The 57,164-nt window shown below is 72.1% G+C and carries 50 protein-coding genes (2 of these 50 cut by a window edge); 33 read left to right on the top strand and 17 right to left on the bottom strand.

Features of this window, described 5'->3' with window-relative positions:
• Positions 1-1,303 carry the 5' end (the start) of an ATP-dependent RNA helicase HrpA gene (gene hrpA, locus QRN56_RS00505; RefSeq protein WP_502928733.1) on the bottom strand. The gene continues 3,341 nt to the left of window position 1, outside the view, so 1,303 of the gene's 4,644 nt are visible here — the first part of the coding sequence; it begins with the start codon at positions 1,301-1,303; the stop codon falls past the left edge of the window.
• 112 nt (positions 1,304-1,415) lie between these two features.
• The gene (locus tag QRN56_RS00500; protein ID WP_285100506.1) at positions 1,416-3,017 is read right to left on the bottom strand and encodes a glycoside hydrolase family 76 protein; all 1,602 of its coding nucleotides are present in this window, start codon (positions 3,015-3,017) and stop codon (positions 1,416-1,418) included.
• Between the two features lie 301 nt (positions 3,018-3,318).
• On the opposite strand from QRN56_RS00500, the gene QRN56_RS00495 reads away from it, so the two are divergent.
• Both QRN56_RS00495 and QRN56_RS00490 read left to right on the top strand, forming a co-directional pair.
• Entirely contained in the window at positions 3,319-3,777 is a 459-nt protein-coding gene (locus QRN56_RS00495; protein WP_285100505.1) for a hypothetical protein, read from the top strand.
• Complete coding sequence (locus QRN56_RS00490; RefSeq protein WP_285100504.1) at positions 3,774-4,361, top strand: hypothetical protein; 588 nt, start codon at positions 3,774-3,776, stop codon at positions 4,359-4,361. Before QRN56_RS00495 ends, QRN56_RS00490 begins: the two co-directional genes overlap by 4 nt.
• A gap of 48 nt (positions 4,362-4,409) precedes the next feature.
• Here the strand turns inward: QRN56_RS00490 and QRN56_RS00485 are convergent, their stop codons facing one another.
• The 3 genes from QRN56_RS00485 to QRN56_RS00475 all read right to left on the bottom strand — a co-directional run bounded on the left by QRN56_RS00485 (position 4,410) and on the right by QRN56_RS00475 (position 6,319).
• A complete protein-coding gene (locus QRN56_RS00485; protein WP_285100503.1) occupies positions 4,410-5,087 on the bottom strand; it encodes an HNH endonuclease family protein in 678 nt (225 codons plus the stop codon).
• A gap of 239 nt (positions 5,088-5,326) precedes the next feature.
• Complete coding sequence (locus QRN56_RS00480; protein ID WP_285100502.1) at positions 5,327-5,845, bottom strand: hypothetical protein; 519 nt, start codon at positions 5,843-5,845, stop codon at positions 5,327-5,329.
• A gap of 195 nt (positions 5,846-6,040) precedes the next feature.
• Positions 6,041-6,319: a hypothetical protein gene (locus QRN56_RS00475; protein WP_285100501.1), complete on the bottom strand. Its 279-nt coding sequence runs from the start codon at positions 6,317-6,319 to the stop codon at positions 6,041-6,043.
• Between the two features lie 317 nt (positions 6,320-6,636).
• On the opposite strand from QRN56_RS00475, the gene QRN56_RS00470 reads away from it, so the two are divergent.
• The 14 genes from QRN56_RS00470 to QRN56_RS00405 all read left to right on the top strand — a co-directional run bounded on the left by QRN56_RS00470 (position 6,637) and on the right by QRN56_RS00405 (position 20,890).
• Positions 6,637-8,469 (top strand): M15 family metallopeptidase, encoded by a 1,833-nt coding sequence (locus QRN56_RS00470; RefSeq protein WP_285100500.1) that lies wholly within the window; start codon positions 6,637-6,639, stop codon positions 8,467-8,469.
• A gap of 3 nt (positions 8,470-8,472) precedes the next feature.
• Positions 8,473-8,793: a DUF2087 domain-containing protein gene (locus tag QRN56_RS00465; protein ID WP_285100499.1), complete on the top strand. Its 321-nt coding sequence runs from the start codon at positions 8,473-8,475 to the stop codon at positions 8,791-8,793.
• 74 nt (positions 8,794-8,867) lie between these two features.
• On the top strand, positions 8,868-9,335 hold the full coding sequence (locus QRN56_RS00460) for an aminoacyl-tRNA deacylase (protein WP_285100498.1): 468 nt from the start codon (positions 8,868-8,870) through the stop codon (positions 9,333-9,335).
• Between the two features lie 296 nt (positions 9,336-9,631).
• Positions 9,632-9,979, top strand: coding sequence for an STAS domain-containing protein (locus QRN56_RS00455; RefSeq protein WP_285100497.1), 348 nt, complete (start codon positions 9,632-9,634; stop codon positions 9,977-9,979).
• Positions 9,980-10,056: 77 nt separating this feature from the next.
• Positions 10,057-11,325, top strand: coding sequence for an FAD-binding protein (locus QRN56_RS00450; RefSeq protein ID WP_285100496.1), 1,269 nt, complete (start codon positions 10,057-10,059; stop codon positions 11,323-11,325).
• Between the two features lie 110 nt (positions 11,326-11,435).
• Entirely contained in the window at positions 11,436-12,998 is a 1,563-nt protein-coding gene (locus QRN56_RS00445; RefSeq protein WP_285100495.1) for a sodium-dependent transporter, read from the top strand.
• The gene (locus QRN56_RS00440; RefSeq protein ID WP_285100494.1) at positions 12,995-13,171 is read left to right on the top strand and encodes a methionine/alanine import family NSS transporter small subunit; all 177 of its coding nucleotides are present in this window, start codon (positions 12,995-12,997) and stop codon (positions 13,169-13,171) included. Before QRN56_RS00445 ends, QRN56_RS00440 begins: the two co-directional genes overlap by 4 nt.
• 292 nt (positions 13,172-13,463) lie before the next feature.
• Positions 13,464-14,393: an ABC transporter substrate-binding protein gene (locus tag QRN56_RS00435; protein WP_285100493.1), complete on the top strand. Its 930-nt coding sequence runs from the start codon at positions 13,464-13,466 to the stop codon at positions 14,391-14,393.
• 90 nt (positions 14,394-14,483) lie between these two features.
• Complete coding sequence (locus QRN56_RS00430; RefSeq protein WP_285100492.1) at positions 14,484-15,458, top strand: amino acid ABC transporter permease; 975 nt, start codon at positions 14,484-14,486, stop codon at positions 15,456-15,458.
• The gene (locus QRN56_RS00425) at positions 15,455-16,270 is read left to right on the top strand and encodes an amino acid ABC transporter ATP-binding protein (protein WP_502928732.1); all 816 of its coding nucleotides are present in this window, start codon (positions 15,455-15,457) and stop codon (positions 16,268-16,270) included. The genes QRN56_RS00430 and QRN56_RS00425 overlap by 4 nt, the downstream gene beginning before the upstream one ends.
• Positions 16,271-16,451: 181 nt before the next feature.
• On the top strand, positions 16,452-17,027 hold the full coding sequence (locus tag QRN56_RS00420; protein ID WP_285100491.1) for a SigE family RNA polymerase sigma factor: 576 nt from the start codon (positions 16,452-16,454) through the stop codon (positions 17,025-17,027).
• Positions 17,024-18,427 (top strand): hypothetical protein, encoded by a 1,404-nt coding sequence (locus tag QRN56_RS00415; protein ID WP_285100490.1) that lies wholly within the window; start codon positions 17,024-17,026, stop codon positions 18,425-18,427. Before QRN56_RS00420 ends, QRN56_RS00415 begins: the two co-directional genes overlap by 4 nt.
• A 508-nt stretch (positions 18,428-18,935) precedes the next feature.
• Positions 18,936-19,553: a SigE family RNA polymerase sigma factor gene (locus QRN56_RS00410; protein ID WP_502928735.1), complete on the top strand. Its 618-nt coding sequence runs from the start codon at positions 18,936-18,938 to the stop codon at positions 19,551-19,553.
• Between the two features lie 2 nt (positions 19,554-19,555).
• Positions 19,556-20,890 (top strand): hypothetical protein, encoded by a 1,335-nt coding sequence (locus QRN56_RS00405; RefSeq protein ID WP_285100488.1) that lies wholly within the window; start codon positions 19,556-19,558, stop codon positions 20,888-20,890.
• 127 nt (positions 20,891-21,017) lie between these two features.
• Here QRN56_RS00405 and QRN56_RS00400 read toward each other — a convergent pair whose 3' ends face one another.
• On the bottom strand, positions 21,018-21,935 hold the full coding sequence (locus QRN56_RS00400; RefSeq protein WP_285100487.1) for an excalibur calcium-binding domain-containing protein: 918 nt from the start codon (positions 21,933-21,935) through the stop codon (positions 21,018-21,020).
• 408 nt (positions 21,936-22,343) lie between these two features.
• Between QRN56_RS00400 and QRN56_RS00395 the strand changes: the two genes are divergently transcribed.
• Positions 22,344-26,330: a TM0106 family RecB-like putative nuclease gene (locus QRN56_RS00395; RefSeq protein WP_285100486.1), complete on the top strand. Its 3,987-nt coding sequence runs from the start codon at positions 22,344-22,346 to the stop codon at positions 26,328-26,330.
• Positions 26,331-26,354: 24 nt separating this feature from the next.
• Here QRN56_RS00395 and QRN56_RS00390 read toward each other — a convergent pair whose 3' ends face one another.
• Entirely contained in the window at positions 26,355-27,110 is a 756-nt protein-coding gene (locus QRN56_RS00390) for a hypothetical protein (protein WP_285100485.1), read from the bottom strand.
• A gap of 163 nt (positions 27,111-27,273) precedes the next feature.
• Entirely contained in the window at positions 27,274-28,551 is a 1,278-nt protein-coding gene (locus QRN56_RS00385) for an ABC transporter substrate-binding protein (protein WP_285100484.1), read from the bottom strand.
• 337 nt (positions 28,552-28,888) lie between these two features.
• Between QRN56_RS00385 and QRN56_RS00380 the strand changes: the two genes are divergently transcribed.
• The 3 genes from QRN56_RS00380 (at position 28,889) to QRN56_RS00370 (ending at position 31,724) form a co-directional block, all read left to right on the top strand.
• A complete protein-coding gene (locus QRN56_RS00380; RefSeq protein ID WP_036971009.1) occupies positions 28,889-29,092 on the top strand; it encodes a cold-shock protein in 204 nt (67 codons plus the stop codon).
• 154 nt (positions 29,093-29,246) lie between these two features.
• The gene (locus tag QRN56_RS00375) at positions 29,247-30,392 is read left to right on the top strand and encodes a threonine aldolase family protein (RefSeq protein WP_285100483.1); all 1,146 of its coding nucleotides are present in this window, start codon (positions 29,247-29,249) and stop codon (positions 30,390-30,392) included.
• 48 nt (positions 30,393-30,440) lie between these two features.
• A complete protein-coding gene (locus QRN56_RS00370) occupies positions 30,441-31,724 on the top strand; it encodes a glycoside hydrolase family 3 N-terminal domain-containing protein (RefSeq protein ID WP_285100482.1) in 1,284 nt (427 codons plus the stop codon).
• Between the two features lie 4 nt (positions 31,725-31,728).
• Here QRN56_RS00370 and QRN56_RS00365 read toward each other — a convergent pair whose 3' ends face one another.
• A complete protein-coding gene (locus tag QRN56_RS00365; RefSeq protein ID WP_285100647.1) occupies positions 31,729-33,984 on the bottom strand; it encodes a S9 family peptidase in 2,256 nt (751 codons plus the stop codon).
• A 269-nt stretch (positions 33,985-34,253) separates the two neighbouring features.
• On the opposite strand from QRN56_RS00365, the gene QRN56_RS00360 reads away from it, so the two are divergent.
• From QRN56_RS00360 to QRN56_RS00345, 4 genes are read left to right on the top strand one after another with little or no spacing between them, the layout of a single operon-like run.
• Positions 34,254-35,690: a branched-chain amino acid ABC transporter permease gene (locus tag QRN56_RS00360; protein WP_285100481.1), complete on the top strand. Its 1,437-nt coding sequence runs from the start codon at positions 34,254-34,256 to the stop codon at positions 35,688-35,690.
• A gap of 13 nt (positions 35,691-35,703) precedes the next feature.
• Positions 35,704-36,693, top strand: a complete 990-nt coding sequence (locus QRN56_RS00355; RefSeq protein ID WP_285100480.1) for a branched-chain amino acid ABC transporter permease — start codon at positions 35,704-35,706, stop codon at positions 36,691-36,693.
• Positions 36,683-37,705: an ABC transporter ATP-binding protein gene (locus QRN56_RS00350; RefSeq protein ID WP_285100479.1), complete on the top strand. Its 1,023-nt coding sequence runs from the start codon at positions 36,683-36,685 to the stop codon at positions 37,703-37,705. The genes QRN56_RS00355 and QRN56_RS00350 overlap by 11 nt, the downstream gene beginning before the upstream one ends.
• Positions 37,702-38,466, top strand: a complete 765-nt coding sequence (locus tag QRN56_RS00345) for an ABC transporter ATP-binding protein (RefSeq protein ID WP_285100478.1) — start codon at positions 37,702-37,704, stop codon at positions 38,464-38,466. Before QRN56_RS00350 ends, QRN56_RS00345 begins: the two co-directional genes overlap by 4 nt.
• Positions 38,467-38,670: 204 nt before the next feature.
• Here the strand turns inward: QRN56_RS00345 and QRN56_RS00340 are convergent, their stop codons facing one another.
• Positions 38,671-39,993: an endonuclease/exonuclease/phosphatase family protein gene (locus QRN56_RS00340; RefSeq protein WP_285100477.1), complete on the bottom strand. Its 1,323-nt coding sequence runs from the start codon at positions 39,991-39,993 to the stop codon at positions 38,671-38,673.
• A gap of 264 nt (positions 39,994-40,257) precedes the next feature.
• Between QRN56_RS00340 and QRN56_RS00335 the strand changes: the two genes are divergently transcribed.
• Entirely contained in the window at positions 40,258-40,815 is a 558-nt protein-coding gene (locus tag QRN56_RS00335) for a septum formation family protein (RefSeq protein ID WP_285100476.1), read from the top strand.
• Here QRN56_RS00335 and QRN56_RS00330 read toward each other — a convergent pair.
• On the bottom strand, positions 40,796-42,043 hold the full coding sequence (locus tag QRN56_RS00330; protein ID WP_285100475.1) for an MFS transporter: 1,248 nt from the start codon (positions 42,041-42,043) through the stop codon (positions 40,796-40,798). The genes QRN56_RS00335 and QRN56_RS00330 overlap by 20 nt on opposite strands.
• Positions 42,044-42,300: 257 nt before the next feature.
• Here QRN56_RS00330 and QRN56_RS00325 point away from each other — a divergent pair, with 257 nt between their 5' ends.
• From QRN56_RS00325 to QRN56_RS00300, 6 genes are all read left to right on the top strand, one after another.
• Entirely contained in the window at positions 42,301-44,607 is a 2,307-nt protein-coding gene (locus tag QRN56_RS00325; protein ID WP_285100474.1) for an immune inhibitor A domain-containing protein, read from the top strand.
• A gap of 88 nt (positions 44,608-44,695) precedes the next feature.
• The gene (locus tag QRN56_RS00320; RefSeq protein ID WP_285100473.1) at positions 44,696-45,676 is read left to right on the top strand and encodes a Gfo/Idh/MocA family protein; all 981 of its coding nucleotides are present in this window, start codon (positions 44,696-44,698) and stop codon (positions 45,674-45,676) included.
• Positions 45,677-46,023: 347 nt separating this feature from the next.
• Positions 46,024-46,317, top strand: a complete 294-nt coding sequence (locus tag QRN56_RS00315; protein WP_285100472.1) for a thiamine-binding protein — start codon at positions 46,024-46,026, stop codon at positions 46,315-46,317.
• On the top strand, positions 46,314-47,123 hold the full coding sequence (locus tag QRN56_RS00310) for an ABC transporter permease (protein WP_285100471.1): 810 nt from the start codon (positions 46,314-46,316) through the stop codon (positions 47,121-47,123). The genes QRN56_RS00315 and QRN56_RS00310 overlap by 4 nt, the downstream gene beginning before the upstream one ends.
• Positions 47,120-48,217, top strand: a complete 1,098-nt coding sequence (locus QRN56_RS00305; protein WP_285100470.1) for an ABC transporter substrate-binding protein — start codon at positions 47,120-47,122, stop codon at positions 48,215-48,217. Before QRN56_RS00310 ends, QRN56_RS00305 begins: the two co-directional genes overlap by 4 nt.
• On the top strand, positions 48,214-48,981 hold the full coding sequence (locus QRN56_RS00300; protein ID WP_285100469.1) for an ABC transporter ATP-binding protein: 768 nt from the start codon (positions 48,214-48,216) through the stop codon (positions 48,979-48,981). The genes QRN56_RS00305 and QRN56_RS00300 overlap by 4 nt, the downstream gene beginning before the upstream one ends.
• A 19-nt stretch (positions 48,982-49,000) precedes the next feature.
• On the opposite strand, the gene QRN56_RS00295 is transcribed toward QRN56_RS00300, so the two are convergent.
• A complete protein-coding gene (locus QRN56_RS00295) occupies positions 49,001-49,306 on the bottom strand; it encodes an ArsR/SmtB family transcription factor (protein WP_285100468.1) in 306 nt (101 codons plus the stop codon).
• Positions 49,307-49,377: 71 nt separating this feature from the next.
• Here QRN56_RS00295 and QRN56_RS00290 point away from each other — a divergent pair, with 71 nt between their 5' ends.
• The gene (locus tag QRN56_RS00290) at positions 49,378-50,565 is read left to right on the top strand and encodes an MFS transporter (RefSeq protein ID WP_285100467.1); all 1,188 of its coding nucleotides are present in this window, start codon (positions 49,378-49,380) and stop codon (positions 50,563-50,565) included.
• 104 nt (positions 50,566-50,669) lie between these two features.
• Here the strand turns inward: QRN56_RS00290 and QRN56_RS00285 are convergent, their stop codons facing one another.
• From QRN56_RS00285 to QRN56_RS00270, 4 genes are all read right to left on the bottom strand, one after another.
• The gene (locus QRN56_RS00285) at positions 50,670-51,623 is read right to left on the bottom strand and encodes an amino acid ABC transporter ATP-binding protein (RefSeq protein ID WP_285100466.1); all 954 of its coding nucleotides are present in this window, start codon (positions 51,621-51,623) and stop codon (positions 50,670-50,672) included.
• Positions 51,610-52,269 (bottom strand): amino acid ABC transporter permease, encoded by a 660-nt coding sequence (locus QRN56_RS00280; RefSeq protein ID WP_285100465.1) that lies wholly within the window; start codon positions 52,267-52,269, stop codon positions 51,610-51,612. Before QRN56_RS00280 ends, QRN56_RS00285 begins: the two co-directional genes overlap by 14 nt.
• Before the next feature lie 53 nt (positions 52,270-52,322).
• Positions 52,323-53,117, bottom strand: coding sequence for an amino acid ABC transporter substrate-binding protein (locus QRN56_RS00275; RefSeq protein ID WP_285100464.1), 795 nt, complete (start codon positions 53,115-53,117; stop codon positions 52,323-52,325).
• Positions 53,118-53,240: 123 nt separating this feature from the next.
• Positions 53,241-54,188 carry an AraC family transcriptional regulator gene (locus QRN56_RS00270; protein WP_285100463.1) on the bottom strand — a complete coding sequence of 316 codons (948 nt, stop codon included), beginning with the start codon at positions 54,186-54,188 and terminating at the stop codon, positions 53,241-53,243.
• A gap of 222 nt (positions 54,189-54,410) precedes the next feature.
• Between QRN56_RS00270 and QRN56_RS00265 the strand changes: the two genes are divergently transcribed.
• Positions 54,411-55,178 carry a class I SAM-dependent methyltransferase gene (locus tag QRN56_RS00265; protein ID WP_285100462.1) on the top strand — a complete coding sequence of 256 codons (768 nt, stop codon included), beginning with the start codon at positions 54,411-54,413 and terminating at the stop codon, positions 55,176-55,178.
• Between the two features lie 29 nt (positions 55,179-55,207).
• Here the strand turns inward: QRN56_RS00265 and QRN56_RS00260 are convergent, their stop codons facing one another.
• Positions 55,208-57,164, bottom strand: partial view of a S41 family peptidase gene (locus QRN56_RS00260; protein ID WP_285100461.1) — the 3' portion only. Its footprint extends 1,487 nt past the window's final position; 1,957 of the gene's 3,444 nt are visible here — the last part of the coding sequence; its start codon lies off the right edge, out of view; it ends in the stop codon at positions 55,208-55,210.

Genomic DNA, 57,164 nt, shown 5'->3' with positions numbered 1-57,164 from the left:
GCAGCCGCTGCACCTTGGTCTGCTTGGAGTAGCGGCTGATGCGCGCGGTGCCGGGGTCCACGACGTAGTGGATGCCCGGGACGGTCAGCGACGTCTCCGCGACGTTGGTGGCCAGCACGATGCGCCGCGAGGCGTGCTGCTGGAAGACCCGGTGCTGCTCCGCGCTCGACAGCCGCGCGTACAGCGGCAGGATCTCGACGTGCTGCGGGTGCTTCGGGTCGCGCGCGCGTTCCTTGAGGTGGCCGGCGAGGCCGTCGGCGGCGTCGTGGATCTCGCGTTCGCCGGAGAGGAACACGAGGATGTCGCCGCTGCCCTCCCGCATCAGCTCGTCGCAGGCCTCGATGATGCCGGTGACGAGGTCCTTCTCGTCCTCACCGCGCGCCTTGCCCTTCTTCCTGGGGCCGCCCGAGTCGCGGGCCGACGACGGCCGGTCGCCGTCCGTACCCGGCTCACCCTCGTCCGGCGAGAGCGGCCGGTACCGGATCTCGACCGGGAACGTGCGGCCGGACACCTCGACGATCGGGGCGAGGTCCGGCAGCACGTCGGTGACGTACTCGGGCGCGCCGCCCCGCGCGGCCAGGGCCGCGGGGGAGAAGTGGCCGGCGAACCGCTCGGAGTCGATGGTGGCCGACGTGATGATCAGCTTGAGGTCGGGCCGCTGGGGCAGGAGCCGCGAGAGGTAGCCGAGCAGGAAGTCGATGTTGAGGGACCGCTCGTGCGCCTCGTCGATGATGATCGTGTCGTAGGCGAGCAGCTGCGGGTCGCGCTGGATCTGGGCGAGCAGGATGCCGTCGGTCATGACCTTGACCAGCGTCTCGTCGCTGGACTGGTCGGTGAACCGCACCTGGTAGCCCACGACGCCGCCGAGCTGCGTGCCGAGCTCCTCGGCGATGCGCTCCGCGACGGTGCGCGCGGCCAGGCGGCGGGGCTGGGTGTGGCCGATCTGGCCCGTCCGGCCGCGCCCCAGCTCCAGCGCGATCTTGGGGATCTGCGTGGTCTTGCCCGAGCCGGTCTCGCCCGCGACGATCACGACCTGGTTGTCCCGGATCGCCGCGGCGATGTCCTCGCGCCGGGCCGAGACGGGCAGCTGTGCCGGGTAGGTGATGGGCGGCATCTCGACGGCGGCGCGCTTGGCGGCCGCTGCCTCGAGCTGCGCGGCGGTGACGCGCTGCGGCCCGGCGCGGCGCGGTCGGCGGTTCTGGTTGTCCGTCCGCCTGCCCGGGCCGCGCCGACGGTTCCGGCCTCCGCCCGGGCGACCGTGATCGCCGTCGGACACGGGGGTGGAGGAGGGCTCGGTACTCACAACGCCCCATTCTCCCAGGAACGGCAAGATGATTTGCCGCGCGCTCCCGCCGGAGTCCCTGCCACGTCAGACGTACAGGTCACAGGGGTGACCTGTACGTCTGACACGAGGTCTAGCCGGCCTCCGCCGCGTTCAGCAGGTCCAGCGCCCCGTGCTGGCAGCCGTGCCCCGACGCGGGCCGGACGAGCGGCCCGGCCCAGTGCGGGCCGTACATGCCGAGCGCGTCGCGGTCGTTGCCGTACGCGGCGTCGGCCTGCCGGTCGAGGTACGCGCCGTACGGACGGTCGGCCAGGTAGGCGTTGAGCTTGCCCAGGCCGCGCACGTAGGCGCCCTTGAAGGAGGCGCCGTCGCTGTGACAGTCGTCGCCCTCGTTCACCTCCCGGAGGATCCCGCCGGGGTTGAGGTACGAGGACGTGGTCGAGGCGTCGGCCAGGTCGCGGGCGGTCTCCAGCAGCGCCGCGTCGCCGGTGGCCCGGTGCAGCTCGGCCAGGGCCCCGAGGATCACGCCCTGGTTGTAGGTCCACGTGGGTTCGCCGTTGTTCACGCAGGAGTCGTTCAGCCCGTCGTTGACCAGGTTGCCGGAGTTGATCATGCCGCTGGCCTCGAACCAGTCCCAGCCCTCCTGCGCCCGCTGCAGGTAGGCGGTGTCGCCGGGGATGCGGTTGTGCAGCGCCGCGTTGAGCTGCACGTACAGCTCGTTGGTGATGGCGTTCTTGTACGCGATGCCCGTGTTCCACTGGACGCCGCCCCCGCACGTGCTCGTCCAGTACGCCCGCATGTGGTCGGCGTCGGCGCGAGCGGTGCTCAGGTACCGGCTGTCGCCCGTGAGGTCGTAGGCGGCGACCCAGGCGAGGCCCCACCAGCCGGTGTCGTCCAGGTACTCGTTGCGGAACTGGCCGTCGCGCGCGTTCACGTTCTTGTCGTAGGTCTGCGCGATCGCGTACCGGTAGCTGTTCATCCCGCTGATCCGGGCGTTGTCGATGACGGCGGTCAGCGCGGTGGCACCCGTCCACCAGCCGTTGGTCTCGAACAGGCCCGTGTTCCGGTCCCAGAGCATCATCAGCGCGGTGGCGGCCTGCGTGGACCGGCTCCACGCGTTGCGGTCGTTGCGGGCCCAGGCCGTGCAGGCGATCTCGGCGCGGTCGCCCGCCTTGCCGCAGGCACGCAGCGCGCCGACGCCGGTGTTGTTCCAGTCGTCGACGTTGTACATCTGCGTGCGCCAGCCCGTCGAGCCGCCCGGGACAGTCGTGGCGCCGAGCCGGCTGCCGGACGCCCAGGTCTTTCCGCCGTCGAACGACCGGTCCAGCCACACCTCGTCGCCGGGCTGGCCGCCCTCGATCGAGCCCCAGCCCATGACGTCCGGGTCCGAGACGTGCAGCCGGAGAGTCCGGCCGTGGATCGTGGCGGTCACGGGCACGCGGTCGCCGGTCGCGGACGCGGGGTCCCTGGCGTCGCAGTAGATGTCGCAGATCTCGGCGAGCTGCGCGGCCCGGGTGGTCGCCGGCCGGGTGGTCGCGGCCTGTGCGGTCACGGGTGCGGACGTCGTCGCGGCGTCGGCCTCGGCGGGGGGAGCGGGGGCGAGCGGCACTGCCAGCAGGCAGGCCGCGGCGAGGGCCGCGGCGAGGCTGTTGGCCCGCCGCCCGGGCGGTACGCCGGGGTTTCTCCTGATGCGTCGGTGCGTGCGGTTCGAGGGCGTCTCTGACAGCGTTGTCATCGGTTCTCCCTGTGCTCGTACTTCGTCCGTCGATGGAGAGTGGAGCAGTGCGAACGCGGCCCGCGGGCCGCGGCCCGACCAGACTCACGGCAAGGGGATGATCCGTCAACAGCCCCCGGGCCGCCGATGGCACCGGTCCGGTGCCGCGGGCATCCGGCGTCCGATGGGGATCGCTCCCCATGTCGCCCCGGTCGCCCGCCGCCTAGGCTGCCGAAAATCCCTGTGACGTGCGGGGACGCCGGAGAGGAAGCTGGATGGCAGAGCAGCGCGGGGTCGACGACGGCACGGCGGAGGGCACCCGGTGAGCCCGGAGGCCATCGCCCGCTCGGTCCAGCGGCTGAACGCCGCCGGCGTCGGCTGGCCCACGACGCGGCGCGTCGCCATCACCGTGCGGCTGGCCGGGCTCGCCGACGTCATAGCGCTCGGCGAGGCGGTGGTGAAGGGCCCGACGGCGGCCCGTGCCGCGGTCGGGCACGTGCTGCGTACGGCGGGCCAGGAGGCCGACCCGGCCGCCGCGCTCCGCGAGATCGCCAAGATCCAGCGGGTCCTGTCGGTGATGGGGCCGCTCGTGCCGGCCGGAACCGGGGAGCGGGCGCCAGGCCCCGCGCCGGTGCGGTCCGAGGCGGGAGCCGGCACCGAGGAACCGGTCGAGCCCTCCGGCCCCGACCGGCCGACGGGGCCACGCCCCCTGCCGGTCCGCCCGGTGCGCACGTCCGACGCGACCGGCCAGGCCCGGTCCGCGGCCGAAGGCCCGGCGTGAGCCTCGGCGAGCTCGTCGACCTGTGCGAGCACCGGATCGACGAGCTGAGTCGCCGGCGCCAGGGCTTCGAGCACCTGGACGTCCCGGAGTACGTCGAGATCCTGGTCGGCGACCTGCGCGTCGCGGCGTCCGACTGGGAGCCGGCCGTCGGCCACCTGCCCGGCGGGAGCCCCGCGGAGGTCCGCGGCCGCGCGCGGGCCGTCCGCGACGCCGCGACGAGCCTGCGGACCATGGGCACCGCCCTGCGCGGTCGCGCCGGCACGGTCTCCGGGACGCGCGGCCTCGACGCCGTGGCCGACACCTTCGACGGGTACGCGGCGGCCCTGGAGTCCGGCCGGACGCTCCACACCACCGGTGTCGCCCGCCTGCGGGTCGCCCGGCACCTGGCCGCCGGGCTCTCCTCGGTCGGCGGGAGCGCCGAACCCGACGAGGTCGACGCGCTGTCCCGGTCGGCCATCGCCGTCGTCGACGCCGCCTGCGCCGGGTACGCCGCGTGCCGGGACGCCTACCAGGCCGTGCTCGACGCCGAGGAGGTGCTGCGCCGCGCCCTCGCCCACCTGCCGGGCGCCCAGGTCACACGGTGACCTGGGCGCCCGACGGCGCGGGAAGGCGGGTCGGTACGAGCAGGAGACTCAGTACGAGCAGGAGTTCAGGAGCGGCTGGAGCGCGGCCTTCTCGGCCGCGTCCACGCTCAGGCCCCACCGCGACTTCGTGTGGATCCACATCTTCGAGTACGCGCAGCGCTTGTTCGCGAGCGGCGGGACCCACTCGGCAGGGTCCTTGTCGCTCTTCGAGCTGTTCACCTCGGCCGTGACCGCGATGAGCTGCGGGCCGGTGAGGTCGTTCGCGAAGTCCTGCCGCTGGGCCGTCGTCCATGTGCTCGCGCCCGAGTACCAGGCCTCGGCCAGCGCCACGACGTGGTCGATCGAGATGTCGGCCGGTGCGGTCCGGGTCTGGCCGTCGTACTCGCTGTACCAGCTGCCCGACGTCGGGTAGCAGTCGCTGCCCACCACCACGCCGTCGCCGTCCCGCTTCAGCACCGTCTCGCGGGTGGTGCACCCGTTCACCGTGATCCAGTGCGGGAAGAGATCCCGGTCGTACGGTGCGGACGCGCTCTCGGCGCGCACCGTCAGCGCATCGAGCTCCGACTGCGCCACCGCCTTGGACGGGAGGCCGGGCGGGTAGGCGCTCGCGGCCTGGGGCTGCACCGTCACGAGGAGCGCGACGAGCGCCAGGGTCGTGACCCATGCGATCAGATGACGGACGCGAGACCCGCGGCGGGGGTCCGGGTGGACGACGAGCTGCGACATGGGACAGACCTTCCTCGAGACCGACCTGGGCCCGTTCATGGTCGAGGCGTCCGATGACAGCCAAATGACCACCATGTGTAGGTTAGCGAAATTTCACCCGGTCTGGTGGGTTACGGGGCAGTCAGGTCCGGCGTACGGCACGAGGTCCGCTCCTGCCGAGGCGGCCCGGCGCGGCGTCTGGGGAGAAGCCGCGCGGGGGAGGCTCGGTGGGAGCGGACCTCGGAGGGGCCGCGAGCTGCTCAGACGGCGCCGGCGGTGAGCAGGCCGAAGTAGTAGCCGATGCCGACCAGGATCAGGGCGCCGACGGTCTCGACGATGGCGAGCGCGAGGCCCCAGCGGGCGAGCCACAGGTCGAAGCCCTCCTTGCCGGCACGGGCGACCGCGATGGCGTTCAGGATGACGCCGATGATCGGCAGGGCCGCGAGGAAGAAGGTGACCAGGCTGAAGACGGTGGTCTGCGGGTCCTCTTCCTCCTCGACGGCGGGCGCGGCGACGGCGCCGGCGGCGGCCGGGGCGGCGACCTCGGTCGCGGTGGCCACGGGAGCCTCGGCGGCGAGGGCTGCGGGAGCGGTCTCGGCGACGGCGGCCTCGGCGGCGGGCGCCTCGGTGGCCGGCTCGCCGGCGGGGGCCGTGGTCTCTGCCTTCGCCTCGGACGTCGCCGCCGGCTCGGCAGGCTCGGTCTCCACGACCTCCGTGGCAGCCGCGGCCGCGCTCTCTTCGGTCGTGGCCTCGGGGGTCGTGGTGTCGGGCGTGGTCATGGTGGAAGTGCTCCCCTGGTTGCAGGTTTTCGGAAATGTCAGGCCATATTGTGGAGTATCCCAATGGTCTTGGATAGACCGATATCAGGCCTCAGGAGCGACAGAGGCCGCCGCCCCGCGGGGGAGCGACAGCCTCTGTGCTGTGGACGGTGCTGCCGGGCGCGCACGCGGGCGCCGGAGGCGTGCGACCTCAGGTCACATGGACGCGCCGGCCGGGAGCGACAGGGCCGCGACGACGCCGAGCGTGACGAAGACCAGGTAGAGCACGGTGAAGATGATCGAGAGGGCCAGACCCCACTTCGCGAGCTTGCTGTCGATACCCGTCTTGCCGGCCTTCGACACGGCGATCGCCGAGAGGATGATCCCGATCGGGGGCGCGACGAACGCGAGCACGAAGCCGACGATCGCGAGGACGTTCGACTGCGGGTCCTCGACGGTGCCCTGGACTGCGGGTGCGTTGGGAGTCTCGGTCATGGGGACTTCCTTTCACGGCCACACTTCCGGCCGCTCGGTTGCGGGCGCGACTGCGCCCGTACGGACCCGGGTCAGTGTGAAGCATCCGGAGATGTACCAGGAAGACTTCATTGCGTTGTACGCCCGAATCGTTACTCTTGTCGATCGTGGGGTCGTCACCGGCTGCCGCGTAGAGCGTCTTCCCTCCGAGAGGGTGGTTCACCTGCGCGCCGATAATTACTCCACCTGAGTTCACCAGATCGTGATACTGCTGTGTAAGGATCCGAACGGCATGCACTGTGCACGATGAGGCAGCGCACCGACCGAGGGGGAGACGCGTGAACCCAGCGAAGACGCTCGTTCCGCACATTCCCCGTGCGGCACTGCGCAAGTACCTCCGCACCGCGTGGACCGGCGCAGTCGCGACCGTGATCGCCGCGGGCGTGCTGGTCACGGCAGCGGCGAGCGTCCCCGGTTCGCAGGGTTCCCGCGACGGCGGCGACCTGCCGATCCGGCTCTACGGGCTGCTCCAGAGCGTGACCGTCGGCGAGACCGAGACCGCCCCGGAGGGCGTGACGCTGAGCCAGATCGTCGCGGTCCTCGAGCGCGCCGAGCAGGAGGCGCGCGAGCAGGGCCCGGACTTCAGCCCGACGGTCGCCCAGGCCGCGGCCGAGCTCGGCATGCTCTACACGACCTACCAGATGCAGCAGCTCGCCTTCGGCGAGAACAACGAGGGCCTCCGCGTCGAGGACGCCCCGGTCGCCCGGGGGTCGCAGGACGCCGACGTCCCGCCGTCGGGTACCGGGCAGGACGGCGCGGACGACGACGCCGACAAGAGCGGCGACACCGACCAGGACGACACCCGGACGCCGTCCGACGAGGACACCCCGCCCGCCGTGCAGGTATCGAACGACCGCACCTCCGTGATCGAGCCGGACGCCGCCGACCCGCAGTCCGGTTATGTCACCTACGACCAGGTGGTCATCGCCGCCGTCCGGCTGGCGAACATGCTGGACCCGTCGGTGCCCAACGCGCTGGTGGAGGTCGAGGGGCTCGGCGAGCGCGCCGGGGTCTCGCTCCGGGAGAGCCTGCTCGACGTCGTGACCATGTTCGGCGGTTCCACCCTGGGCTACGCCAACGGGCGCATCCCCGCCGACGTGCTGTGCCCGCTGGAGTTCGCGCCCGGCCACATGCTGCGCTGCGACGCCGCCGAGCGGTTCACGGCGCTGAACGTGGAGTTCGAGAAGGAGTTCGGCTACCCGATCCCGATCACGGACTCCTACCGGTCCTACGAGCTCCAGGTCGCGGTGGCGCACACCAAGCCGCACCTCGCGGCGATCCCGGGCACGTCGAACCACGGCTGGGGTCTCGCCGTCGACCTGGGCAACCCGATCGCCGGCGGCGGCTCCCCCGAGTACGTCTGGCTGCGCCTGCACGGCCCCGACTACGGCTGGGACAACCCGTCCTGGGCGCAGCTCGGCGGCGCCAAGCCGGAGCCGTGGCACTTCGAGTTCTTCGCGGCGGGCTCCATCCCGAACCGCGCCATCGACGCGTCCGACGTCGGTACCTGGACGCCCACCGACTCCACGAGCCCGCGCTACAAGCCCTCGCTCGACCCGAAGCCGAGCGACGGCAAGGACAAGCCGTCCACCAAGCCGTCGGACGACCCGAGCGACAACCCGCCGTCGCAGAAGCCGCCGAAGCCGACCCCGAAGCCCACGCCGGACGAGCCGACGCCCAAGCCGACGACCCCGACGACGAAGCCCACGCCGAGCCCGGACCCGACGGAGCCGAGCGAGGAGCCGTCGGAGCAGCCGAGCGAGGAGCCGTCGGAGGAGCCGAGCGAGGAGCCGACCCCGGACCCCTCGCCGAGCCCGTCGCCGTCCACCCCGACGGGGGAGGACCCGGACCCGTCCGAGGAGTGCCCGGAGACCGAGCCCGGGACGGCCGAGTCGGCCGCTCCGAGCTCCGACACGACGGCCACGGACGGCACCGCCGCCGACGACGGCACGGACGGCGGCACCACCGGCGAGGAGGACCCGTGCGCGACGCCGGACGAGGACCCGGACGACGGCACGGGCACCACGACGTCGTCCAGCCTGCTCGGGACCCTCTCGAAGGCGACCGTGGTCCGGTCGAGCCGCCGGCCCCGCCGGCCGGAGCTGAGCTGACGGATGGCGGCTGAGCCGACGGAGCGGGGGGCGACACCGGGCGCGGAGGCGGCCGGCGACCCGCGGCGCTTCCTGCGCTCGGGTCGACTGGAGACCATGCCGCGGCGCTGGCGGGACAAGATCGCGGTGACGCGGTACCTGGCGGTCCAGGCGCTGCCCACGCTCCTGGAGCCGGTGACCGAGCGTGAGCTGACGGACCGCCTGCGGGAGCTGTCGTACGACCCCGCGGGGGTACGGCGTGCGATGGTTGACCACGGCCTCGTGCAGCGCACGCGGGACGGGGCCGAGTACTGGCGCACCGAGCGCACCGAGTACGACGCCTGAGCAGGCATCTCGCAGCAGAGTCTTGACCATATTGCGAGACAACGAAGACTCGCGTTTTCAGGATAGGAAATTTCATGAGCGAAGAACGCGCTGTCACCGCGCTCGAGGCGGCGGGTATCCCGTTCGAGATCACCCGGCACGGACAGGTGGCGAGCCTCGCCGAGGCCGCGGCCGCGCGCGGGGTGGAGCCCGCGAAGCTGATCAAGACGATCGTCGTGCGTCGTGCCGACGACGACTTCCTCTTCGTGCTCGTCCCGGGCGACCGGCAGATCTCCTGGCCAAAGCTCCGCGCGCTCCTCGGCGTCTCGCGGCTGTCGATGCCGAACAAGGACGTGGCTTTCGAGGTCACGGGCTATGAGCGGGGAACCATCACCCCGTTCGGGTCGTTGCACAGGTGGCCCGTCGTCGCGGACTCACGGCTCGGAGAGCCGGGGCCTGTGTCGATCGGCGGAGGTGCCCACGGTGTGGGTGCCACGGTCGATTCCGTCGATCTCACGTCGGCGCTCGACGCCACGGTTGCGGACGTGACCGACCCCGCCTGAGCCACGTTCGGCGGGCGCCGAACCGGACCGCAGCACGCGGAAGCACGGTAATTCTCCTCCGTGCAACGTGACCGTAACGCCTGGGGGGTGGACGGAAGCCTGGTGTCGGGTGAACACTCGCCCTAGGCAATTCTTGCCCTGCCGGGGCAAGGAGCGGTCAGACAGCACCAAGAAGTGTCCAAGTTGACGTCCGCGTCAGTAGTACCGAAGCAAGTGTCAACGAAGTCGAGGCCCGACCAATGCAGGACGGAGCGAATGACCCCATGGACCCTCTCCCGTCAGACTCAGCGCAGGACGTGGTTCCCGGACGCCTGGGATCCGGTATCGCCTGCCGGAACACCTACGAGGGCACGGTGCTGACCCTCTGGGGTGACATCGACGCGCTGCTGCGCGAGAACGCGAGCGAGGCCATGGCCATGCTCGCCGCACGACCCGATCCCGATCCCGTCATCGTCGACGCCCGGGACGTCACGTTCATCGACTCCTCCGGGGTCGCCTTCATCCTCCAGGTGTTCGTGCTCGGCGAGGAGACGGGTTCGCCCGTCCAGCTCCGCGAGCCGTCGTCGGTGGTGATGGAGGTCCTGGACATGGTCGGTATCAGCCAGCGGATCCCGGTGGTACGCAACGCCGGCGCAAGCGCCTGAGTCCTGCGCCGAACCCTGAACCGAACGCCATGTGAACGACCGCGTCCGATCGGACGCGGGGGTGGCACCCTGGTCCGGTGAAGAACTGGGCAGCGAACCTCACGTACTCCTCCGCGCGCACCGAGCGCCCCCGGACCCTCGCGGAGCTTGCCGGCATCGTCGCCGGCGAGCCCCGCGTCCGGGCCCTCGGATCCCGCCACTCGTTCTCGGACGTCGCCGACACCACGGGCGTGCACGTCCAGCTCGACCAGCTCGACGACGGCCGCCCGGCCCTCGAGGTCGACCCCGCCACGGGCGTGGCGTCCGTGCGCGCCGGCCTGCGCTACGGCGACGTCGTCGCCGACCTGCACGCGAGCGGCCGTGCCCTCACCGCCATGGCCTCCCTCCCGCACATCTCGGTCGCCGGCGCGGTCGCCACGGGCACCCACGGCTCCGGTGACGGGACGCGCTCGCTCTCCGGCGACGTCGTCGGGCTGGAGCTCGTGACCGCCTCCGGGGAGGCACTGACCCTGCGCCGCGGCGACGCGGACTTCCCCGGGTCCGTGGTGGCGCTCGGCGCCCTCGGCGTCGTGACCCGGGTGGAGCTCGCGACCGTGCCCACCTTCGACGTGCGCCAGGACGTCTTCACCGGGCTGCCCTGGGACGCGCTCACCGAGAACCTCGACGCGGTGCTGGGCGGCGCGTACTCCGTCAGCGTCTTCACGAGCTGGTTCGAGCCCGACGTCCGCCTGGTCTGGTGCAAGTCCCGGGTGGACGACGCCGGCGCCGCCGGGCCCGCCCCGGCGGCAGACCTGCTGACCGGCCTGGGCGCCGCGCCCGTCGCCGGCGCGATGCACCCCCTGCCCGGCGTCGCCGCCGTCGCCTGCACCGAGCAGGGCGGGGTGCCTGGGCCGTGGTTCGAGCGGCTGCCGCACTTCCGCCTGGACTTCACGCCGTCGCTGGGCGAGGAGCTCCAGTCCGAGTACCTGCTGCCGCGCGCGGCGGGGCCCGACGCCGTCCGCGCCGTGCGGGCGCTCGGGGACCGGCTGGGCCCGCTGCTGCTCACGTCCGAGATCCGTACCGTCGCGGGCGACGACCTGTGGCTGAGCACTGCGCCCGGGGACAGCCTGGCGCTCCACTTCACGTGGCGGCAGGACTGGCCCGCCGTGCGTGCCGCGCTGCCCGAGCTGGAGGCGGTCCTGCTGCCGCTCGGCGCCCGGCCGCACTGGGGCAAGCTGTTCACCGTGCCGGTGGCGGACCTGCCGGCCCTGTACCCGCGGTTCGACGACTTCGCCGCGCTGGCCGCGCGCCTCGACCCGGCCGGGAAGTTCCGCGGCGGCTACGTGGAGGAGCTGCTCGGCCGGTGAGCCCGGCCGGTGCGCTCCGTCGGTGAGCGCGCCGGCAACCCGGGCCGGGTGAAATGTTGCCCAGGGCGTCTGCTTTCGCGCTCGCGGCGTTTGTCTCGCAGGATCGGGGTATGAGCGACGCGCAGAGCACGGCAGCGGCGCCCGAGAAGCGCGAGGAGTTCAGCGGGCAGCTGGGGTTCATCCTGTCCGCCGTCGGGTCCGCCGTCGGGCTGGGGAACATCTGGCGGTTCCCGGGGGTGGCCTACGAGAACGGCGGGGGCGCGTTCATCGTGCCCTACCTCGTCGCGCTGCTCACGGCGGGCATCCCGATCCTCTTCCTGGACTACGCGATCGGGCACCGGTTCCGCGGCGGGGCACCGCTGGCCTTCCGGCGGGTGAAGCACTGGCTGGAGGGGCTCGGCTGGTTCCAGGTGGCCATCTGCTTCGTCATCGCCGTCTACTACGCGGTGATCATCGCGTGGGCGCTCAGCTTCTTCGTGTACTCCTTCGACCTGCGCTGGGGTGACGACACGGTGGCCTTCTTCACCGGTGACTACCTCCGGCTGGCCGACGTCGGGGGCGCGGACCCGTGGTTCACGCTCGACTTCGTGCCCGCGGTGCTGATCCCGCTGGCGCTCGTCTGGGCGGCGACCATCGTGGTCCTGGCCGCGGGGGTGGCCAAGGGGCTGGAGAAGATCAACCTCGTCTTCATGCCCCTGCTGATCCTGGCGTTCGGGACGCTCGTGGTGCGCGCGCTGTTCCTGCCCGGTGCGACCGACGGGCTGAACGCGCTGTTCACGCCCGACTGGGCGGTGATGGCCGACCCGAACGTGTGGATCGCGGCCTACAGCCAGACCTTCTTCACGCTGTCGGTCGGGTTCGGCATCATGATCACCTACGCGTCCTACCGCAGGCGCCGCGCCAACCTGACGTCGCCCGGCCTGGTCGTCGCGTTCTCCAACTCGGCCTTCGAGATCTTCGCCGGTATCGGCGTGTTCGCCGGGCTCGGCTTTCTCGCGCACCAGGAGGGGGTGGGGCTGGCGGAGCTCGAGGGGATCAGCGGGCCGACCCTCGCGTTCATGACGTTCCCCGCCCTGGTCTCCCAGATGCCGGCGGGCCCGCTCTTCGGGGCGCTGTTCTTCGGTTCGCTGGTCATGGCAGGTTTCATGTCGCTGCTCTCCATCGTCCAGGTCGTCCTGGCGTCGTTCCAGGAGAAGTTCGGCTGGTCCCGCCGTCAGGCCTCGGTGCGCATCGGCCTGGTGTCGGGGGTGCTGTCGGTGGTGGCCTTCTCGACCACCACCGGCCTGATCGCGCTCGACACGGTCGACCAGTGGGCGAACAACATCGGCATCGTGCTCTCCGCCATCGCGATGTGCGTGCTGCTGGGCTGGGTGCTGCGCCGCACGGAGGAGATGCGGTTCCACCTGAACGCGGTCTCCACCATCGCGGTGGGTCGCTGGTGGTCCTTCTGCGTCGTGGTCCTCGGCCCCGTGGTGCTCGCGGCGATGCTGGTCAACCGGATCGTCAGCCTGGTCCAGGACGGCTACGAGGGTTATGCCGGGTGGTACCTGCTGGCCGTGGGCTGGGGCACGGTGGTGGTGCTGTTCGTGGCGGCCTTCGTGCTCACCCGGATGCGGTGGCGGGTCGAGCCGGACGTGTACGACGTCTGGCCGAGCTACGGAGGTCGGTCATGAGCGGCGCAGCCATCATCCTGATGGTCATCTCGATCGTGGTGCTCTGGGGCGGGCTCGCGGCCAGCATCGTCGCGATCGTGCGGCGGCCCGACCGGACGGACTGGCCGGAGGGCTGGGAGGACGACGGCGGCCCCGGGGGTCGCCCGGACAAGCCCGTCGAGCACGACACCTGACGGGCCGATTCCCGCACGGGCGGACGGTCAGGATCGCGAACGGCGTCGGATCGGCGTCTTTGCAGGTCAGGCGCTGTGAGCTGGGCGAAATGTAGCAGAAACATGCCCTTCATCACAGTGTGACAATGGTCTCTAACTTGCGGGTTTACGCCAGGGACCAGTCACGGTTGGGTGAGACTCGAGTCGAGGCGCCACGTGCGCCGTCGGGTTCTCTGCTCCCCTGATGACAGAGATCTGTCGGGTCGCCGGGGGCCTCGCGAGACGATCAAAAAACCCGACCAGGAGACCCCTGATGCGCAGGCTTCCCGCCCTGACCGCCGCGGCCGCACTTGCCGCCGCCACCCTCGTGCTGACTGCATGCACCGACGCCTCGCAGCAGCCCGCCGGCTCCGACGGAGCCTCCGACGAGGCCAGCGCCGCGGCGTCGTTCGACCCGTCGTCCGTCGAGGTCGACGAGGAGATCGCCGCGCTGCTCCCGAAGGAGATCGCGGACAAGGGCACCCTGACCGTGGGCTCCGACACCGCGTACGCGCCCGCGGAGTTCATCGACGTCGACGGCAAGACGCCGGTCGGCTTCGACGTCGACACGATCAGCGCCGTGGCCGCCGTGCTCGGCCTGGAGGCCGAGGTCCAGTCGGCCGCGTTCGACGGGATCATCCCCGCCATCGGCTCCAAGTACGACGTGGGCATCTCGGCGTTCACCATCACGGACGAGCGCACCGCCGAGGCGAACATGATCAGCTACGCCATGGCCGGCTCGCAGTACGGCGTGGCCGCGGGCAACCCCGAGGAGTTCGACCCCGAGGCCCTGTGCGGCACCACCATCGGCGTGCAGACCTCGACCATCCAGGACGACGAGCTCACCGCGGCCACCGAGCAGTGCGAGAAGGACGGCGAGGAGCCGATCGACGTCGTGCGCTACGAGTCGCAGGCCGACGTCACGACCAACCTCGTGGGCGGCAAGCTCCAGGCCATGTACGCCGACTCGCCGATCACCGCGTACGCCGTGGAGCAGACCTCCGGCGAGATCGAGACCATCGGCGACGTCCTGGACGCGGCGCCCTACGGCATCGTCGTCTCGCAGGACGACGAGGACCTGACCGAGGCCGTGCAGGCCGCGGTGCAGAAGCTCATCGACGACGGCACCCTGGGCGAGGTCTTCACCGCCTGGGGCAGCGCGGACGCCGTGGTGGACGAGGCGGAGCTCAACCCCGCCGAGTGACCCGTCCGCCGGTGCACGGCACCTGTGGTCCGCGCCCGGCGCGGACCACAGGTACCGTGCACTCAACTTTTCGAGGGAAGGAAGGGTGACGTGACGACGCAGACACCCGCGTCGGGCAGCGACCCTGTGCCCAACCGCATCCACGCGCGGCCCGTGCCGCGCCCCGGCCGCCTCGTCGCAGCGGTGGTCGTGCTGATCCTGGCCGCGATGGCGGCCAACGCGCTGATCACGAACGAGAACTTCCGCTGGGACGTGGTCTGGCTCTACCTGCGTGACATCGTCGTGATCCGGGGCGTGATGTGGACCCTGGTGCTCACGTTCGCCTCCATGGCGATCGCCGTGGTCCTGGCGGTCGTGCTCGCGATGATGCGCCGCTCGGACAACCCGGTGATGCGCTGGGTGAGCTGGGTCTACATCTGGTTCTTCCGCGGCACGCCGATCTACACGCAGCTCATCTTCTGGGGCCTCATCGCGGTGCTGTACCCGCGGCTGTCGCTGGGCATCCCCTTCGGGCCGGAGTTCTTCTCGTTCCGCACCGACGACGTGATCACCGCCTTCTGGGCGGCTCTTCTCGGCCTGGCGCTCAACGAGGCGGCCTACCTCGCCGAGATCGTGCGCGCCGGGCTGACCTCCGTGGACCCGGGGCAGACCGAGGCGGCGAAGGCCCTCGGCATGAAGGACGGCAAGATCATGCGGCGCGTCGTGCTGCCGCAGGCCATGCGCGTGATCGTGCCGCCGACGGGCAACGAGACCATCTCGATGCTCAAGACCACCTCGCTGGTGGTCGCCGTGCCGTTCACGCTCGAGCTGACCTACGCCACCAGCGCGATCGGCAACCGCAACTTCCTGCCCATCCCGCTGCTGGTCATCGCTGCGCTCTGGTACCTGCTCATCACCTCGATCCTGATGGTGGGCCAGCACTACCTGGAGCAGTACTACGGGCGCGGGTTCGGGACGACCACCCGCCGGCGGGGCCGGGGCAAGGGTCCGGCCGGCGGCAGGCAGGCGGCGATCGCCGCCGCCGGGACCGTGCAGGAAGACGTGAACAAGGACGTGACACCATGAGCGCCATCTCCGACGCAGCGGCCGCCCCGGCCGGCTCCAGGGACATGGTGTCCGTCCGCGCCGTGCACAAGGTCTTCGGCCACGGGCACGACGCCGTGCACGTGCTCAAGGGCGTGGACCTCGACGTCGCGCGCGGCGAGGTCACCGTGATCCTCGGGCCGTCCGGTTCCGGCAAGTCCACCCTCCTGCGCTGCATCAACGAGCTGGAGGAGATCACCGGCGGCTCCGTCGTCGTGGGCGGCGACCTCATGGGCTACCGCGAGGACGCCAAGGGTGTGCTGCACCGGCTGCACCCCAAGGTGGTCGCGAAGCAGCGCTCGCGCATCGGCATGGTCTTCCAGCGGTTCCACCTGTTCCCGCACATGACGGCGCTCGAGAACATCATGGAGGCGCCCGTGCAGGTGCGGGGACTCTCGAAGAAGGCGGCCCGGCAGCGCGCGCAGGAGCTCATCGAGCGGGTGGGGCTGTCCGACCGGGTCGACCACTACCCGGCACAGCTCTCCGGCGGCCAGCAGCAGCGCGTGGCGATCGCCCGCGCGCTCGCCATGGACCCCGAGCTCATGCTGTTCGACGAGCCGACGTCGGCCCTCGACCCCGAGCTCGTGGGCGAGGTGCTGTCGGTGATGCAGGACCTGGCGCGGTCCGGCATGACGATGATCGTGGTGACGCACGAGATCGGGTTCGCCCGGGAGGTCGCCGACCACGTCGTGTTCATGGACGACGGCGTCATCGTCGAGTCGGGGCCGCCGAGCAAGGTCCTGGACGACCCGCAGGAGCAGCGCACCCGGGACTTCCTGGCGCACGTGCTCTGACCCGTGTCAGATGTACAGGTCACCTGGGTGACCTGTACATCTGACACGTTTCCGTTCGGAAAGGACGGAACCCCGACGGGCCCCGGCTGCGTCTAAGGTGCATGACGCACACGATGCGGCGCGCAGTGCGCCGTGAACGAACGCCGGGGCACGCCGGCCACACCACCCGGTGGTGTACCGGATGAGCGAGGTGGCGGTGACCCTGGAACCCGAGCAGGGCACCGGCGAGATCCCCGTCGTCCGGACCAGCCTCGACCCGGTCGCCGACTTCACGGCGTTCGCGCAGGCGAACACCCCCGCGCTGTACCGCATCGCGTACCTGCTGAGCGGCGACGAGCACCGGGCCAAGGACCTGGTGCAGCTCGCCCTCGAGCGCACGTTCAAGGCCTGGAGGAAGGTGGGCGACGGCGACCCGTTCGCCTACGCGCGCCGCGTGCTGGCGACGGCCCGCATCGACACGTGGCGCCGCACCCGCCGCGAGGTGCTCACCGACGAGCCGGCGCTCGGCCTGCGCGAGACGAGCGCCCCGGCGTCGGACGCCGGGCTGGCCGACCGCGACCGCCTGGTCCGCGCCCTCCTGGCGCTCTCCGTCAAGCAGCGCCGGGTGGTGGTGCTGCGCTACCTGCTCGATCGGTCCGAGGCCGAGACCGCCGCGGAGCTCGGCATCTCCACCGGGACGGTCAAGTCCACCGCCTCACGCGCTCTGGAGCGCCTCCGCACCCTCGTGGTGCCCGGCCGCGAAGGGAGCCGATCGTGAACGTGCACGACATCCACGCCAAGAAGGACGCCGCGGTGCTCGCCGACCTGCGGGCCGCCAGCTCGACCGTCGAGCCGCCCGAGGGTCTCGACCCGGTGGCCATGGCGACCCGGGCCGTGCGGACCGTGCGCAGGCGCCGGGTCGTGACGACGGTGACGGCCGGTGTCGCCGCGGTGGTGCTGACGGGCGCCGGCATCGGCGTGGCCGGGGCGATCTACGCCGACCGGCAGGGGCCCCTGCCCGGCACGGTCAAGACGACCACCGAGTCGGCCCCGTCCACCCAGTCGCCGTCGGCGGACCCGACGGCCGAGCCGACGCCGGAACCGAGCGACGTGCCCACCACCTACCTGGAGACCGGTGGCGGGACGCTGCCCGTGCTCCCGGGCGTCGAGCGCGGCGTGGTCGAGGGTGCGGGCGCAGCCCCCTACATCCTCGGCGGGCTCTGGTACGAGGTCCCGCCGGGCGGCTGGATCGCCGTCGGCGACGTCAACGCGGGCGGCGTGGCCGGCTGGCTGGCCCCGGATCTCCCGGGGGCCTACGGCATGGCCGAGTCCGGCACCATCGACGACATGGATGCCACGATCGAGCTGCGCAACGTGTTCGACGTCGCGGACTGGACCGCGCCGCCGAAGGACTCGGGCGCGACGACGCTCGACATCGAGGGCGCCGACCTCGTGGTCATCGAGCAGCACGCCCGCGAGGGCAAGGTGCGGCCCGCGACCATCACCATCCGCAGCGGCGACGAGGGCTGGATCATCGACACCCGGTTCACGGCGAACGCCGAGGGTGACGAGATGCTGCGGAACTTCGTCGGGAACCTCTGGCTCAAGGAGGCGGGCGAGCCCGACTGGTACCTGCCGGAGTTCTCGGCCCCGGTGCTCGACGCCATCGAGCGCGGGATCCCGGCCGACTGGGTCCGGACCGAGCACAACGGCCTGACGTTCGCGGTGCCGGAGGGCTGGACCTCGACGGAGACCGAGGGTGAGTTCTCGCCGGGCGTGGAGTGGACCGGGCAGACGGTCATGCACGTGGATCCCGGCATCGACCAGGAGACGCTGAAGCTGTGGACCGACGCCACAGCCGAGGAGAAGGCGCGGGCCGCCGAGGACAAGGACGTGCTCGAGCGGGTGTACGTCCAGGGCGGCAAGCCCGGAGGCAACTGGTGGACGCCGTCCGGAAACCCGGGGTCCCAGATGATCGACGTCCCCGGCGCCGACTACGCCGAGGTGATCCCGACCGCGCACAACGTCGACGGAGAGACCGACTACTACTGGGTCGACATCTACATCCACCAGGAGGACCAGGGCGAGAACCTGTTCCTCGTGGTGGAGTTCGACGGCGGCGAGCAGGGCCTGCGGGATCTCCACACCTTCCTGGGGACGCTGGACTTCCGCCGCTGACCCACCCCGGACAAGCACGTGTCAGACGTACAGGTCACCCCTGTGACCTGTACGTCTGACACGTGCTTCGTCGTGGGGCGGACGGCGCGGCCGCCCCGGCCACGCACAGCCCGGAAAATTTCTCTGAACCAAAATGGAACCTTCGTCCCGGTGAGGCCGTGTTCCGTTCGTGACAGTCACGAGTCCGCGTGTTCGAGCGCCAGAGTCCCGGGCCCCCAAGCCCGTGGTCCTGCGCGTCGTGCGCGCCGACTCCAGCTCTGCGGACGACCTGGAGAACGTGACCACCCAGCAGAACACCCCAGATTCCTCATCCACCTCGACGCCGAGGTCGGCGGCGGAGCTCGCGATCGTGCCGGTCGCGGACGACGGAGACGCCGACCCGGCAGCCACGACCGAGCGTGACCCGGAGCCCGGGCCCGCGGCCGCGTCGAACGGCACCCTCGGCAGGACCAAGGACAGACCTCGCAGGGGAACGGCCGAACCGGTCCCCGCCACCCGACCGCTCACGGTGGTTCGAGGTGGGTCGGGGGAGCCGGATGACGTACCCTCGCTCCCCGTGCGTACAGACCGGCCGAGGGCCACTCACGCGCGCAGGAACGCACAGGTCTCGAAGAACGAAGAGTTCACCGCGTTCATGCGAGAGGCCAAGGATCCACTGCACCGGATGGCCTTCCTCCTGAGCGGTGACGCCCACCGTGCGGAGGAGCTCACGCAGCAGACCTTCGAGCGCTGCTACCGGCACTGGCACAAGGCCCGCCAGGGCGACCCGCTGGTGTACGCGCGCCGTGTCCTGGCGAACCTGCGTATCGATGCCTGGCGCCGTACGCGGCGCGAGGTGCTGACCGGACCCGACGAGCTGCCGCAGGACGACGTCCGCGTGGCCCGTGCGTCGAGCCGGATGCCCACGCGCACCGTGGACGACCGCGACACCGTCGTGCGCGCCCTCCTGCGCCTCCCGATCAAGCAGCGCCGCGTCGTGGTGCTGCGCCATCTCCTGGATCTCTCGGAGTCCGAGGTCTCGACCGAGCTCGGAATCCCCCTCGGCACCGTGAAGTCCACGGCCTCGCGCGGCCTCGCCCACCTGCGCGCGATCCTCGATCTCGACTCGCTGGGCGGAACGCGATGAACATGAACCTCTCCCACGGCGCGCCCGACGACGACTTCGTCGCCCGGCTCCGCGAGTCGGCGCACGCGTCGGTGCCCGCGTCGACGCTCGACCTGGACGGCGTCCTGCGGTCGAGCCGGCGCAAGCACGCCGTGCGCCGGGCCGGCGTCTCGCTGGCCTCGACGCTCGTGCTGGCCACGGCCGGCGCCGGTGCGGCGGGCGCGCTCCCGGGGATCCCGGGGCTCTGGAGCAGCGCCCCGGTAGAGGTGTCACCCCTCGAGTCGGCGGAACCGATGGCGACGGTCGAGGTCGACCCCCCGCCGCCGTCGGCCACCGCGATCCCGACGCCGGACCTGGCGACGGAGCTCGCGAAGCTCGCGCCCGGAGTGACCTCCGTGGCGCAGCCCGCGGCGTACCGCGTCGACGCGGACACCGCTGTGCTCGACCTCGGCCTCCCCGCCGGAGGGGGCGACCGCTACCTGGCGGTCGTGACCCTGGCGAAGATCGACGGCCGGCACAGCGCCACAGACCTGGAGGTCCTGGCGGGCGGCGACACCGCCCTGCAGAACCTCCGCGCGGGGAACCTCGGTGGAACCCTGCTCTGGCGCGGCGTCACGTCCGACGCGATGGTCCTGCCGTCCGACGGCGGCCCGGCCCTCGTGTTCGGCTTCTCCTCCGGTGCGGAGGAGGGAGACCAGTTCCTGGTCTTCGACGACCCGCAGACCGATGGTGCCGCGGACGCGCAGGGGGCGTCCGCGTCACCGGGGTCCGAGGCCGGTGCGCCCCAGGCGGGCGCGTCGCTCCCGGTCACGCCGTTCGACGTGCTCGGCGACGGCAGCGTGTGGATGCGCGTGCTGCAGGTGGACCGCTCGACGGCGGAGCCGCGCGGCTTCGTCTACGCGAGCCAGGACACCTGGAGCGCGTCCTGGTGCCGCAGCACGTCGCCCGAGTGCGCGGTCATCCACGACGTCGCGGGCAAGACCGTGGCGACGCCGCAGGCCGCGGAACCCACGCCGCTCGTCGCGGAGCTCGCGCCGCTGCTGGTCGAGGACCCGCAGGCGAACGAGGTGCCCGCGATGGAGGCCTGCGTGGCGCAGCGCACGGGCACGAGCTGGACCGCCCCGCCGGGACTCACCGGCAAGGCGTTCTGGCAGGCGCCGAAGGGCGTGGACGCCGATGTCTGGCGGCTGTGCCTGATCGACATCAGCGAGGCGTCGCAGCTCGCCGCGACGGGCGAGATCCTGCCCGACGGCGGTGTGTCGCCCAGCCCGGCTCCGAGCGAGGAGCCGACCCAAGCTCCCGAGAACGAGGATCCCCTCGGTCTCGGTGAACTCCTGGAGGGACTCTTCGGGGGATAAGACTTCCCGGTCCGTGTCTCGTCTGGGGAGATGGCGCGGGCCGGGAACAACCGAGCGGGCCGAGGCAGAATCTGGGGATCTGCCTCGGCCCGCTCATTCTCGTCCTGATCTGACCGAGCTGTTCGGGCTACTCGCCGTCCTCGCAGGCGATGCCGTTGCCGTTCCGGTCGAGGTGCGGCAGGTAGCCGGGCGCCGTGTTGGGCAGGGGCGCCGCGCCCGCGGCGCGTACGGCGTCACAGTTCCAGTAGAAGACGGTCCCGTTGCCGTTTCCGTTCCCGTTCTCCTCCTGTTCCTGCTCCTGCTGTTCCTGCTGCTGTTGCTGTTGTTCCTGCTGCTGCTTGAGCGCGGCCTCCTGCTCCTTGACCTGCGCCTCGCGGTCGCCCAGCGCCTTCTCGCGCTCGGCCACCTCGTCGCGGCGCTTGTCGACCTGCGCCTGGTCGGCCTCGATCTCGGCGCGCGCCTCGTCCATCTGCGACCTGATGTTCTGGGCGTCGGAGATGGCCTGGTTCGCGTCGGCCTGCTGACCGGCCGTGACGACCACGCCGATGATCACACCCAGCGCGAGCCCGGCTATGCCGATGGCGACCATGAGCCCGGCGCCCGGCGGGCGCGAGCCGCTCTGGCGCGACGGGCCGCCGGGGCGCCGGCCGGCGCCCATGGGCCCGGGCGCCACGGTGCCGAGGGGGACGGAGCCGCCCGGTCGGCGGTGCGCGTCGTCGATGCTCAGCGGGCCGGGACCGGCGGCGCCCGGCCGTGGTTCGGGGCCTGCGGCGGCAGGCGTCGTCGCCTTCCGGCCGCCGAGCCCCTTGAGGGCGGCGAGCACGCCTGACGCCGGGCTCTTGGCCTCGGGCGGCGGGGGCGGTGGCGCCATCCCGGACTGCGGTGGGTAGACGGGCTGCGGCCCGGAGCCCGGCCGGGGCGGTCCCGCGGCGGGCGGGGCGCCGATGGGCGCCATCGTCATGGTCGAGCCCATCGCGTCCGCGGGGGCCATGGCGGGCGGCGCCGAGGGCGCGGGCGCCGGATGGCGGGCGGGAGCGTCGATCACCTGGATCGCGACGGTCCTCGTGTCGGCACCCCCGTCCGGGCCGCCGACGGGAGCCGGCGGTGCCGGGGGAGCTGGTGGTGCGAGGGGCGCCGGCGGTGCGGCACCCGTGGGTCCGGAATCGGGCTGGGGGGCGTCGGGGCGGTCGACCCAGTAGTCCCAACCGGGCGGGGCCGGAGGCCACGACGGGTCGGGAGCCCAGGTGGAGTCGGGTCGGAATCCCGGGGGCACCTGCCAACCCGGAGGCGGGTTGAAGCGCACGGGCATGGTTGCTCCTTCGATACGGTCGGCCCCACTATCGGCCATGCAGGCGGGTCGGCGCCAGAACCACTGGCCATGCCGGACATTTCTCCCGCGTGTGGGAGCGACAGTAGCGCGCTCGTGTCAGAGGTCACTGGTAGACCTGGGGGCATGTTCCTCCTGGAGCGCGACGACGCCAGCACGCTCGTGCACTCGGCCAGCGACCTCGTGGTCGCGGGCGAGTGCGAGTTCCGCCTGCTGCGCCGCCTCGACGAGCTCCTGGGCCGCAGCCCGCGCCGGGCGCGGGAGGAGGACGAGATGCTCGCGCGCACGGCGGCCCTCGGTGAGGATCACGAACGCCGCGTCCTCGCCGGGCACCTGCGTACCTTCGGTCCGGCCGACGGCGACGGCCCCGGCGGGGTGCTCGAGGTCGCGCCCGCCCGCCGCATGGCACGGGACGAGCTGGTCGACGCGCACGACCGCACCCTGGCCGCCCTGGAGCGGGGCGCGGACGTCGTCTACCAGGCCTCGTTCTTCGACGGGCGGTTCCACGGCCGGGCCGACTTCCTGGTGCGCGACCTGCTGGGGGAGACGGTCCGCCTCGGTGGCTCGGGCGGGGTCGTGCCGCCCGAGCAGTGGCCCCGGCACGCCGAGGCGCACGTCTCCCGGCCGCGGTACGCCGTGCACGACTCCAAGCTCGCCCGCCGCACCAAGGTGCGTGCCCTGCTGCAGCTCGCCGCGTACGCGGACCAGCTGATGGCGGCGCGGATCGACCCGACCGACGAGGTGCACCTCGTGCTCGGCACCGGCGAGACCACGTCGCACCGGCTCGCCGACCTGCTGCCGGTCTTCCGCAAGCGGCGCGCCCGGCTGATCGAGGTCCTGGACGAGCACGTCGCCGACACGGGTCCCGTGCGCTGGCACGACGAGCGCTACCTGGCCTGCGGCCGGCTGCGCGACTGCCCGGACTGCGCCGAGGCGGCCCACGAGAGCCGCGACGTGCTGCTCGTCGGTGGGGTGTACGGGGCGCAGCGGGCCAGGCTGTCCGCGTCCGGCATCACCACGATCGACGCGCTCGCGACCGCCGAGGACCCGCCGGACGGCATGGCCGCGGGCCGCTTCGAGGGCCTGCGCGCCCAGGCGCGCCTCCAGCTCGGGCTGGACGACGGCGACGGCTCGGTCGCGCTCGACCACCTGCCCGACGGCGTCGACCCGGAGGGGCCCGACGCACGGCTTCGCTGGCAGCTCGTGGCGACCGAGGCGATCGATCGCCTCCCGCCACCGAGCCCGGGCGACGTGTTCTTCGACTTCGAGGGGGACCCCCTGTGGGAGGAGGCGCGGCTGCCCGGCGACGACCAGGCGCCGGCCATGGGCCTCGACTACCTCTTCGGCTGGGTCGAGCGTCCCGGTCCGGACGGCGGCAACCCGCCCTTCCACGGGCTGTGGGCCGACGACCTGGCGGGTGAGCGCGACGCGCTCGTGCGGTTCGTGGACCATCTCCACGCCCGGCTCGCGGAGCACCCGGACCTGCACGTCTACCACTACGCCGCCTACGAGCGGACGCATCTGCTCTCGATCGCGGCGCGGCACGGCGTCTACGAGGACGAGGTGGACCAGCTCCTGCGCGACGGCGTGCTCGTCGACCTCTACGCCGTGGTCCGGTCGTCCCTGCGCATCTCCCACCGGTCGAAGTCGATCAAGAAGCTCGAACCGCTCTACATGCAGGACGATCCGGCGCGCGAAGGTGTCACGAGCGCCACGGCATCGGTCACGGAGTACGCGGAGTACGCGAAGCTGGCAGCTGAGGGGGACTCGCGGGCGGCGGAGCTGCGGCAGCGGATCTTGGACTACAACGAGTACGACTGTCGGTCGACGTTGCGGTTGTTGGATTGGTTGCGGTTCGCGCGGGGGGTGGTCGGGCCTGTTTCGGGTGGTGTGGTCGGGGCGGCCGTGGGAAGCGAGACCCCGCGCGCGGATGCGTTCACGGGCCCCAAGGGGCCCTCCACTTCGGGAACCGATACATCCGCGCGCGGGGTCTCGCTTCCCACGGCCTTCGCGGTCGGGTCGCCTTCCGGGGGTGGTGAGTCCTCGTCTGGCGGGGGTGGGGCGCCTGAGCCCGGGGGCGGGGGGAACGGGGAAGCGGCGGCCGGGCGGGGGTTGGCTCGGCGGGAGGGGCGGGAGCGGCGGCTGGCTCTGGCGGGGGAGATCGCGGAGCGGGTCGGGGAGAACCGGGGGGAGCGGTCACTGGAGGTGCAAGCGCTCGCGCTGCTGGGCGCGGCCGTCGGGTACTACCAGCGGGAGGAGAAGCCGTTCTGGCAGGAGCACTTCGCGCGGCTCGAGCTGCCGCTGGACGAGTGGCCCGGCCGACGGTCGACGTTCCACGTGGAACGTTCGCGCATGCTGCGGGACTGGAGCGTCGTGGGTCGGGACCGGCTTCCCTCGCGCGAGGTCGAGCTGGTGGGCCGCATGCTCGACGGGTCCCGCATCGACGGGTCCGACCTGGGTGTCGGCGACGCGGTGCACCTCCTGTACGACCAGCCGGTGCCACCGGTGGTCGGCGAGCTGGAGGCACGGGCCGTGCGCGGCGAGCACTCCGGCGGCGCGATCCTGGCGGTCCGCGAGGAGCCCGAGAGCGACAACGCGCTCCGGGGCCGCGACATTGTGGTCCTGCGCGAGCGGCTCTCCGGGGGAGCGGAACCGCACGACCAGGCGCCCGTCGCCCTCGCCCCGCAGCGCGGGCCCGCGCACGACGCGCAGGAGCGGGCGACCGAGGACGCCGCCCGTGCGGCGCTCGCCGCGTGGGACGCGGACCGCACCCTGCCCGACGGCGCCGCCGTCGACCTGTTGTGCCGCCGCCCGCCACGGCTGATCGACCCGTCGACGGGGCGGCGCGGCGGGGACCTGCCGGAGCTCACCGGCGCGACCGGTGGGGGAGACGTCGGCGGGCTCCACCTCGAGGCCACGGTGCTCGCCGCCGTCGAGCGGCTCGACCACTCGTACCTCGCGGTGCAGGGCCCGCCTGGGACCGGCAAGACGCATGTCGGCTCGCACGTGGTCGCCCGGCTGGTCGACGCCGGCTGGCGGGTGGGTGTCGTCGCGCAGTCGCACTCGGCGGTCGAGAACCTGCTGAGCTGCCTCGTCGACAAGGCGGGCGTATCCGTCGACGTCGTCGCCAAGAAGCAGCGGGCGAAGGGTGTCGAGAGGGAGCCGGCCGGCCCGTGGCAGGAGCTGACGGGCAGCCAGCTCGCGGACTTCGCCGCCGGCAGCGCCGGCGGCTGCGTGGTGGGCGGCACCGCCTGGGACTTCGCGCACGAGCGCTGGCCCGACGAGGGGCTGGACCTGCTCGTGATCGACGAGGCCGGGCAGTTCTCGCTGGCCGACACCGTCGCCGTCGGCCGGGCCGCCCAGCGCCTCCTGCTGCTCGGCGATCCGCAGCAGCTTCCGCAGGTCAGCCAGGGCCGGCACCCCGAGCCGGTGGACGAGTCGGCGCTCGCGTGGCTCGCGGCCGGCAGCTCCGTGCTGCCCGACGGCCTCGGGTACCTGCTGCCCGAGTCCTGGCGGATGCACCCCGAGGTCTGCGCGGCCGTGTCCCAGCTCTCCTACGCCGGCCGGCTCTCGGCGCACCCCGTCACGACGGAGCGCTCGCTCGACGGCGTGGTCCCCGGCGTGGTGCACGTCCCGGTGGTCCACGAGGGGCGCTCGACGTCGTCCCGGGAGGAGGCCGACGAGGTGGTGCGCCAGGTGCAGGGTTTCGTCGGCCGCACGTGGGACCCAGGAGCCGGGCGCCCGGCCCGGCCGCTGGGCCCCGACGACGTCGTGGTGGTCGCGGCCTACAACGCGCAGGTGCACACGGTGCGCCACGCCCTGCGCGCCGCAGGCCTCGGTGGGGTGCCCGTCGGCACCGTCGACATGTTCCAGGGCCGGGAGGCGCCGGTGGCGATCCTGACGCTCGCCGCCTCGGCCCCCGAGAACGTCTCCCGCGGGATGGGCTTCCTGCTCGCGCGCAACCGCATCAACGTGGCGGTGTCGCGCGCGCAGTGGCGGGCCGTCGTGGTCTCGTCTCCCCGCCTCACCGACTACCTGCCCGGCGACCTGGAGGCCGACGGCGTACGCCACCTCATGGAGCTGGGCGGCTTCCTCCGCCTCATCGGCGCCTGACGCACCCGGTCCGGGCGGGACGGGTCAGAACTCGCCGCCGCCGAAGTCACCGCCGCCGAAGTCGCCACCGGCATCCCCGCCGCCGAACATGTCGCCGAAGAACCCGCCGCCGCCGTCCCCACCGGCGTCTGCCCCGGCATCGGCTCCCGCGTCGCCGCCCTCGGCGCCGGCCGCCTCGACGGGCTCGCCGCCGGCCTCCTCGCCGCCGGCCTCCTCGCCGCCGCCCTCCTCACCGGCGAAGTCCTGCGCCGGGTCGCCGAAGGAGCTGCCGAACATCATGTCCGCCACGGCCGAGCCGATGACCATGCCACCGATGGTGCCGAGCATGCTCGCGCCGAGCATCGAGCCGAAGCCCGGGCCGCGGCTTGCGCCGAAGTTCCGCTCGAGGGTGCCGGGGTTGCGCATCTCGGCGCGGGTGGCCATGCGGGCCAGGTCGCGCGGATCGTCCGACGTCGCGCGCTCGTTGGGCGGCACGGTCTCGCTGAGCTGGGCCAGCACCTGGTTGCGCTGCTCGGGCGTGAGCTGCGCGAACGCCTCGGCGTGCGCCTCCTCGACCCGGTCCGGCGGAGCCGTGCGCAGCAGGTAGCGGTAGCGCTCGATCGCCACCTCGTCCTCGCTGCGTCCCGTGCTCGCGGCGGACCCGTAGACGGGGGCCGTGCCGTAGGCCGGGGTCTGACCCGGGGTCTGCTGGTACTGGGGCCGCGGCGTGCCGCCGCCCTGGTACATGCCGGGTGTCTGCTCGCGCGGCTCGCGGCCGAGCAGTCGGTCGAGGAAGCCCATTGATCTCAGTCCTTCGTGAGGTTCGGTCCTGACGGTCCACCCCGGTCAACGGCGTGCCGTGGCCCAGGGTTCCCGGTCATCGTCCCTCCGCGACACGAACAGGACATGACGAAGGCCCGGCCACCGAGGTGACCGGGCCTTCGTGCTGTGTCAGCCGGGAGCGTCAGCCCTCGACCGAGCCCTCGATCGCACGGTCGAACACGAGCGTGTTGTCGTCGGCGTAGCTGTAGACACCGATGAACGCGGACGACGGGTCGTTGTCCTCGTTGATCGGGCCGATGCCGGAGACGCCCGTGTAGTGGATGTCGTCGCCGGCCTCGAGCGCCGCGACGCCCTCCTCGAAGGTGGACACCTCGGTGCCGCCGTCCGCACCGGACACGGAACGGATCTGGGCGGCGATGTCGGTACCGGTGGTCGACTCGGCCTTCACCGCGGCCAGCGCGGCGAGGATCACGGCGTCGTACGACTCAGCGGCGTAGGCGTAGTCGGTCAGCGGCTCGCCCTCGTTCTCCTCGTACCAGCCGCTCGCCGCGTCCTTGAACTCCTGCGCGGGGTCGGCGCCGGGGATGGTGCCGACGACGCCCTTGAGCGTCCCCGGGTCGAAGTCCTTGGAGTAGTCGGCGGTGTTGCCGTCGCAGAGGTACGTGGTGCCGTCGAAGTCCCAGCCCTGGGAGACGAGCTCGGCGATGGCTGCCTTGGTCTCCTCGAACGCGAGGATGACGATGGCGTCCGGCTTGGCGGCCAGAGCGTCGGTGACGATCGACGAGAAGTTGGTCTCGCCCGGGGCGAACTCCTCGCCGGAACCCGTGGCGCCGTAGACGGCCTCGGCGCCTCCGGCCTCGATGGACTTCTGCACGTTGTCGCGCAGACCGGTGCCGTAGGTCTCGTTCTGCACGAGGAAGGCGACCTTCTGGTGGCCGCCGTCGAGCACGAGCGAGCCGAGCGCCGCACCCTGCACGGTGTCCGGCGGAGCGGTACGGGTGAACAGGTCGCTCACGCCGGAGAGCTCCGTGGCGGTGTTCGCGGGCGAGATCTGGAGAACCCCGGCCTCGGTGAACTGGTCCACCACGTTCTGGGACACGGACGAGGACGCCGCGCCGATGGCGACCTGGACGCCCTTGCCGATGAGGTCGGTGGCCGTGTTCGTCGACACGCTCATGTCGGTCGAGTCACCGGAGTCACCGCCCTCGAGGGTCACGTCCTCGCCCAGCACACCCCCGGCGGCGTTGATGTCGTCGACGGCAAGTCCGACGCCCGCGACCTCGGGCGGACCGAGGTAGGCAAGAGAGCCGGTGATCGGGAGGATGGTGCCGACGACGAGCGGCTCGGTGGAGCCCCCGCCCTCTCCATCGCCAGAACCCGAGGTGGAGCAGGCTGCCAAGCCCACGCTGAGGACTGCCGCTAGCGCGAGCCCGCGCGCAGCCGTGGAACGTCGAATCATGTCTGCTGTTCCCCTTCAAGCGGGAGTGGATCTGACGGCGCACTTTGCTCCGTCGTGGTCGCTGAAAGTAGTCACCTTGTGTGACGCCTGTGTCACGAATCCCCCACCCCGACCAAGATTGTTACGAGGACGTGACCCACATCACCCTAGACCCAAGGAAAGTTCATCCAGTCGCCCGCCGGGCGCACCTCACGGAGATTGATCGGGCTTTCCTGGGCACGGGCAGGTACGCTTGGCGTGTTGCAGTGCCTCGATCGTTCTTCCAAGAGATGACGACGACACCGTGATTACAGCGATCCCGAAGGCCGGGGTCGTCGCATCTTGCAAGGAGCAGTACATGGCATTCGGAACCGTCAAGTGGTTCAACGCCGAGAAGGGCTTCGGGTTCATCGCACCCGAGGACGGTGGGCAGGACGTGTTCGCCCACTTCAGCGCGATCCAGTCGAGCGGCTACCGCTCGCTGGAGGAGAACCAGCGCGTCGAGTTCGACGTGAAGCAGGGCCCGAAGGGCCTCCAGGCGGAGAACATCCGCCCGATCTGATCTCTGACAGCCGACACGGCGGGCTCGTGAGCCCGCCCGGTTGTACTACGAAGGCCCGGTCACCTTTCGAGGTGACCGGGCCTTCGGCCTGCCCGCTCCCGGGGAGCGTCGAGGCCGAGACCGTCGCCGGCTGCTCGGGCGGGAGAATGGGCGGGTGCAGCACTTCGCCTCCGACAACTACGCCCCCGTCCACCCCGAGGTCATGGCCGCGGTCGCCGCGGCGAACGACGGCGCGGCCGTCGCGTACGGCGACGACCCCGTCTCCGCCCGCCTGCAGCACCGCGCCGAGGAGGTGTTCGGCGAGCGGGCCCGCATCTTCCCCGTCCTGAACGGCACGGGCGCGAACGTCATCAGCCTCATGGCCGCCGCCCCGCGCTGGGGCGCGGTGATCACCAGCGACGTCGCGCACGTCCACACCGACGAGAACGGGGCGCCCGAGCGGGTGGGCGGCCTCAAGATCCTCGCCGTACCGAGCAGGCACGGTCGCATCGGGCCCGACGCCGTGGACCGCTACGCCGGCGACCTCGGCGACGTGCACCGCGCGCAGCCCGCGGTGCTGAGCCTCACCCAGGTGACCGAGCTCGGCACGGTCTACTCCGTGGCCGACCTCAAGCTGCTCGCCGACACCGCCCACGCGGCGGGCCTGCGCGTGCACGTCGACGGCTCGCGCCTCGCGAACGCCGCGGCGACCCTCGGCGTCGGGCTGCGGGAGATCACCACCGACGTCGGCGTGGACATCGTGTCGCTCGGCGCGGCGAAGAACGGCGGCATGCTCGGCGAGGCCGTGGTGGTCCTGTCCGACGACGGCGCCGCGGCCGGTCCGGCGGGGGCGGCACCGTCCGAGGCAGTGCCGTACCTGCGCAAGGCGACGATGCAGCTCGCGTCGAAGACCCGGTTCGTGTCGGCCCAGCTCCTCGCGCTGCTCGGCGAGCCGGGCACGCCGACGTCCGGCACGCCGGCGTCCGCCGCGACGCCGTCCGGCAGCGCCGAGGGCGGGCCGCTGTGGCTGCGCAACGCGGCGCACTCCAACGCGATGGCCGCGCGCCTGCGCGCGGGCATCGAGGCGGCGGGTCTGCTGGAGCCCGGGGTGGGGGTCGACCTGCGGTACCCGACCGAGGCGAACGTCGTGTTCGCGACGCTGCCCCGCGTGGCAGCGGACCGCGTGCGCGAGCACGCCCGCTTCTACGACTGGGCGCCGGGGGAGACCGCCGACCGGGTCGAGGTGCGCTGGATGTGCGCGTGGGACACCACGGAGGCGGACGTCGACGCGTTCGTGCGGGTGGTCGGCGCGGCGCTCTGACCCGACCCGATTGCACGTCGGGACCACGACGGGGTGAGACTGATGGTCATGACCCGCTTTCGCCCTGCCGGCCTGCTCGCCGCGACCGTGCTCACGGTCGCCGCGCTGGCCGCGGGTTGTTCCGCTCCGGCCGGTGAACCCGGACCGACCTCCCTCCCCGGACCCTCCCAGCCGAGCGCGCGGCCGAGCCCGTCGCCGAGCAGCCCGCCGCCGAGCGGCTCGCCGTCCGGCGTCCCGTCGCCGTCGGACGGTGCGGTGTCGCCGGCGCCCGGCGCGACGCCGTCCACGCGGCCCACCCCGGAGCCGACGCCCGGCGAGCCCGACCTGTCGCTCGTGGCCGGCTGGAGCCTGGAGCAGAAGGTGGGCCAGGTCGTGATGGTCGGCCTGCCCGTCAAGGGCCCGTTCCAGCCGACGTTCGACATGCTCGAGAGCCGGCAGATCGGCGGCGTCTTCCTGCACGGTCGTACCCACGCCGGCCGGCAGCCGGTGAAGAACCTGGTGGACGCCGCGGTGGCGGCGTCCACCTCGCCGGTACCCCTCTTCGTCGCCACAGACCAGGAGGGCGGCGAGGTACAGGTCCTGCGGGGGCAGGGCTTCAGCGACATGCCCAGCGCGCTCGACCAGGCCGAGCTGTCCGCACCGGATCTGCGTGTCCGGTCCCTGACCTGGGGCCAGGAGCTGGCCGCCGCGGGCGTGAACCTCAATCTCGCGCCGGTGATGGACCTGGTCCCGCAGCAGAGCGCGGCGTCGAATGCGCCGATCGGCGTCTTTGGGCGCAACTACGGGTACACGCCGGAGTCCGTGATCGCCCACGGCAACGCGTTCGCCGAGGGGCAGCGGGACGCGGGCGTGCAGACGTCGATCAAGCACTTCCCGGGGCTGGGCCGGGTCACCGGGAACACGGACACGACCGCCGGCGTGACCGACACGGTGACCGGGCCCGACGACCCGTCGGTGGCGGTGTTCGACGCCGGCATCAAGGACGGCTCGGGCCTGGTGATGATGTCGTCCGCGATCTACGCCCGGATCGACCCGGACGCGCCTGCGGTGTTCAGCCCCACCGTGGTGGGCCTGGTCCGCGAGCACGGGTTCGACGGCGTGATCATCACCGACGACCTGTCGGCGGCGGTGCAGGTCGAGAGCGTGCCCCCGGGGGAGCGGGCGGTCCGTGCCGTCGCCGCCGGGGTGGACGTGGTGCTCGCGTCCGCGCGGCCGTCCGTGGCCCCGGCGATGGTGGACGCGCTGGTCCAGGCCGCGAAGGACGACCCGGCCTTCGCCGCCAGGATCGACGCGGCCGCGGCCCGGGTGGTCGCGGCCAAGGCCGGCCTCTGAGGTCTCAGAGGCCGGCCAGGCCCAGCACGTCCAGCGTCCAGGCGTGCTCGAACGCCACCTGCTCCCAGGCGGAGTAGCGCCCCGAGACGCCGCCGTGCCCGGCCGACATCTCGATCTTGAGCATCGCCGGCGCCCCCGCGGCCTGCAGCCGGGCCACCCACTTGGCCGGCTCCACGTACAGCACGCGGGTGTCGTTGAAGCTCGTGGTCGCGAGCACGCGGGGGTAGCGCGAGGCGTCGTCGGCCACGTTCTCGTACGGCGTGTACGAGCGCATGTACGCGTACACCTCGGGGTCGTTCAGCGGGTCGCCCCACTCGTCGCGCTCCGTGACGGTCAGGGGCAGCGTCGGGTCGAGCATCGACGTCAGCGCGTCGACGAACGGCACCCCGGCCAGCACCCCTGCGAACAGCTCGGGCGCCAGGTTGGTGGCCGCGCCGACGAGCAGCCCGCCGGCGCTGCCGCCGTCGGCCACCATGCGGTCGGACGCCGTCCAGCCGGTGGCCACCAGGTGGCGGCCGCAGGCCACGAAGTCGGTGAACGTGTTGCGCTTGGCGGCCAGCTTGCCGTCGTCGTACCAGGAGCGGCCCATCTCGCCGCCGCCCCGGACGTGCGCGACGGCGAAGACGACCCCGCGGTCGAGCAGGCTCAGGCGGGCGATCGAGAAGTACGGGTCGATCGAGTACTCGTACGCGCCGTACCCGTACAGGAGCAGGGGTGCGGGTTCGGCGGGAGCCGGGTCGGCCGAGCCGGCCGGGTCGGCCGAGCCGGCCGGGTCGGCGAACTGCACCTTGTCCTTGCGCCAGACGAGCGAGACCGGCACGCGCGTCCCGTCCTCGGCGACGGCCCACTCCCGGCGCTGGTCGTAGTCACCGGCGTCGTACCCGCCGAGCACCGGCTGCTGCTTGAGCAGCGTGCGCTCGCCGGAGGCGACGTCGTACAGGTAGAGCGACGACGGCGTGACGAACGACGTGTAGCCCACCTTGAGGTTGGGCTGCTCCCACACACCCACGCCCGCGCCGACCGACTCCAGCGGCTGACCGAAGGAGATCTCCTGGAAGTCCCAGGTGACCGGGCCGCTCGCCGGGAGCTGGAGCACGGCCGAGCGGGAGATCGCACCGCGGCGGTAGTAGAGCACCGCGTAGCGCTCGCTCGCGCTCACGCCCTCCAGGCGCACCTCGGGGTCGTGCGGCACGACGACGGCCGCGGCCTCCGGGGTGATGTTCTCGCCGCGTGCCGGGACGGGCGACGCGACCAGCTCGAAGTTCAGCGCGTCCTGGTTGTGCAGGATCAGCAGGGCGTCCTCGGGCTCGCCGGTCGACCCAGGCAGCACCGCGTGCTCCACCGAGTACTCGACGCCCTCACGGCGCGGCCAGACGACGCGGAACTCGCCCGTCGGGTCGTCGGCCTCCAGCAGCCACGACTCGCTCGTCACCTTCGAGCCGAGCTCGATCTGCAGGTACTTCTTGGACCGGGACAGGCCCACGCCCACCCAGTACCGCTCGTCGGGCTCCTCGAACACCAGCACGTCGTCGGACCCGGTGGCACCGAGCCGGTGCCGCCAGACCCGCCAGGGCCGCCAGGCGTCGTCCACGGTCAGGTAGAAGACGTGCTCGCCGTCGGGGGTGAACATGGCGCCGGGAGCGGTGTCGCGCACCTCGTCGCGGAGGTCCTCGCCGGTGGCCAGGTCGCGGACGCGCAGCGTGTAGCGCTCGTCGCCCGCCGTGTCGGTCGCGTACAGCAGCCGGGTGCCGTCGTCGGAGACGTCGAGCGAGCCCAGGGCGAAGAACTCGTGCCCCTCGGCCTCGGCGTTCTGGTCCAGCATGACCTGCTCGCCCGGCACGGGCTGCCCGGGCTCGAGCACGCGGGGCGTCCAGTCGTCCGGGCCGGCGACCGGGTACCGCGCGTGGATCGGGTACTGCTGGCCCTCGACCGTGCGGGCGTAGTACCACCAGTCGCCGTCGCGCGCGGGGACCGAGAGGTCGGTCTCGAGGGTGCGCCCCTTGATCTCGTCGAACAGGGTCTGCCGCAGCGGCGCCAGGTGCTCCTGACGGTCGAGGGTCCAGGCGTTCTGCGCCTCCAGGTGCGCCACGACCTCGGGATCCTCCTTGTCGCGGAGCCACTCGTAGTCGTCGGTGAAGGTGTCGCCGTGGAAGGTGCGCTCACGGGGGCGGCGCACGGTGAAGGGTGGCTCGGACGGCGGGAGGACCCGCACGGAACCGTTCGGTCGATCGGCCGCCGGGGCGGCCGCTGGGGGAGTCATGGCGTCGTCGGACACCGCGTCAGCCTAACCGTGCCGACGCCCCCGCGACGGGGCATCCCACGCCCTCTCCCTGCCCTCGACGATGGCACTCCGTGACCTTGGTGTGACCAACGGGTGTAACGAGTGACACATGGCACGGCTACACTCGCCGCACGCCGATGGCATCAGTTTGATGCAGGCCTGGTTAAGCAGGACTGAATCATGCTGGTGTCGTATCGGCACCGAGACCTCGGAGCATCACACACCAGAACCGACGGAGGACCCGGCAGATGACAGCCGACCGACCGAACCTCGCGACGGCCGCGCGCAGGCTGCTGGCCACGCTCGCGGCCGCGGCCATCCCTGCCGCGATCGCTGCGGCACCAGCGATGGCTGCCACTGCGCCCGCCGACTGCACACCCGACGACACGACGGCCTGCGTCGTGGCGATCGTCCTGGACGCGGAGAACAACCCCGTCCCCGACGTGGGCGTGACCATCTCCGGCGCGGGGTTCGAGACAGACGTGACCAGCACCCAGGAGGGGCCGGCGTCCGTGGAGGTGCCGCAGGTCGGTACCTACACGCTCACCCTCGACGAGGAGACCGTCCCCGACGGGCTCTTCCCGGACGCCACCGAGCTGCAGGTCACGGCACAGACCGGTAGCTCCGCGCGCGCGGCGTTCCGGCTGGGCACCACGCCCCCCGAGAGCACCGAGCCCAGCGGGGGCGCCACCACCGCCCCGAGCGAGGGCGAGCCCACGGACGCGGCCTCCGGCCCCGCAGCCGGGGACGAGGGCCTCGGCGGAGCCGGCACCACCACCACCGAGGGCGGCGGCCCCTCTCTCGCGCAGATCTGGCAACAGTTCGGCTCCGGCATCCGGTTCGGCCTGCTGCTCGCCCTGGCCTCGGTGGGCATCAGCCTCATCTACGGCACGACCGGCCTGTCGAGCTTCTCGCACGGCGAGCAGGTGACGCTGGGCGCCATGTTCGGCTTCATCGGCATCAACTGGCTGCACATGCCGGTCTGGCTCACCGTGATCGGCGTGATCGTGGTCTGCGCAGCCACAGGCTGGCTGCAGGACGCCGCCATCTGGGGCCCGTTGCGCCGGCGCGGTACCCCCGTCACGCAGATGATGATCGTGACCATCGGCCTGTCGCTCGCGCTGCAGTACGCCATCCAGATGGTCATCGGCGGCCGGTCGCACCGCGTGCTGCCGCAGAACCCGAAGCCGCTGGAGATCGCGGGCATCACGCTGAGCACCGCCTCGTGGATCTCGATGCTGGTCGCGGTCGTCGTGATCTTCTTCATCGCGTGGTTCCTCACCCGCACCCGGACCGGCCGCGCCACCCGCGCCGTCTCGGACAACACGGCGCTCGCGGCGGCCACCGGCATCAACCCGGACCGCATCATCCGCGTCGTCTGGACCATGTCCACGGGCTTCGCCGGCCTGGCGGGCATGCTGCTGGCCATCTCGTTCGGCTCGTTCAACTGGTCGCTCGGCATGCTGCTGCTGCTCCTGATGTTCGCCGCCGTCACCCTCGGTGGCCTGGGCACGGCCTACGGCGCCCTGCTCGGCTCCCTCGTGATCGGCCTCGTCGTCGAGATGTCCACCCTCATCCCCGGAATGCCGAGCGACCTGCGCTACGCCTCGGCACTCGTGATCCTCATCCTCGTGCTGCTGTTCAGGCCGCAGGGCCTGCTCGGCCGCGCCGAGCGGATCGGCTGAAAGGAGAACCATCATGGAACTGAGCCGCATCCTCACCCAGGCGCTCGCCGAGCTCATCGCTCCGACCACGGCCGCCATCGCGCTGGCCGCCATCGGCCTCAACCTGCACTTCGGGTTCACCGGCCTCCTCAACATGGGGCAGGCAGGCTTCATGCTGCTGGGCGCCTACGGCTTCGGCATCGCCACGATCTCGGGCGCGCCGTTCTGGCTGGCCCTGCTCATCTCGCTCGCGGCGGGCGCGCTGTTCGCGCTCATCCTCGGCGCACCCACGCTGCAGCTGCGTGGCGACTACCTCGCGATCGTGACCATCTCGGCCGCGGAGATCATCCGAATGCTCGGCCGTGCCACCGTCTTCCAGGAATGGACCGGCGGCGCGGCGGGGCTCACGGGTGGTTCGTTCAAGGCGACGTTCCAGGAGCTCTCGTTCCTGCCGGCGGCGCCCGAGCGTGGTGCGTTCGGCCCGCTCGAGTACGTGTTCACCGGATCCGACTCGTGGTGGACCCGCCTGTTCTCGTGGGCCGTGGTGCTCATCGCCGTCCTCTTCGTGTGGCTCCTCACGCGCAGCCCATGGGGCCGCGTGCTCAAGGGCATCCGCGAGGACGAGGACGCCGTCCGCGCACTGGGCAAGAACGTCTTCTCCTACAAGATGCAGGCGCTGGTGCTCGGCGGCATGTGCGGATCGCTCGCGGGCATGCTGTACGTGCTGCCCAGGTCGGTCGCGCCCGACGCCATGGGCCGTTCGCTGACGTTCTTCGCGTGGACGGTCCTGCTGCTCGGCGGCGCCGCCACCTTGTTCGGCCCGGTCCTGGGGTCCATGCTCTTTTATGCGGTCTACATGTTGCTCCGCGCGGGTATGCGCGAGGGTCTGGAAGGCGTGGTGACGGCCACGATGGTGGAGCAGATCGGTGGTCTGCTCGTCGGCGTGACCCTCATGCTGCTCGTCATCTTCCGCCCACAAGGAATCCTGGGGAACAAGAAGGAGCTCGCCTTCGATGTCCGATGAGACGACAGAGAACAAGGTGGCCGAGGTGACCGACGTGCCCGAGGCGGCCGAGGCGACGGACGTGCCCGCGAGCACCGTCGAGGCGCTCGAGACCGTCGAGCGCAGCGACACCGAGGCCGCCAAGGCCGCGGAGCACGTCCTGGCCGCGGTCGAGCCGAAGGTCGGCGTGAGCAAGCCGGACCCGATCCTGCTCGTCGACGACGTGCAGCGCCGGTTCGGTGGCATGACCGCCGTCGACGTCGACCACCTGGAGGTCCAGCGCGGCGTCATCACGGCCCTCATCGGCCCGAACGGCGCCGGCAAGACGACCTTCTTCAACCTGCTCACAGGCTTCGACAAGCCCAACCAGGGCTCGTGGTCCTTCGAGGGCAGGTCGCTGGGCGGCGTCAACGCCGCCAAGGTGGCGCGCAACGGCATGGTCCGCACGTTCCAGCTCACCAAGGCGCTGTCGCGCCTGACGGTGCTGCAGAACATGCTGCTCGCCGCGATGGACAACCCGGGCGAGAACCTCTTCGGCTCCCTGGTGAAGCCGCTGTGGGCGGGCACCGAGAAGCGCAACACCGAGAAGGCGCTCGAGATCCTGGCGCGGTTCAAGCTCGACACCAAGAAGGACGACTTCGCCGGCTCGCTGTCCGGCGGTCAGCGCAAGCTCCTGGAGATGGCGCGGGCCCTGATGACGGACCCGACCATGATCATGCTCGACGAGCCCATGGCCGGCGTGAACCCGGCCCTGGTGCAGTCGCTGCTGCACCACATCCAGGCCCTGCGCGACGACGGCATGACCGTGCTGTTCGTGGAGCACGACATGCACGCCGTGCGGCACATCTCCGACTGGGTGGTGGTCATGGCGGAGGGCAGGATCGTCGCCGAGGGTCCGCCCAAGTCCGTCATGCAGGACCAGGCCGTCGTCGACGCCTACCTGGGTGCGCACCACGACACCGACCTCGGGGACGACTCGCTGCTCGACCCCGCAGTGCTGGCCCGGCTCGAGGCCGAGGAGGAGAAGCGATGAACGACGCGGCCAAGACCGAGAAGCGGGAGATCCTGCTCAAGGCGACCGACATCGTGGCCGGGTACCTGCCGGGTGTGAACATCCTGAACGGGTGCAACCTGGAGGTCGCCAAGGGCGAGCTCGTGGGCATCATCGGCCCCAACGGCGCCGGCAAGTCCACGCTGCTGAAGTCCCTGTTCGGCCTGGTCCACGTCCGCTCCGGCAGCGTGACCCTGGGCGGCGAGGACATCACCAACCACAAGGCGAACAGCCTCGTGTCGCAGGGTGTCGGGTTCGTGCCGCAGAACAACAACGTGTTCCCCTCGCTCACCGTCGAGGAGAACATGCGGATGGGCGTGTACCTGCGGCCCAAGGTGTTCGCCGAGCGGTTCGAGTTCATCACCGACCTGTTCCCCACCCTGGGCGAGCGGCGCGCGCAGCGTGCGGGCGCCATGTCGGGCGGTGAGCGGCAGATGGTCGCCATGGCCCGCGCACTGATGATGAACCCGTCGGTGCTGCTCCTCGACGAGCCGTCCGCCGGGCTGTCGCCGGTGCGTCAGGACGAGACGTTCCTGCGCACCCGGATGATCAACAAGGCGGGTGTGTCCGTGGTGATGGTCGAGCAGAACGCCCGGCGCTGCCTGCAGATCTGCGACCGGGGGTACGTGCTGGACCAGGGCAAGGACGCTTACACGGGGACGGGCAAGGAGCTGCAGTCGGACCCGAAGGTGATCTCGTTGTACCTGGGCACGTTGGCGGAGGACGTCGACAAGGCGTCCTGATCGTTGTGGTTCCGCCCGCCGGAGGGGCGGGAGACGTGCGGCCGGCCTCGCTCACGGGCCCCAGGGGGCCCTGCCTACGGCTTGACGGCCGGCCGCACGTCTCCCGCCCCTCCGGCTCTTCCTTTGGGTCACCGTGCCCGGGGTGGGGTGGCGGGGGGTGAGCCGTTCGGTGGTGGGGAACTGTCGACTGGAGCGTGCTGTCTTTCAGAGCTTGACGTCGGTCCAGGTGAGGCGGTGGTCGCTGCTCGGGAACGGGTAGACGCCCGTGAGCCGGGACAGCGGGTCGGCCGCGGCCGGCCAGAAGACGCCCGCGCCCCGGACGCGCAGGTCGCGCGACGGGAGCACGTAGTCGACGCGGAGGTTGCCCGGCGTCGTGTCGGCGAAGTCGGCCGTGTCGAACGCCGGGTCGCCCTCGTGGGTCAGGTTCGCGCCGGCCTGCAGCGCCGAGGCCTCCGGGGCGCCCGCCGACGTCGGCCGCGGGTCGGTGACGCGGGGGTGGCGCAGCAGCTGGTCGATCGCCGGGACGCCGTCGCTGCCCGTGGCGGAGTCGCCGTCGAGCGGGTCGGCGTTGTAGTCGCCCACGATCACGAACGACGAGCCGGGCCGCAGCCCGCCGCGCCGGCCCTCGTCGTCGTACACGTAGCGCGCCGCGCGGCCGCCGCGTACGTAGTCGGCCCAGAACCGGATCTCGTCGTGGTTGCGCAGGCCGTTGCGGTCCTCCGCGCCGTCGAACGACGGCGGGGTCGGGTGCGCCGCGAGCACGTGCACCGTCTCGTGGCCCACGCGCACCGGCACGTCCCAATGCGACTTGGACGACAGGGGCAGCACCGCCAGCTCCTCGGCCGAGTACCAGTCGGCCGGGGCAACGGTGGCGGGGTCGTCCGGCAGGAGCGCGCCCGGCATGTCCTGCCACCTGAAGTTCTGGAACGTGCGGACGTCGCGGTGCTGGATCGGGTACTTGGACAGCACGACCATGCCGTACTGCCCCGGGAAGAGGCCGAAGCCCAGCGCGTCGTCGCCGCCCCCGACGGTCCCGTCGTTGTTCAGGTCGAACCCGCTCGGGATCCCCGTGTTGGACGGCGCGACGAACGCGTACGGGTACTCCACCGGGCGGCCCGTGCCCTGCGGCACCTCCAGGTAGTTCTCGCGGAACAGGTCGGCCGCGGCGTACGGGTCGGCGTCGCCCGAGTAGTCGAACTCGTTGAGCAGCACGATGTCCGGGTTCGCGTGCTGGATCACCTCGGCCACCGTTGCCGCCTGGACGTCGTCGCCCGTGGACAGGTCGGCGACGAGCTCGCCCTCGGTCGCGCGGTTGAGCGACAGGTTGTAGGTCGCGGCGCGCAGGGTCCGGGGCTTGGGGTGCTTCCGGTCGTGCTTGGCCGACGTCGCGGTCGACGCCGCTCCGTCCGCCGTCGGGCCCGTGCCGGTGTCTGCCGAGGCCGTGCTCGCCGAGGCGAGGAAAGCCCCGGCCAGCAGGGCCGCTGCCGCGGCCGCGCCGGTCAGGCGCGAGGGGGTGCTGGCTCGCATGACTGCTCCTTCGTCGGGGTGTCGTGCGCGGGTGGTCCGCGTCAGACACCGTAGGACGGCGCCCGCTCGTGCGGGTGAACGGTGCGTGAACAGCCCCGCCGGCGCGGCGCCGCGTGCCGTGGCGGAGGTGGCTCGGCGGGCCGTGATCGAATCGTTGTGCGCTCGCCACCAGTACGGACGTTCGAGACGGTAGTTTTCCGGGGCGGCCGGAGGTGGCCGCGGCGAGGGCGTCCGCCGTCGTGCCGAACCCAAAGGAAGAACTTGATGATCCGCACCCTCCGTCCCGCCCGCCGTCCGGCCCGGCTGCTGGCCGCCGCGGCCGCAGCGACCGTCTCGCTGACCCTGCTCTCCGGCTGCTCGGTCCTCGACGGGATCCTGTCGAGCGGCGAGGCCCCGCGTGACGAGCCGGGCGGCGAGATCACCGCCTCCGCCGACGCGGACGCGTTCGAGATCCTGAAGGGCGACTGCATCGACCTGGAGGCCCTCGACGGTTACGGCGAGTCCGCGGAGGGTGAGGACTTCGAGGTCGAGTCGGTGCCTGTGGTGCCGTGCGCCGAGGAGCACACCGGCGAGGTCTACGCCGAGCTCATCATGGAGGGCGACGAGTACCCGGGCGACGACGCCATGTCGAAGAAGTTCGACGAGTGGTGCTACGACGAGTTCGAGAAGTTCGTGGGCATCTCATACGACGAGTCCGTCTACGGCTACACCGGCTTCTACCCGACCCAGGCCACCTGGGAGCAGCTGAACGACCGCTCCCTGCAGTGCATCGTCAGCTCCGAGGAGCCGTTCACGGGCAGCCTCAAGGGCGCCGCGGAGTAATTCCTGGCACGTCGGCGTGCGGCATCGCGGTCCGCCGGGCCGCGATCCGCACGTCGACCGCGACGACCACGAGCGCGGCGAGCACGAAGAACGCCCCGACCAGGGGCACCGTGTCGATGCCGACCGTGGCCACCACCAGCGCCCCGAGCGCTGCCCCGCCGCCGATCCCGATGTTGAACACCGAGCTCGAGATCGCGGTCGCCGACTCGGTGGCGCCCGGGGCGACCTGCATGGACAGGAACGACAGGGCCGGCGGGATCGCGCTGAACGCGAGGCCGAACAGGGCCAGGCCCGCCAGGGCGACGGCCGGGACGTGGCCCAGCGACCACAGCAGCACCAGCGCGCCGGTGAGCAGGCCGAGCGCCACGAGCACCGTCTGCCACGGCCGCTTGTCGAGCACCTGGCCGATCAGCAGCGTCCCCGCCAGGCCCGCGGCGCCCTGGCCCAGCAGCAGCGCGCTGAGGTACCGGTCGGGGAACCCTGCCGTCTCCAGCAGGAACTGGGTGACGAACGTGATCATCATGAACCCGCCCGTCACGAGCAGCACCGTGACCACCATGAGCACCACGAAGCGGCGCATGCTGGGGTGCGTGCCGGTGGCCGTGCCGCTCTGCTCGGCGTCGACGTCCGGCATGGCGATCGCCATCGCGAGGCACGCCAGCAGGCTCACCACGGAGAACACGAGGAACGCGGTGCGCCAGCCCGCCTGCTGGCCCACCCAGGTACCGAGCGGCACGCCGAGCAGCGGAGCGAGCGAGTTGCCGATGGCGAGGCGCGCGATCATCTTGCCGCGGACTGCGGGCGCGAACAGGCTCGCGGCGGCCGGCGTGACGACCGACCAGAACAGCGCCTGGCCCAGCGCCGTGACCATGCGCGCGGCCATCAGGTCCACGTAGCCGGCGGCGACCGCCGACCACAGTGTCCCGACGGTGCACACCGCGGTGGTCGCCGCCAGCACCCAGCGGCGCGGGAACCGGCGGGTCAGGCGCGAGAGCGGCAGCGACGCGAGCACGACGACGGCGGCGTACGCCGTGACCAGCAGCCCGACCTCGGACGTGCTGCGGCCCAGGTCGGGGGCGATGAGGGTGAGCAGCCCGCCCGGCAGGTTCTCCGCCGTCACGAAGGTGAAGGCGCTCACCGAGAGCGCGATCAGCGCGACGACCGCGCGGCGCTGGTCCACCGGAGGTGCGGCAAAGGCCGCTGCGGCGGCAGGACTGTTCGCGGTCATGTGGTCTCCGGCGGGTCGACGGGCGTGGGCTCACCCGGACGACGAGCCGGCCCGGCGGACATCGACCAAAGTACGCGGCCTCGAACCGATTCTACGAGCCCATTCCCGGCATACGTCGTGTACCAGAACTGTGTCCTAGGCAACATTGTCGTAATATTTCCCTGGTTTCCTCCTCCGTGGACAAAGGTGTCCAGCAGGTCCGGGGCCCGTACGCACCACCTCCTCGTCCCGGACGCAGCTCTCTTCACGGAGGAAACATGAACTCACGTCTCTGTGCGGTCGGTGCGGGAGCAGCGCTGCTGCTCTCGGCGGCCGTCGTGCCGATCACCGCTTCCGCGGCTCCGCCGGTCGAGGAGCCGCCGCAGCAGGCGGCGCCCGCCAAGGAGGACAACCGTCCGGACGCCCTCGCGGAGAAGCAGACCGAGAAGCGGCAGATCGCCGTCGACATGGTCGCGACCGGCCAGGCGAAGGTCGAGACGCGCGGGTCGGGCAAGCACAAGTCCAAGGTCGTGGAGATCTCTCCGCGGGAGTACGTCGAGTACGGCGTCGAGGAGACGGCTCAGCTCTTCAGCATCCTGGTCGACTTCGGCGACCAGACCGACGAGCGCTACCCGGACGCGGCCGCGGGCCCCGCGCACAACGAGATCCCGGAGCCCGTGCGGAGCGACAACTCCACCTACTGGGAGTCCGACTTCTCGCGCGAGCACTACCAGGAGATGTTCTTCACCGGCCTGGAGGACCAGGACGGCGAGTCGTTCGCCGGGGTCTACGACGAGATGTCGTCGGGTCGGTTCGACCTCCAGGGCGACGTGTCCGACTGGGTGACCGTGCCGTACAGCACGGCCTCCTACGGCACCACGGAGTCCGGCACGGACATGACGCGGTTCATCCAGGACACCGCGGACGCCTGGTACGAGCAGCAGGTCGCGGCGGGCAAGTCCGCCGAGGAGATCGAGGCGTACCTCCAGTCGTTCGACGTCTGGGACCGCTACGACCTGGACGGCGACGGCATCACGGCCGAACCTGACGGCTACATCGACCACTTCCAGGCGATCCACGCCGGGGAGGGCGAGGAGGCCGGCGCGCCCGAGTCAGCCATCTGGTCGCACCGCTGGTCGGTCAACCAGGGCGGTCTCGGCACGGACGGCCCGGCCGGCTACCCGAAGGTCGGCGGTATCAAGATCGGTGACTCCGACCTCTGGATCCGCGACTACACCACGGAGCCGGAGAACGGCGGCCTCGGCGTGTTCGCGCACGAGTTCGGCCACGACCTCGGCCTGCCGGACTACTACGACACCGCCGGTGGCGAGAACGGCACCGGCTACTGGAACCTCATGAGCTCCGGCTCGTGGATGGGCCACGGCGACGGCACCATCGGCACCACGCCGAACCACATGGGTGCCACCGAGAAGCTGTTCCTGGGCTGGCTCGACTACGAGACGGTGGAGCCGGGCGAGACCGAGCGCATCAAGCTCGGCCCGTCGTTCCACGCCACCACGCGCGCCCAGGCGGCGATCGTGAACCTGCCGGACGGTGTTGAGCAGGTCGACCTCGGCATCGCGCCGTTCGACGGCGAGTTCGTCTACTCCGGTACCGGCAACGACCTGAACAACACGATCGCGTCGCCGTCGTTCACCGTGCCGGCCGGTGCCTCGCTGACCGCCAAGGTCCAGTACGACATCGAGGTGGACTTCGACTACGCGTTCGCCGAGGTCTCGACGGACGGCGGCACCACCTGGACCGCCCTGCCGAACAACCTGTCGACGGACGAGGACCCGAACGGCACCAACCCGGGCTCCGGCATCACCGGCAGCTCGGACGGCGCCTGGGTGGACCTGACCGCCGACCTGGCGGACTACGCCGGCCAGACGGCGCAGGTCCGGTTCCGCTACTCCAGCGACGGCGGCACCAACGAGACCGGCATCCTGGTCGACGACGTCGCCGTGGGCGACGCGCTGACCGAGGACTTCTCGGACGCGGCCGACTGGTCGGCCGACGGCTTCACCACGGTGGGCGCCGACGGCACGTACGAGGTCACCTACCAGCACTACTATGTGGCCGAGAACCGCGTGTACGGCGGGTACGACGCCACGCTGAAGACGGGCCCGTACAACTTCGGCTGGAACTTCACCAACAGCAACAAGGTGGAGCACTACCCGTACCAGGACGGCCTGCTGGTCTGGTACGTGAACAGCCTGTACGGCGACAACAACGTGTCGCAGCACCCGGGTGGCGGCCAGGCCCTGCCGGTCGACGCCCGTGCCAAGGCGCTGAAGTGGTCGGACGGCACGATCGCCCGCAACCGCATCCAGTCCTTCGACGCCACGTTCGGCCTGCAGAAGACGGACGCGCTGTCGCTGCACCGTGAGGTGTCGGCCACGTCGCTGACCACGCTGCGGCTGGGCAAGCAGAAGGCCGTGTCGACGTTCGACGACACCAACCCGCTCGCCTACTACGACACGGCCAACCCCGGCCAGTCGGTCAAGGTCGGCGGCACCGGCACCACCATCAAGGTGCTCACGGAGGACAGCAGGAACGGTCACATGACCATCCAGGTCAACTGACCCCCTCCCGCCACTGACGTGTCAGACGCTCAGGTCCCTCGGGTGACCTGAGCGTCTGACACGTTCTGCGGGCACTACGCTCGAACGCATGACACACCTGCGATGGGGCATCCTGGCGGCCGGCGGGATCGCCGCGAGCTTCACATCAGACCTGAACGACAACGGCTTCACCGTGCAGGCGGTGGGGTCACGATCCCTGGAGAAGGCCCGCGAGTTCGCCGACCGGTTCGGCATCCCGACGGCGCACGGCTCCTACGAGAACCTCGTGAACGACCCCGAGGTCGACATCGTCTACGTGGCCACGCCGCACCCCATGCACGCGGAGGCCGCCAAGCTCGTGCTGGAGGCCGGCAAGCACGTGCTGGTCGAGAAGCCGTTCACGCTCAACGCCGCCGAGGCGCGCGAGGTCGTGGACCTGGCGGAGTCGAAGGGGCTCGTGGTCCTGGAGGCCATGTGGACCCGGTTCCTGCCGCACATGGCGCGCGTGCGCGAGATCATCGCGTCGGGCGCGCTCGGCGAGGTGCGCACCCTGCTGGTGGACCACACCCAGGACCTGCCCGACGACCCGGCCCACCGCATCAACGACCTCGCCCTGGGCGGCGGCTCCCTGCTGGACCTGGGCATCTACCCGGTCTCGTTCGCCTGGGACCTGTTCGGCGAGCCGCTCACGGTGCAGTCGCACGCGACGTTCAAGGAGACGGGTGCGGACGCCACCGTTGCCACGATCTTCGGGTACGACGGCGCCCGGGTCGCCACGACCGTCTCGGCGTCGGACACCCGCGGGCCCAACCGGGCCTCGATCCTGGGTACTGAGGGCCGCATCGAGATCGACGCGACCTGGTACAACCCGTCGACCGTGCACGTCTACGACGCCTCGGGCACCGAGACCGAGACCTTCCGCGCCGAGGTGACGGGCCGCGGCATGCACTTCCAGGCCGCCGAGGCCGAGCGTCTGGTGGCGGCCGGCGAGCTGGACAGCCCGCTGCTCCCGCGCGAGGAGACGGTGGCGATCATGGCCACCCTGGACACGATCCGCGAGCAGATCGGCCTCAAGTACCCGGGGGAGTGACCTGACCCTCCCTCCCGGTCACCTTCGAGGCCCGAGTTTCTTCGCTTTCAGCAGCCTGAAAGCGAAGAAACTCGGGCCTCGAAGGTGAGCAGGCTTCCGCACCTCCCGCGACCAGCGGTACCGTGGCCCCGCCAACGCGGGGAGCTCGGGGTAGCCGGGCTGAGAGGAAGGCCTGGGCAGCACGCCCGACGCCGTCGACCCGATCACTTGAACTGGGTAATGCCAGCGGAAGGACGTGCCTGACGGCACGGGCGTTCGGTCGAGGCCGTCCCCTGCGCGGGGGCGTGGTCGCGCGCCCCCTGTCGGGAACCGGCGACCTCCGGCATGCCCGTGCACGGAGGTCGCACATGCTCGCCGAGATCCAGGTCTCTCCCCGCCCCAGCGGCACGCCCGACGCGAAGTACGCGCACGTGGACGCCGCCATCGCCGTCATCCAGGCGTCCGGGCTCACCTACGAGGTGGGCGCCATGGGCACGTTCGTCCAGGGCAGCCCCGACGAGGTGTGGGCGCTGCTGCGCGCCGTCCACGAGGCGACGCTCGTCGCCGGCGCGGACGGCGTCCAGTCCAACATCAAGGTCAGCCAGGGCGCCGACGACGCCGGCCCCACCATCGCGGACCTCGTCACCAAGTTCCGCGCGTGAGCCAGGTCGTTCGACGACGGTCCGCGGCTGAGTCGCGGACCGCCGTCGGACGGCGGCGGGCGGGACGCGTCGTCGCCCCGCTCCTCACCGTCGTCCTGCTGCTCGCGGTCTGGGAGGGGTGGGTCCGCCTCGCGGCCGTACCCGAGTTCGTGCTGCCCGCGCCGTCGCAGGTGGCCCGGACCGCCGTCGAGGTGGCGCCGTTGCTCGGCCCGCACGTCGCGACCACGCTCACCGAGGCCGCCGCCGGGCTCGCGCTCGGCGCGGTCGCCGGCCTGCTGCTCGGCATCGTGGTCACGGCCTCCCGCGTGACCGGCGACGCGGTGTACCCGCTCGTCGTGCTCACGCAGACGGTGCCGGTCGTCGTGCTCGCGCCGCTGATGATCCTCTGGGCGGGCTTCGGCCTGCTGCCCAAGGTGATCCTGGTGTCGCTCACCGTCTTCTTCCCCGTCCTGGTCTCGGCGGTGGGGGCGATGCGCGCCGTCGACGCCGAGCACTCCGACATGGTCGCCGGCCTGGGCGGTACCCGCTTGGACCAGTTCCTGCTGGTCCGCCTGCCGGCGTCGGTCCCCGGTGCGCTCGCAGGCCTGCGGGTCGCCGCGACCTACGCGGTGGGCGCGGCCGTGGTCGCCGAGTACCTCGCCGGGCAGTCCGGCCTCGGCGTGTTCGTGCAGCGGTCCCGCAAGGCGTACGCCGTGGACCAGATCTTCGTGGGCGTCGTCCTGATCGCTTTCCTGTCCGGCCTGTTCTTCGCCCTCGTCGCCGCGCTCACACGCGTCGCGACGCCGTGGCAGAGAGGAAAATCATGAACCTGTCCCGTACCCCCGCCCTGGCCCTCGCTGCGATCGCGCCGCTGGCGCTCGCAGGCTGCGGCGCCGCCGCGGGCACCGCCGACACGGCGTCCGACGGCGGCCTGCGCGAGGTCACCGTCGTGCTCGACTGGACGCCCAACACCAACCACTCCGGCCTGTACCTGGCCCGGGCCGAGGGCTGGTTCGAGGAGGAGGGGCTCGACGTCGAGATCGTCGAGCCCGGCGAGACGTCGGGTCTGCAGCTCGTCGCGGCGGGCCAGGCCGACTTCGCCTACTCCGTGGCGGAGGGTCTGGTCCCCGCGCGGGCGGCGGGCGCCGACGTCGTCTCCGTCGCGACCGTGATCGAGCACAACACGTCGTCGCTGATCAGCCTCGCGGACGACGGGATCACGCGGCCCAAGGACCTGGAGGGCAAGCGGTACGGGTCCTACGAGTCCGACCTCGAGAAGGCCCTGATCAGCAAGCTCGTGGAGTGCGACGGCGGCGATCCCGCGCAGGTCGAGTTCACGCCGCTCGTCAGCGACGACTTCCGCATCGGCCTCACCGAGGACCAGTTCGACACCGCCTGGGTGTTCGACGCCTGGGACACGATCCGGCTGGGCGAGGTGGACGGGCTCGACGTCGACACCATCGCGTTCCGGGACCGCCTCGACTGCATCCCCGACTGGTACACGCCGCTCGTGGCGACGTCCCGGTCGCTGCTCGACGAGGAGCCGGACGTCGCCCGCGGGTTCCTGGCCGCGCTCGCGCGCGGGTACGACAAAGCGGCCGCCGACCCCGACCGGGCGGCGCAGGTGCTGCTGGAGGCCGCGCCGGAGCTCGACCCGGAGCTGGTCGGGGCGAGCGCGCGGTGGCTCGCCCCGCAGTACGCGTCCGGCGAGTGGGGCGTGCAGCGCGCCGACGTGTGGGACGGGTTCGTCGGGTTCCTCGAGGAGGAGGGGCTGACCGAACCCGGGTTCGACACGGACGCCGCCTGGACCGACGACTACCTGCCGGGCGCGGCCGGTTCCGACGACGCGGCCGGCACCGCGGGCGACGCCAGCGCGGGCGACACCGACGCGGACGACGCCGACGCCGACGGCCAGCCGTGAGCGTGCTCTCGGCGTCCGGGCTGAGCGTCCGGTTCGGCGACGTCCTGGCCCTGGACGGCGTGGATCTCGCGGTGGCCGACGGCGAGTTCGTCGCCGTCGTCGGGCCCTCGGGGTGCGGCAAGTCGACGCTGCTGCGCGCGCTCGGCGGCATGCTGCCGCCGGCCGCGACGGTCTCGGGGGAGCTCACGCTCCCCACATTGCCGGACGGCGGAGCCGCGACGGCCTGGATGCCGCAGCGGGACGGGCTGCTGCCGTGGCGCCGGGCGTGGTCCAACGCGCTGCTCGGCGCCCGGATCGCGCGGGTGCCGCGGGCCGACGCCGAGGCGCGCGCCGCCGAGCTGTTCGAGACGTTCGGCCTGGCGGGCTTCGAGCGGGCCTGGCCCCACGAGCTGTCGGGCGGGATGCGGCAGCGGCTCGCGCTGCTCCGCACCTGCCTGGCCGGACGGCCCGTGCTGTTGCTCGACGAGCCGTTCGGCGCCCTGGACCCGATCACGCGGCGGCGGATGAACGAGTGGCTGGCGGGGGTCGGGCTCGCCGACGCCGGCCGTCAGAGCGAGCGGGCCGCCGGCGTCGGGCAGCGAGCCGTGGTGCTCGTGACGCACGACGTGGACGAGGCCCTCGCCCTGGCCGACCGCGTGGTGGTGCTCGGCGCCCGGCCGGGCCGGGTGGTGCTGGACGCCGCCGCCCCGAGCCGGGACGAGGTGCTGGCCGCGCTCGAACCGCTGCCGGGCCGGCCGCGCCCGCCCCGGCCGCGCCAGCGGTGACCAGGCCCGGGCGTGGTGGTCACCGCTCGGCGAGCACGGCGGCGATCAGGCCCGGGAACTTGTCGTCGAGCTCGTCGCGGCGCAGCTGGATGGCGTGCGTGCGGCCGTGCACGATCGTGCGCGTGAGGCCGGCCTCGCGCAGCGTGCGGAAGTGGTGCGACATGGTCGACTTGGTGAGGTCCAGGCCCCAGCCGTCGAGGGTCTTGGGCTTGGGCTCGCCGTCGGCCAGCTTGTGCACGATCTGCAGGCGCACGGGATCGCCGAGGGCCTTGAGCACGTCGACGAGCTCGACCTCGGCCATGTCCGGGCTGGGATAGTCACCCATGACTCACCTCGACGACATCGGTCCGGGCAAATAGTTCGACAACCATCGAACTGTCACGTAGGCTCGATGGTATGACGTTCATCGAACAATCATACTCGCTGCGGGGCGCCTATCTCCGGATCTCGGCGATCGCGGCGGCGCTGTTCGTGGTCGGCACGAACGCCTTCGTCATCGCGGGCGTGCTCCCGCAGATCGCCGACGGGATCGGTGCGAGCACCAGCTCCGTCAGCTACTCCATCTCCTGGTACGCGATCATCGTCGCGGTCGTCGCGCCGGTGGTCTCCGTGCTGTTCGCCCGTGCGTCCCGCGCCGCGCTGATGGGTGCGGGCATGGGCCTCATCGCCGCGGGCATCGCCCTCTCGGCCATTGCCGGTGACCTCACCGTCTTCACCGCCGGGCGCGTCGTCGCCGCGTTCGGCGGGGCTGCGCTCATGCCCGCCGCGATGGCGGCCGCTCCCACGCTCGTGCCCCCGGAGCAGCGGGGGCGCGCGCTCGGCGTCGTCGGCCTCGGGTTCATGCTCGCGACCGCCGTCGGCTCTCCGCTGGGCACCGCGCTGGCGGCCCTCGGGAGCTGGCGGCTCGCCCTCGGCATCCTGGCGGCGCTCGCGGCGGTGCTCGCCGTCGTCGTCGCGCTGCTCACCCGCACCGTGCCGACCGGGTCGGTACCCGGCCTCGCCGCCCGGTTCGCGGTGCTGCGCGACGTCCGGATCGGCCTGGCCCTGATGACGGCCCTGCTCTTCACCGCCGCGTTCAACATGGTCTACATCTTCAGCTCGGCCGTGACGCGCGGCGTGACCGGCGGCAGCGGGACGGCGCTCGCGACGCTGCTGCTGGTCTTCGGCGCCGCCGGGCTCGTCGGCAACTGGTTGGGCGGTTCCCTCACCGACCGGATCGGGGCGCGGCCCACCGCGGTCGGCGCCCTCGCCGTGGTCGTCGTCTCCCTCGGCGCGCTGTTCGCGGCGGAGGACTCGTACCTGGGCACCGCCGTGCTGTTCGGGGTCTGGGGCCTGGGCACCGCCACGGCCCTCGTGCCCATCCAGCACCGCCTGGTCGACGTCGACCCCGCCGTCGCCGGGGTGTCCCTGTCCTGGTACTCGACGGCGATGTACATCGGGATCGCGGTCGCGCCCGTCGTCGGCGCGTCGGTGCTGCCGTTCGGCGCGGCGTGGCTGGACCTGCTCGGCGCCGGGGCGGCCGCGGCCGCGCTCGCCGTCTTCGCGCTGGGCTACGCGCTGCCTCGCCGGGTCGCCCTCGCCTAGACGGCGCACAGGGCGCGACCGGTACTCCGCTCCCTTTCGAGGCCTGAGTTTCTTCGCTTTGAGCAGCCTCAAAGCGAAGAAACTCAGGCCTCGACGGGGATGGGTCAGTCGAGGGGGTGGAGGACCCGGTTGAGGAACTGGCGGGTGCGCTCCTCGGCCGGATTCGTGAAGATCTGCGCGGGGGCGCCGCGCTCGACCACCACGCCGCCGTCGAGGAACAGCACCTGGGACGCGACCTGGCGCGCGAACTGCAGCTCGTGGGTGACCACCACCATGGTCCAGCCCTCCTCGGCGAGCTCCTTCATCACGGTCAGCACCTCGCCCACCAGCTCGGGGTCGAGGGCCGACGTCGGCTCGTCGAACAGCAGCAGGTCGGGCTGGAGCGCGAGCGCGCGCACGATCCCGACGCGCTGCTGCTGGCCGCCGGACAGCTCGTGCGGGTACGCGTCGCGCTTCTCGGCCAGCCCGACGCGGGCCAACAGTTCCTCGGCGCGGGCGACCGCCGTCTCCCGCGGGACCCGCTGGACCTGGGTGGGGCCCTCGATCACGTTCTCCAGCACCGTACGGTGCGGGAACAGGTTGTGGTGCTGGAACACCATCGCGGACCGGTCGCGCAGGGCGGCCCGGTCGGTCTTGGCCTGACGGCGCGCGGCGCGGCGCCCGAGCCACCCGGACCGGGCGGCGGCCTCCTCGGCCGGGACGTCGTCGGCCGACACGTCGTCCGCCGGCGCGTCGTCGATCGGGGCGTCCGCGGCCGCCGTCTCCTCGTCCGGCGCGCCGTCGGCGCCGGTCCGGCGTCCGAGGGCCACGGACCGGGCGCCGAAGTCGACGGCGGGGCCGCCGTCGAACTCCAGCAGCCCGGCGTCGGGCGTCTCCAGGCCGTTGAGCGAGCGGAGCACCGTCGTCTTGCCGCTGCCGGAGGCGCCGATCAGCGCGACCACCTCGCCGCGCCGCACGTCCAGGTCGACGCCGCGCAGCACGTGGTTGGTGCCGAACGACTTCTCGATGCCCCGGGCGGTCAGCAGGTTGCCGGTGGGGCGGTCCTCAGTGTGCGACATACCGGTCCAGCCTCTTCTCGAGTGCGTTCTGCCCCGTGGACAACACCGTGCAGAACAACCAGTAGATGAAGGCCGCCTCGATGTAGATGGTCAGGAACTCGCTCGAGAACGCCGCGATCTCCTGCGCCTTGCGGAACATCTCGGTCACCAGGATGAGCGACGCGAGCGACGTGTCCTTGACCAGCGAGATGAAGGTGTTCGACAGCGGCGGCACCGACACCCGCGCGGCCTGGGGCAGGATGATCCGGCCCAGCGACCGGACCGGCGACATGCCCACGGTCCAGGCTGCCTCCCACTGGCCCTTGGGCACGGACAGGATCGCCGCACGCACCACCTCGGCCGCGTAGCCGCCCACGTTCAGGGAGAACGCGATGATGGCGCTCGGCCACGGGTCCAGGCGGATGCCGATCTCCGGCATGCCGTAGAAGATCACGAACAGCTGCACCAGCAGCGGGGTGCCGCGGATCACCGAGACGTACGCCCGGCCGATCCACGACAGCACCGGGTTCGGCGAGAGCCGCAGGAGCGCCACGAGCAGGGCGAGCACCAGCCCGATCGCGAACGACGCCAGGGCGAGCGGGATGGTGCCGGTGAGGCCGCCCTGCAGGAGCGGCCAGAACGAGTCGGCGACGAGCTGCCAGTCCATGTCTCCCTCTCGGCGCCGTCAGCGGTGCCCGGCGGGGAGCGTCACGCGGTGCGTCACTCCGAGACGTCCTCGCCGAAGTACTTCTCGCCCAGCTCGGCGAGCGTACCGTCGGCGCGCAGATCCTCCAGGGCACCGTCGATCGCCGTGGCCAGCGCCTCGTTCTCCGGCGTCACGACGAACGCGGACTGCGACTCCTCGTCCGTCTCCGCGGCGACCTTGATGCCGGAGGCGTCCTCGGTGTTCGCGTAGTCGAGGTAGGTGAGGCTGTCGTTGATCGTGGCGTCCACGCGGCCCTGCTCCAGCAGTGCCACGGCCTGCGCCCAGCCCTCGACGGCCTCGACCGTGGCGCCGCTCTCCTTGGCGAGGTCGTTCCAGTTGCTCGTGAGCGACTGGGCGCTGGTCTTGCCGTCCAGGTCGGCGAAGCTGGTGATGTCGTTGTTGTCCGCGGCCACCACGAGCACACCGGTCGACACGGTGTACGGCGTCGAGAAGACGTAGTCGGCCTCGCGCTCCGGGGTGATGGTCACCTGGTTCGCGATGGTGTCGAAGCGGCCCGCGTCCAGGCCCGCGAAGATCGCGTCCCACTGGGTCTCCTGGAACTCGATCTCCACGCCCAGGTTCTCGGCGACCGCCTCGGCGACCTCGACGTCGTACCCGACCAGCTCGTCCGTCTCGTCGTGGTAGCTGAACGGCCGGTACGTGCCCTCGGTCGCGACGACCAGCTTGTCGCCGGACAGCCCGAGCTCGTCGGCCGCGCCACCCGACTCGCCGGAGCTGCCACAGGCGGTCAGGGCCAGGAGGGCAGCCGAGGCCGCGGTGACCGTGAGAAGGGCGCGGTTGCGAGACATGGTGAGGGCTCCGTTCGATGGGTGGCACACATCAGTCGTGCCGATGCGTGCCCCAAAACTAGCCGATAGCAGGACCGAACTCACGCACGGGTCCAGAGCCTGTTCGTTCTGCAACAGTTCGGTCTAGGACCGTTCGTTCCGCCGCCACCGGTCCGGCGTGATCCCGTACCGGTCCTTGAACCGGCGGACCAGGTACGTGGCGTCCCGCAGGCCCGTGCGCACGGCCACGACGGCGAGCGGCAGGTCGGTGTCCCGCAGCATCCGGCGCACCTCGGTCATGCGCCGCTCGGTGATCCACTCCAGCAGGGTGCGGCCCGTGCGCTCGCGGACCACCGTGGTCAGGTAGCCGGGCGTGTAGCCCAGCGCGCGGGCGACGTCGGCCGCGGAGACCGGGTCGCGGAACGTCGCCTCGATCTCGTCGAAGGCCCGCGTCACGAGCGGGTCGGGCACCGCCGGGGCCGACGGCGCCAGGCGTGCCGCCGCGATCAGGATCCGGGTCAGCAGGGCCGACGCCGCGTCCCGGGCGCCGAGCCGTCCGGGCGCCGCCAGCTCCTCGTGGAGCTCCGTCAGCCACGCCGACCAGCGCGGGCGCTCGCCCGCGGGGACGTTCGTGCTCAGGGCCGGCGGGCGGTCGGCCGCGCCCGGCCCGTCGGGTTCCGCCTCGAACAGCGCCAGGAGCGGGTGGTGCGTCCAGGCCAGCGGCGAGACCGAGGCGAGCGAGGGGACGGCGTCGGGCGTGAACGCCAGCGTCCAGGCCCGGGAGCCGGCGAAGCCCCGGACCGTTCCGGGGCTGATCGCGCGGCCGGGCGGGACGGCGAACAGGTCACCGTCGTGCGGGGCGCCGTCCACCGTTCCGGGGCCGCGCTCGACGAGGACGAGCACGTAGAAGTCGTGGGCGTGCCGGTGCTCGGGCGGGAGGTGCGGGTGCTCGTCCGCGCCGTCGTGCAGGTCGACGTTCACCGGGGGCATGCCGAGGCGCGGCTGGTACCGGTACACCGGGGTGCCGTCCGGGCGTACCGTGCGGACGCTGGACGGGGTGCGCAGCGAGCTGCCGCTCCGCTCCCGTGCCATACGTCCCCCTCCGTCGTGACGACCCTGACGCTACCGACGTTCCATCCGCCGCGCCGGACGCACGCGCGCCCGAGCCATGTGCACGGCCTGTCCGAGGATCGTGCGATCGGCACCGAGTTCCGTCCTGTCCACCGACCGCAGGATGTCCGATGCTGGACGAGCGGTCGGAGCGGCCGGCCCGGCCCGTCTGCGGCGCGGGCACCCCGGACGGAAGGCACTCGGATGAACGACAGCACCGTGCAGATCCTCGACCACCGCACCCCGGAGGAGCGTGGGCGCGAGTTCCTGCCCGGCATGGGCAGGCCCTGGCTGCTCCCGCTCTACGACGCGTTCACCCGCTTCTCCCGCGTGCGGCCCCTGCACGACCGCGCGGCGGCGCTCGCGGACGTGCGCCCGGGCGAGTCCGTGCTCGACCTCGGCTGCGGCACCGCGAACCTCTCGCTCGCCGTGCTCCGCGCGCAGCCGGCCGCCCGGGTCACCGGCCTGGACCCGGACGCCGCCGCGCTGCGCATCGCGGCCCGCAAGGCGACCCGCCGCCGCGTACCGCTCACGCTCGTCCAGGGGTTCGCCGACCGGCTCCCCGTGGACGACGGCTCGCTCGACCACGTGGTCTCCGCCCTCGCGCTGCACCACGTGCCCGACGACGCACGGGTGCGGTTCGCGCACGAGGCGTTCCGCGCGCTCCGGCCGGGCGGCAGGGTGACGATCGTCGACTTCGGCAGCGCGGACGGTTCTGCTGGTGAGCACGGACATCAGCACGGGCGCGGACGCGGACCCCGACGCGGCCCCGGCAGCACGGGCGCGTACGGCCGGGTGCGCGGGCACGGCCGCGGGCACGCCGCCGTCGCCGACAACCCGCACACCGCCCGGAACCTGGAGGGCGGCCTCCTGCGCCTCCTCGCGGACGCCGGCTTCGCCGACGCCCGCGAGGAGGCGCACGTGGAGCACCGCTACGGCCCGATCACGTTCGTGCAGGCGACACGCCGCTGAGCGGCGCGTCGTCGCGACCCGGGGCCGCGTTATGACCGGCGGCGCACCCGCGGCTCCGGCAGGGCCGGGGGCTCGGCTGCCGGGGTCTCCTCCAGCAGCCGGAACGCCTCGGCCATGCCCGCCTCGAGCTGCGGGTCGACGTCGGAGAAGTAGTCCGCCGGGGTGTGCCGCACCTCGATGTCGGGGTCCACGCCGTAGTTCTCGACGTCGAAGCCCTTGCCGTCGAGCCAGAGACCGTATCGCGGCTGGGTGATCCCGGTGCCGTCCACGAGGTCGAAGCGGCCGTCGATCCCGATCACGCCGCCCCAGGTCCGCACACCGACGACCGGACCGACGCCGAGCGCCTGCGCGGCCGCGTTCACGATGTCGCCGTCGGACCCCGCGTACTCGTTGGTGACGAGCACGACCGGGCCGCGTGGCGCGCGGTCCGGGTAGGAGTTGGGGCGGTCGTAGTGCCGGTTCAGCCCCCAGCCCGCGACGCGGGCGGCGAGGCGGGCGATCACGAGCTGCGACGTGTGCCCACCGCCGTTGAAGCGCACGTCCACGACGATGCCCTCGCGGTCCGCGGCGAGCCGCAGGTCGCGGTGCAGCTGTGCCCAGCCGGTGCTCACCATGTCCGGGACGTGCACGTAGCCGAGCCGGCCGCCCGACTTCTCGGCGACGTACTCGCGGCGGGACCGCACCCAGTCCTGGTAGCGCAGGTCGGACTCGTTGGCGAGCGGCACGACGACGACGCGCCGGTCCGCGCTCGCGGCCGGTCCGGTCTCGCCGTCCGTCGCACCGTCCGCCGGGGCCGGCGTGCGCCGCAGGGTCAGCTCGACCGGGATGTCGGCCGCGCCGACCAGGTTCGCCGCCGGGCCGGCCACCGGGTCCACCGGTCGACCGTCCACCGCGACGATCAGGTCGCCCGGCCGCGCGTCGACGCCCGCGGCGCGCAGCGGGGACCGCGCCCCCGGGTCGGACGACTCGCTCGGCAGCACCCGGTCGATCCGCCAGCCCTCTGCGGTCCGTGTGAGGTCCGCGCCGAGCAGCCCGAGCCGCCGGGACGCGTCGCCGCGCTCGTGGGGCGAGCGCACGTAGGCGTGCGACGTGTTGAGCTCGGCGACGGTCTCCCAGAGCACGTCCTCCAGGTCGTCGTGCGTCGCGACCCGGTCGACCAGCGGACGCCAGCGCGCCACCACCCCGGCCCAGTCGACGCCGTTCATGTCCGCCCGCCAGTAGTGGTCGCGCATGATGCGGGCGTTCTCGTCGAACATCTGGTGCCACTGGGCGCGGGGGTCCACCTCGTAGCGGACGCGGGACAGGTCGATGTCGAAGGCGCTCGGGTCGTCGTCGCCGGGCTTGCCGGTGGCCGACTGCGCGCTGAGCCCCGACCCGGACCGGATCACCACCCGCACGCCGTCACCCGACACCGCGTACGCGGTCACCTTCTCCGCGATGTCCGTGGCCTTGCGTGCCTCGAAGGACCAGAACTGCAGCACGTCGGGCACCGGATCGCCGTCCGTGCCCGCGTGCCGTGTGCCGAGCACGCCCGCGTCGTCGGTCTCGTGCACCCAGAGCACACCACCCTTGGCCGCGAGCAGGTCGCGGTAGCGACCCGACGTCACCGGGAACGGCACCACGCGTTCCTCGGCGCCGTCGAAGTCGATGTCGGGCGAGGCCGCGTCGTGCCGGTCCTGGTCGTGCTTCTCGTCGCCCTCGGCGCCGTCGTCCGTGCCGGCCTTCTTGTCGTCGGGCGTGCTCAGGCGCCAGCCGTCGGCGCTCGGGCCGAACGGCGCCGGCTCGGTCGCGGCCAGCGGGATGAGCCAGGGCCGGGTCGCCGCGCTGAACGACAGGGCGAACTCGTGGGAGTCGTAGGACGGGTCGAACGTGCGGTTCGACAGGAACACGACGTACTTGCCGTCGTCGCTGAACGCCGGCGAGAAGTCGTGGAAGCGGCCCGACGTCAGCGGCGTCGCCGTCGGCGTCTCCGCGTGCAGGTCGGCG

Origin of the sequence: Promicromonospora sp. MEB111 (assembly GCF_030209445.1) — a bacterium.
Lineage (GTDB): Bacteria > Actinomycetota > Actinomycetes > Actinomycetales > Cellulomonadaceae > Promicromonospora.
The sequence above is the reverse complement of the archived record's forward strand: the minus strand, read 5'-3'. Positions and strand labels throughout refer to the sequence as shown.

Excerpts from the sequence above, each read along its gene's own strand:
- QRN56_RS00315 (WP_285100472.1), top strand. The coding sequence starts at position 46,024 with ATGCTCGCCGAGATCCAGGTCTCTCCCCGCCCCAGCGGCACGCCCGAC.
- QRN56_RS00465 (WP_285100499.1), top strand. The coding sequence starts at position 8,473 with ATGGCGGCTGAGCCGACGGAGCGGGGGGCGACACCGGGCGCGGAGGCG.
- QRN56_RS00335 (WP_285100476.1), top strand. The coding sequence starts at position 40,258 with ATGATCCGCACCCTCCGTCCCGCCCGCCGTCCGGCCCGGCTGCTGGCC.
- QRN56_RS00320 (WP_285100473.1), top strand. The coding sequence starts at position 44,696 with ATGACACACCTGCGATGGGGCATCCTGGCGGCCGGCGGGATCGCCGCG.
- QRN56_RS00475 (WP_285100501.1), bottom strand. The coding sequence starts at position 6,319 with ATGACCGAGACTCCCAACGCACCCGCAGTCCAGGGCACCGTCGAGGAC.
- QRN56_RS00480 (WP_285100502.1), bottom strand. The coding sequence starts at position 5,845 with ATGACCACGCCCGACACCACGACCCCCGAGGCCACGACCGAAGAGAGC.
- QRN56_RS00365 (WP_285100647.1), bottom strand. The coding sequence starts at position 33,984 with ATGACTCCCCCAGCGGCCGCCCCGGCGGCCGATCGACCGAACGGTTCC.
- QRN56_RS00345 (WP_285100478.1), top strand. The coding sequence starts at position 37,702 with ATGAACGACGCGGCCAAGACCGAGAAGCGGGAGATCCTGCTCAAGGCG.
- QRN56_RS00485 (WP_285100503.1), bottom strand. The coding sequence starts at position 5,087 with ATGTCGCAGCTCGTCGTCCACCCGGACCCCCGCCGCGGGTCTCGCGTC.
- QRN56_RS00420 (WP_285100491.1), top strand. The coding sequence starts at position 16,452 with ATGAGCGAGGTGGCGGTGACCCTGGAACCCGAGCAGGGCACCGGCGAG.
- QRN56_RS00285 (WP_285100466.1), bottom strand. The coding sequence starts at position 51,623 with ATGTCGCACACTGAGGACCGCCCCACCGGCAACCTGCTGACCGCCCGG.
- QRN56_RS00270 (WP_285100463.1), bottom strand. The coding sequence starts at position 54,188 with ATGGCACGGGAGCGGAGCGGCAGCTCGCTGCGCACCCCGTCCAGCGTC.
- QRN56_RS00325 (WP_285100474.1), top strand. The coding sequence starts at position 42,301 with ATGAACTCACGTCTCTGTGCGGTCGGTGCGGGAGCAGCGCTGCTGCTC.
- QRN56_RS00305 (WP_285100470.1), top strand. The coding sequence starts at position 47,120 with ATGAACCTGTCCCGTACCCCCGCCCTGGCCCTCGCTGCGATCGCGCCG.
- QRN56_RS00385 (WP_285100484.1), bottom strand. The coding sequence starts at position 28,551 with ATGATTCGACGTTCCACGGCTGCGCGCGGGCTCGCGCTAGCGGCAGTC.
- QRN56_RS00295 (WP_285100468.1), bottom strand. The coding sequence starts at position 49,306 with ATGGGTGACTATCCCAGCCCGGACATGGCCGAGGTCGAGCTCGTCGAC.
- QRN56_RS00460 (WP_285100498.1), top strand. The coding sequence starts at position 8,868 with ATGAGCGAAGAACGCGCTGTCACCGCGCTCGAGGCGGCGGGTATCCCG.
- QRN56_RS00290 (WP_285100467.1), top strand. The coding sequence starts at position 49,378 with ATGACGTTCATCGAACAATCATACTCGCTGCGGGGCGCCTATCTCCGG.
- QRN56_RS00370 (WP_285100482.1), top strand. The coding sequence starts at position 30,441 with ATGACCCGCTTTCGCCCTGCCGGCCTGCTCGCCGCGACCGTGCTCACG.
- QRN56_RS00265 (WP_285100462.1), top strand. The coding sequence starts at position 54,411 with ATGAACGACAGCACCGTGCAGATCCTCGACCACCGCACCCCGGAGGAG.
- QRN56_RS00330 (WP_285100475.1), bottom strand. The coding sequence starts at position 42,043 with ATGACCGCGAACAGTCCTGCCGCCGCAGCGGCCTTTGCCGCACCTCCG.
- QRN56_RS00445 (WP_285100495.1), top strand. The coding sequence starts at position 11,436 with ATGAGCGACGCGCAGAGCACGGCAGCGGCGCCCGAGAAGCGCGAGGAG.
- QRN56_RS00395 (WP_285100486.1), top strand. The coding sequence starts at position 22,344 with ATGTTCCTCCTGGAGCGCGACGACGCCAGCACGCTCGTGCACTCGGCC.
- QRN56_RS00380 (WP_036971009.1), top strand. The coding sequence starts at position 28,889 with ATGGCATTCGGAACCGTCAAGTGGTTCAACGCCGAGAAGGGCTTCGGG.
- QRN56_RS00435 (WP_285100493.1), top strand. The coding sequence starts at position 13,464 with ATGCGCAGGCTTCCCGCCCTGACCGCCGCGGCCGCACTTGCCGCCGCC.
- QRN56_RS00405 (WP_285100488.1), top strand. The coding sequence starts at position 19,556 with ATGAACCTCTCCCACGGCGCGCCCGACGACGACTTCGTCGCCCGGCTC.
- QRN56_RS00425 (WP_502928732.1), top strand. The coding sequence starts at position 15,455 with ATGAGCGCCATCTCCGACGCAGCGGCCGCCCCGGCCGGCTCCAGGGAC.
- QRN56_RS00280 (WP_285100465.1), bottom strand. The coding sequence starts at position 52,269 with ATGGACTGGCAGCTCGTCGCCGACTCGTTCTGGCCGCTCCTGCAGGGC.
- QRN56_RS00340 (WP_285100477.1), bottom strand. The coding sequence starts at position 39,993 with ATGCGAGCCAGCACCCCCTCGCGCCTGACCGGCGCGGCCGCGGCAGCG.
- QRN56_RS00355 (WP_285100480.1), top strand. The coding sequence starts at position 35,704 with ATGGAACTGAGCCGCATCCTCACCCAGGCGCTCGCCGAGCTCATCGCT.
- QRN56_RS00390 (WP_285100485.1), bottom strand. The coding sequence starts at position 27,110 with ATGGGCTTCCTCGACCGACTGCTCGGCCGCGAGCCGCGCGAGCAGACA.
- QRN56_RS00275 (WP_285100464.1), bottom strand. The coding sequence starts at position 53,117 with ATGTCTCGCAACCGCGCCCTTCTCACGGTCACCGCGGCCTCGGCTGCC.
- QRN56_RS00500 (WP_285100506.1), bottom strand. The coding sequence starts at position 3,017 with ATGACAACGCTGTCAGAGACGCCCTCGAACCGCACGCACCGACGCATC.
- QRN56_RS00350 (WP_285100479.1), top strand. The coding sequence starts at position 36,683 with ATGTCCGATGAGACGACAGAGAACAAGGTGGCCGAGGTGACCGACGTG.
- QRN56_RS00360 (WP_285100481.1), top strand. The coding sequence starts at position 34,254 with ATGACAGCCGACCGACCGAACCTCGCGACGGCCGCGCGCAGGCTGCTG.
- QRN56_RS00440 (WP_285100494.1), top strand. The coding sequence starts at position 12,995 with ATGAGCGGCGCAGCCATCATCCTGATGGTCATCTCGATCGTGGTGCTC.